Below are 56,174 nucleotides of genomic sequence, written 5' to 3'. Positions count from 1 at the left end.
CGGGCACTCGCCCGCGAGTGCGGCATGCTCGCCTGCGAGAACGAGACCAAGATGCTTTACGTGCTGCCGCGGCCGGACCTCGTAACCTACCGGGGCGGCGACGACACCCTGGCCTTCGCGCGCGCGCACGGGATGCGGATGCGCGGCCACACCCTCGTTTGGCACAATGCCATTCCCGACTGGGTCCTGCCGCGCATCACCCGGGATCGGGCAGAGAGTTTCCTGAGACAATGGATTGCCTCGGTCGCCGGCCATTTCCGGGGCCGCTTCGAGAGCTGGGACGTCGTCAACGAGATCTTGGCGCCGATCGAGGGGCGGCCGGACGGTCTGCGCAACACGCCCTGGCTCGCCGCGCTCGGGCCACGCTACGTGGACCTCGCCTTCGAGATACTGCGCGAGGTCGACCCGGCGGCGGCCGGAGTCTGGAACGAGGACGATTGCGAGCAGGGTGAGCCCTGGATGGATGCCCGCCGGGCGCTCGTGCTGCGCACCCTGGAAGGCCTCCTGAAGCGCGGCGTGCCGATCCACCGCTTCGGGATGCAGTCGCACATCTATTCCACCTTCCCGCTCGACGCGGGCAAGCTGCGCGCCTTCCTGCGCGAGATCGCCGGGATGGGCCTCGGCATCGAGATCACCGAACTCGACATCGACGACCGCGCCTACCCGGCCGACCCCGCGACTCGGGATCGACGTGTGGCGGAGTTCGGCCGGCGCTTCCTCGACGTCGTTCTCGACGAGCCGGCCGTGCTCAACGTCGTCACCTGGAACATCACGGATCGCGGGACGTGGCTCAACGCCTCGCCGATCCGCCGCCGGCCGGATGGGCTACCGCAGCGAGGACTGCCACTGGACGATGCATATCGGCGCAAGCCCCTATGGACAGCGATGCGCCAAGCGTTTCGAGACGCGCCGGACCATTCCGTTGCCCGAGCGAAGCTGCGGACCAAGCGTTCATGATCCACTCTGCATCGGAACTCCCGTCGCCCGCACACCAATCCCTGTCGACGACACAGGTGAGGCCGAAAAAGTCAAGTTGCCACGGCGGCAGCTTTCCGGGTTGAACAGAGAACGCGGCGGAGCTGACAGCATGCCGATCGGAGCGATCTTGGCGATGGTGGACGACTCAGCGGGATTCGAGCAAAACAAAGGTCGACTGCTCTCGTTTAGCCCTACAAAAAGTCTCATTCCTATCGTCCAAGATAATTCAATCGGTGCCTCGGACGGGCACTCGTTGAGTTCGAGAGGGTTTGGGAGATGTTACGGCTCAGCATGTCCGGCCTCGCGGCGGCCGCGCTCTGCACGATGCTCGGGTTTCCGTATTTCGGCTGGAGTTCAATCGTTGCCGCGCCGTTCGTCGGCAGCACCGCCGCTCTTGCCGTTGCGGTTTTGCACCTCAGGGTCTCGGAACACGATCAGTTCACCGACTGGAGCGGGAAACTTCGCGCGGAGTATCGCCCGGAAGCCCATGATAATGACGGTACGCCAAGCGTGAAGGACTCGGACGCGGCGTAGGACGAAGGCTGGACCACGCGGGACGACAATCTGCGCTGAAAGGTGTCCGCCATGCGTCGGGCACCCTTGGATGCTCGGGTATCTTTGTTGCAACGGAACGGGGGATGGGCCTAGAGCCCTGCGTTGCCTTGTACAAATTCGCAGCAGCCCACGAGCTGGCTTCGATGGGTCAGCGAGCCTGCTGTTACTGAAAAAACGAAACAGTGGACCGACAGCTTCACCAGATCAGTGGTGTGCAGACGCTCCTGCGCGGAGATAGGGCCGAACAGGACTCCACAGAGCGGAGCGGTCAAAAGCAAGGAGAATATGGCGCGCCTCGACGCCGACGTTTCGAACGAATTGCTCGAAACGCTGGCCGACTGGAGCACCCTCCTTGAGCACCGCAAGTCGCATGACTTGCCGGTGCCGCCATGTCCCTAAGAGGCGCATTCGACACCCAGGCAGCGGCTTCGACACCGCCTCAGCTTAAGCGAGCAAAACGTGAGAAGCCGCCTTCCCCTTTTAGCCTGCGGCTGAATGCCGAGGAGCGCGCCCGCCTGGCTGCTGAGGCCGCAGGCGCGCCCCTCGGCACATATCTCCGTGCCAAGCTCCTTGACGAACCGGTCCCGGCACGAGTCCGAAAGAGCGGCATCTCGATCGCCGATCGGCGCGCGCTGGCGCAGCTCATCGCCCTGCTCGGCCGCTCGCGCGTCTTCAGCAACCTGAACCAGCTCGCCCATGCGGCGAATACCGGCTCGCTGCCGGTGACGCCCGAGACCGATGCGGCGCTCGCCCAGGCGCTTGCCGACCTTCATGAAATCCGCGCGCTGCTGCTTGCGAGCCTCGGCCTTAAGCCGGAGGCGCAGCCATGATCCTCAAAGGCTCACAGCGCGGCGGCGGCCAGGACCTTGCCGCCCACCTCATGCGCACTGACGACAATGAGCATGTGCGCGTCCACGAGCTGCGCGAGTTCGCCTCGGACAATCTGCGCGGCGCATTCAAGGAGGCCGAAGCGATCAGCCGCGGCACCAAATGCCGCCAGTATCTTTTCTCGCTGTCATTCTCGCCGCCCGAAAGCGCGCGGGTCAGCGAGGCCGAGTTCGAGCAGGCGATTGATGAAGCCGAGCGCCGGTTAGGCTTGGACGGCCAGCCGCGAGCGATCATCTTCCATGAGAAGGAAGGCCGCCGCCACGCTCATGCAGTTTGGAGCCGGATCGACGCCGCGACCATGACGGCGCGCCCGGTGCCGTTCTTCAAGAACAAGCTCGTCGCCCTCTCCCGCGATCTCTACCTCGATCACGGCTGGGACATGCCGCGCGGCATCGCCCAGGCCGGGATGCGCGATCCCACCAACTTCACGCTCGCCGAGTGGCAGCAGGCCAAGCGCCAAGGCCAGGACCCGCGCTGGCTCAAGGCGGCGGTGCAATCCTCGTGGCAGGCATCCGATAGCGGTGCTGCCTTCTCTCGCGCGCTCGAAGAGCATGGCTGCTTCCTCGCGCGCGGCGACCGACGCGGACACGTCATCATCGACCATGACGGCGAGGTTCATTCGCTCTCCCGCGTGCTCGGGACCAAGACCAAGGATGTGAAGGCGCGGCTCGGCGATGGCGAGGCGCTGCCGTCCGTCGATGCGACCAGAAAGACGCTCGGAGAGCGGATGACACCCGCGCTCAAGCGACACGTCGCGGGGTCGCGGACCAAGTTCCAGAAATCCACTGCCACCCTCGCCCACGCCAAGATGGAAATGATCCATCGCCACCGCGATGGGCGCGCCAAGCTCGACCAGGAGCACACGCGCAGCTGGGACGCCGAGACGAAAGCGCGAGCGGCGCGACTGCCCAAAGGCCTGCGCGGCCTGTGGCACCGGATCACCGGCCAATATCAAAAGGTCCGCGCGCAGAATGAAGCGGAAGCCAAGGCAACCCGGGAGGGACAGGCGCAAGAACGCCAGCAGCTAATTGATCGGCAGCGCGAAGAGCGCGCCCGCCTCCAAATTGAATTCAAATCCTTACGCAACCGACAGGCCGATGAGCTGCTGGAATTGCGGCGTGAGCTTGGTCGCTTCTTCAAATTCTCGCGCGGCCTTGATCCTGGCCCAGTCCGCAAGCGCGAGATGTCCATCGGTCTGGGCCTGGAGCGATAGCTTCTCGATAGGAGGCGTTCATGGCGAACAACAATGACAACAGTGGCGCGGCAATGGCCGTTGCCGTGGTCGTTACCGGTGCGATGATTGCGGGTGCTTTTGTTTTTGCAATCCTCGCCTTTGTCTCGATTGTTCTAACGGTCGTATGCTTTACCGCCTGGAACAAGCCAATCCAGTTCTGCGGCGAAACTCTCACGCCGGAGGATGCCCGCGCTTTCGTGCGGCGTGGGTTGATCGGGGCCGGTCTCGTCCCCGCCTTCGCCTTTTTCGCGTCCGCGTTGTTCGGCGTGCCGATCAGGCCTGACTTCGTAATCTACCTGCCGATTGGCGGCTACGCTGTCGGTTCGGTGGTCGTCACCTATCACCTGGAGAAGGCAAAGGCGGAAGCCGCGCAGGCAGAAGCTGCGATGCAGGCACTGCTTCCTCCGCAGCCGGTCCGCCAAACTCAAACCATCGAGCCGCTTCCTTCCGAGTACGCCGAACACAAGCGCCAGACTGAGCGCGAGCCATTCCGCTTCGCAACCTGGGACGATGAAGAGGAGCTGCGCAAATGAGCCTGCGCAATCTCGTCGAAATCCATCAATTCCTGTTCAGCCTCGAATCCCAGGCGGCCCAACGGCTCGCTTGGGAGGATGCCGAGCAGGCGCGGATTGCCAGAGCGCGAGCGGAAGCTGTTGCGGCCGCCCGCCTTCGCCAGATGCTTGATGCGAACCCGAGTGGACAGCTCGGGAACGCCAAGCTCAATGATATCGAAGCCTTAATCCGGTCGGGGCTGCTATGAGCGTCCCGGCCATTCGCACCTACCGGAATATCCGCCGAGGGATCGAACTCGGGTTCATCGACGGATATCCGCTCGTCTATGACGGGACGGAGCCTGTCGCGATTGATGCCCAAGCGGGAAAGGGCAAGCTCACACGCTTCTTGGGCGTGAACCTAGTCTCTCCCCGCACGGCTCATTTCAGCAAAATTGCCCCCGATCCCAAGGATGGCAAACTGGCCTGGGTGTCGTGGGTGACGCTCAAGCGCCAGGGCTACCGCGTCCGGTTCATCAACGCGGGCAATCATCATGGCTACCCTTCCGAGAGCTATAACATCAACACGCGTCTCCTGGAGACGGTCGCCAACCCTGCCCAGCGTGGCGTCGTCGGCGAAGCGGCCTATGACGCTGCGAGCTTTCTGGTGCCGCAGGACCCGGACTCGAAGAACCGCTGGGTGAGCCAGGGCGTCCGGAGCTTCTTCACGCTCTACAACAAGATCACAGCCCTCTACCCGTCCGAGCGCTGGTCCTGCTCGCCCGGTGGCCTGTGGGATTTTTGGGGACGGCCGCGCGAAGAGATCGCCGACGATTTGCTTGTCTGGGCTGCGGATCGGCGGATGCAGGACGAAGCCGGTATGTGCCGCCTGGTCGCTGGCCTCACCGCCTCGCCCGACCAGTGGAACGCTTACGCCTCGCTCATCATCGAGCGACTGCAAGGCTTCCAACCAGGAATGGCGGCCCGCACCCTTACGAACCGGAACTCGTTCGATCCCGCCGATATGAAGCGCGAGAGAACGGCGCTCTTCATCATCGGCGCGGCGCGATCCGAGACCAGCCGCAACTTCGTTGGCGCGATGACCGCCGCCGTGATCGAGCGCTTTGCCGATGCGCAAGGCCCGCTCCGCGCACTCGTGATCGGCGAGGAATGGGGACAGCTCTACATTTCAAATTTCCATGAGATTTTGACCCTCTACCGCCAGGGCGGCATCAACTTCCTGGGCGTGTTCCAGAACGCCGCCGCGCAGATCGAAACCCGCTATGGGCGCGAGACTGCCCGCATCTGGAAGAAGGCCGTGGCTCATACGCTCTATAGGGGTCTGCCGGACAGCGACACGCTCAAAGAGATTGAGCACCGCTCCGGCAAAACCTCCGTGATGGTGCGCGGCTTCAACGTGAACTCGAACCAAGTGAACGGCTCGGGCGACAACCTCGTCGAGCAGGCACGGCCCCTGCTCCAAGTAGAGGATATTCGGCGAGCGACTAGCGGAGAGACCGCCCTGCTCGATGCGAGAGATTGGGGCTTCTTTGCCGTTGAAACCCCGGAGTTTTGGTGCCGATCGGAACTCAATGACATGCTCAGAAATATTAAATAGGACCAGTCATTCAGCTCAGAAAATTTGCTGACTATCGTTGATGCGGCTTGCTCGGCGTAACCTTAGGAGCAGAATCACGATGCATACACATGTGAAAGCTTTTCAAAATGGGCGTCCTTCAACCCTTTGAATGAAGCTCCAGTCATAATCAACTGCGCGCCCTTATATTCCTCTCGCTTGAGCAAATCGATAAATGGCTGAACTATAAAATTTTCCTTATCTTCCACAGCCTCCCCAGAAAACTCACCCGGAACGTCTATTATAGCAATTCCTGGGTAATGGCAGGACGGTTGGTTGCTCAAAGCCAGGAGGCCATAATGGTAAGCCATCAAGAAATATAAAGTATCCGTTCCGCCAAGAGCCATATTCCATCGACGACGACCAACTTTGATAGAAAACCCAGATCGCGATATATCAATGTTGATAGGGTTATGACGCCAGATACCCGGCTTTTGAGCGTTCAACGCGTTAAGATAATCATTCATACCATCTTCTAGCAAAGTGGAGGCCGCACCGAAATCTGTAGATTGTATAGTTCTATCCACTTCAGCTTGAAGCGGCTCAATTTCTTTTTCCAACTCCTCGATCTGTTTGGTCAAATCATCGCCAATTCCTAAAGCTGCTAAAACTCTTCCGAGCTGGCGCTCGCGTTCACTCAGCTGCCCAAGTTCCACATCAATCGCACTTACTTCTTCTTGCACAAGCGCCGAGACTGCGTGCCTTGCCGGAAGAAGCTCCCTCTCAATTATTCTAAGCCTTTCCTCTCCGTTCTGTATTTCAGAAGAGAGCTTTTTCTGTTCCCGACGGAGCAAAAAAAGGAGTTCGTCAGCTTCTTTGAGTTCACTGGACAATCTGTCGCTCTCAAAGCGCAGCCGAACTGCGCCAAGTTCTTCGATAACAGTTTCGTCGGGCAAATTCTGATCACACAGAAAACAATGATGGGCTTCGAATTTCCTAGTTGACACCGACTGATCGCAAGCTGGGCAGTGTGTTATCCTTAGATCGGAAAGAACCGCGCCCGCATCTTCCGCGCGAGCCAACCTGTCGAGCTCATCGGTCAAATCTTTATAATAACGAGTCATTTCATCCATGCGATCAGATGTTGCCTTTAGCTTACGTTGCTGCTCCTCAAGCCTGACGATGATCGTTGCTCTTTCCTCGCCCAACTGTGCTATACGCCCACGGAGTGGAGAAGGTATTGCTTGATCACCTGCCGATTTCAGAACAACGTGGCGCTTATTATCTAGATCATTTGCATCTTGCTGTAATCGCGCTAAGGCAGCTTTGACTGAACTTGAGTTGACGCTTACGGTAAGACCTGGATCCTGAAGAACATCGCGCGCTAGTTCTTCCAATGTTTCACCAAACTGATCCCTCTTCGCCTTAAGTCTCTCCGCCTTCATCCTCAAATGGATTAAAGAGCCGTAGGCATCGGTGTAAACGCGTTCAGCAAGTCCTAAGAACTGCAGGAGGCAGGCATGCTGCTCACCGTCAGGCTGTTGGTCGGCGATCCCGCCCCAAAATCTTTGCTGACGAAAGATGTGCCGCAATAGCATCCTAAAGCTTAGTTCAGGCCACGTCTGGCCTGACATGGGGTTCCCCTTTGGAAAATTAAGGCGCGGAATATTGAGCTTCTCAAGTAGCCAAGCCTGGAAATCCCCGGCACTCATTGCTACTTCATCGACAAAGATTTTTGTTTTTGCGCCTTTCTCGATCCATCGGCGCTCAACGCGCACTTCCTCGCGGCCGATCATTAATTGAGCCGCGGCAGCATCATATTTATCTGGCAGCCCTGTCTCCTCGGCTCCTTCAAATGGGTTGTCTCCGCTATCCCCGAGCAAAAAATCGAGCGTCTGGAGCCATTTGGTTTTGCCAGTGTTAGGGCGTCCAATCAGAAGATTTACGCCTGGTTCGAATATTAATTCTTCGACATTTCCGGTTGCGAAACGCCGCTCGAGCCTGGATATAGATAGATACGGCTGGCTCATCGGCTAATCCTCTCCCCCATTGGGCGCTTACCTACTTCAGTATCAAATAATTTATAGATCAGATTTTTTAAGTAGCTGCCGTTTTTTGCACCGAAAGTTCGCTTGATCTCCCGCATACGCTCCACAATCGGCTTGAAAGATGAGCGCTCAACTAAGAGTTTCGTGCGCTCGATGCCCAGGGAGGTTAAAGAGATTTGGTACGACTTGCCGGACTTCGCAACATTTATAAGTTTCTTTGCCTCAAGATGCGCCAGAACGTGGTAGTATCTTTTGTCCCATGGTCCGTAATGATGCCTCACCATGGCAGACTCTACTCTTTCATCGGTGGCATCATCCAAATCACTCGTTGTACCTCTCGCCTCGACTGCGGATCGTGCAGCTTCAAAAAATTCAGGGTAGCGAGCGAAAAAATCTAGTTTTGCCATCTTTGTGAGGCCATCAATACGGCCTTTCACGCCGCATAAATGCAGAAGTAGCATCAAGCGGGCAGCATGAAACTCGACAATGTCATCAGCTGATAGAGGCAGGCTTGCCGGTTGTGCTCCGACTCTGTTTAAAGATTTCATGATTCTACCTCACAAACTTCAGGAGGCAGCGGTCGGCAATATCGTACATACACCCTTTTAAAAAACTTGCGTGATCTTCTGATGAAGCGGCACGTTCTGTATTAATATCGTCCATTCGTTCTAAACAATGGGAATGAAAAGCGGTCCCATCTAAATCAAGCTTACCGGCTACGAGGCGTGCTCTTAGCGTCAGAACTTCGGATTGAACTCGGCGTTGGAGGCGTGCTGCATCATCGACTTCCAGATACCGAGGTGATCGCTTTTCCGCAGCGTAATCACGCCGGAGTTCGACAGCGAGTGCAATAAGGTCCTCAGGTAGATTGGCATCAGCCATTTTGGTGGCAAGTTTTCCGCCTGCAATGATCTTTGCTCCTTCGATGAGCTCATGGACTCGCCCTTCCCACCATAATCGCAATGCAGCTCTCGAAATGATCTTTTTGCTCGGATCGGGGTCCCATTTCGCATCAGCAGCCGCTTTTACTTTTATTCTGAGTTCGTCCAGCAGGACTTCGGCATGGTCTAGAAGGATCGGTCGCCCTTCCTTCTGAGCAAGGCGTATAATCCCGTGAATGTTTTGATGACGAACGCTATTCTCGTCGTGGCGTTCATCCCAACGACAGTTTTCTAGCCAATAGCTTGCGTCATTGCCTTTCGGTGATTTAACGCCGGGGAAGCGGGTTTCCAACTCAGCTCGCAACGCTGCCATGGCGCCACAGTCGGGCGATCTGCTGAGCGAGCCAAATGGAAATGTCAGCGGGCGTAATTCACTTACGACTGGGCGTAAGGTTATGATGCGGAAAATCGAACTTTCAGAATGTTTGTCGCGATTCAGAGAAGCTTCGTATATCGAGGTCCCTACTGCAGTCTTCTTTTTTCTCTGGCATAGGTCAGCAATCGACCAAAGCTTGTTATCCTCTCCTGCTTTAACCTGAGCGTACTCAGCAACTATAATATCTACGCCCTCGACTCGAACAATCACAATATCGTCGTGCGTTTCGCAATGAATTTTTATTATAGCAGGGTCGTCTAGCATCTCAATTAAGAAGCCGACGGCAATATCATCCTGGTAATTGAAACCGATGCGTGCAATGGGCCCACCTTGCTCCATAGGCTTGGCCTCATCTATCGAAGGCCACTTTGTATCTGGCGGCGTTTCCAAAACATCCTCGTATCTTTACTTTCTGTCTTATATTACCTACTGGCCGCTAGTTGGCTAGCCCTGATCCGCACTCGATGAATTGGTCACGGTCTCGGTGGGCGCCGTGCGCGCTTTTCAATGCCTGCTGTAACCTACCCGGTAAGGTTGAGCTTCCAGCACGATCAGGGTCCAGGGGCTCGATGGCCCATTGTCGCGTCCAGGTGCGATGAACCTGGTGCAGGGTTCCAAGGGCGGCAGACGCCTTTGGTCGATGGGGTCCAGGGGAGAGCGAAGTCTCCTTCTGGTCGTGGTCCAGCGGCGAAGCGCCTGGTCCGGGTGGGTTTCGGGAGGGGCAGGAACGCCTCCTCCTGAACGAATGAAACGGCGGACGTTTCTGTGGTGCGATGAGGCTCAATGCCGAGGGAACGCCACGGCGTGGGGGATGCAACGGGGGCGCGCAGCGGCCCCCTTGCCAAGATTGCGGTGTATTACACCGCACATCTTGCACGTCGCGCTATCCGCCTCGTGCTCATATTCGGTGGTCGCTCTGCCTTCTCCGTCTGCACCATCGACGGGTTATGCCGGGCTTGCTCTCTTTGGCCTATTCGCCATGCGGATGCCGCTGCTCCGGGCTTGCGTAATGCTCCGCGATCGCCTCTGCCGTAATGCGCTTGCCGGTCGCCTGCTCGATGATCGCCGCGATGTCCTGGTCCGATTTCCCGGCCTTGCGATGCTGCTCGATCTCGTCGCTCACCATGCCAACGAACGCCTCGACCGGGAACACCTCCTCCGGCAGATTGAGAGCTGACCGCAACGCCTTTTGGGCCGCGATGGATTGATCGAGGGTGAAGCTGTCGTCGTGCGCCATTGTGAGACCTCCTATCTGCTCTCCCGCGAACTGACAGGCTTTGCTGTAGTTCCAAAGCGCTAACCGTCGTCCTCGTCGCTTTGCAGGTCCATCTCCCAATTCCTGCCGCCATACATGATGCGCAGGATCGTGACGCGCTCCGGCTCCACTGTGAACGCGATCGTCGCGCGGCGTTCGAAGCCGATGATGCGAAGCCCTGGCCGAATATCGTCCCGCTTAGCGCCGCGCTCTGCGAGCAGGTCGAACCCACTTAGATACCGCTCGATCCGCTCGATGTAGCCAAGCGCAATCTCGGGCGACGCCGCTGCCGCGATCCAGTCATAGAGGGTGTTGAGGTCGTCCCGCGCTTCCGGTGCGAGAGTGAGAACGCGGCGCTTCACTTCGGATCGCGCAGACGCTTGGTATGGCGAGCCCTGATCTCGGCGAACACGCTTTCTGCTGGAATACCGCGGGACGGATCAGCCGCCATCGCATCATAGGCCGGGGCAACCTCATCCTTGAGCCAGCGCTCGACCGCCTCGTCCCGCTCCCGCAACGCCCGCAGTCCCGCCCGGACGACCTCGCTCGTGGAAGCGTAATCACCCGAAGCCACCTTGGCGTCGATAAACGCGGTGTGCTCGGTCGGCAGGCTGATGGTTCGTTTTTCGATCGTCGGCATGGCGTGGCTCCTTACCGGTCATCATAGCACACTGGGTATGAAAAAGTCATACTCTCTGTCTGGAATAACGTTGAGACGGGGGCTGCAACCCGCACCCATGTCCGCCAGAGAGTAGCGCAGGCCAAGACCACACCCCCTGACCGGCAAGGCCGTGAATCCCCTGCATTGACGTAGCCTGCCCGTAGGCCCGCGCTCCCCAAGCGCTGTAGGGCCGAAGGGCGGGCGGGCAGGACCGAGCGACGGAAGCACCAAGTCGCATCCACACGCGTCGCGCCGACTGACCCTACCGCAACACACGGGTCTTGCAGACAGCGCCGTTGGTCGTACGTTTCTTGGTGTGAGTTGAGTGTTGACCGCTTACCTTGGTTATGACGGATTGCTTAGGTCAGTTAGGCTGCATACCACAAAGCCAAAGGCGAAGAGATTAGGCAGATCGAAAAGCGAAGACGCAACAGCGACTTAACATAGAACCTGAACAAATTTCGCTGGCAATCACAACGCCGACCCACAGGGCCGCTCGCCCAAGATATACCAATCTCGTAGGATTTTATTCTTGTAGAGTGAGGTAGCTTCGCGTATAGTCAAAGCATCCCGACCCGGCACAAGAAAGGAGGACGGCCATGAGAGTGGACGAAGGCGACCGCATTGCTGAAATGGTCCGAGCCGAAAGCGAACTGCCGCTCGCTTCGATGGCTAATTTCGATGCAGCGGACTATCTCCCCTACCTTGGCGGGCTCGATCTGACAGACGCTCAAGCCAGCGAGCTGTTGCGAATCCTCTGGGACATGATGCGGATGTGCATCGAGATGGATTTGCCGCCCGAAAGTTGGGGGCAGATTACGTCTCAAGTCTTTGCGGACGCCGCCCGTGATTCGGGCGATGTAGAATAAACGAACCATCAGCGGAGAAACCTAAAACATCACGGGGCCCGGCATGAAACGCAAACTGCAATCCATCGACAACCAAGACGTGACCGCGGTCATATATTGCCGGATTTCGAGCAAGAAGCAGGAGCGCGAGGGCGACGGGCTCGCCTCACAGGAAACGCGGCTGCGCGATTACTGCGAACGCTCCGGCTACAACGTCGTCAAAGTCTTTCGCGACAAGCTGACCGGCAGCGATAGCCAGCGGCCCGGGCTGCGCCAGATGCTTGCCTTCGTCGCTGCGGACAAAAAGGTGCGCTACCGCATCGTCTTCGACCATCTCGATCGCTTCACCCGCAATTTCTATGATCACGCCGACCTCCGCCGCGAGTTGGCAAAGCTCGGTGCGATCCTGGAGACACCCGCAGGCGTGCTCGATGACCGCTCGTCGTCGCGCCTCATGGAGAATGTGACCGTCGCCTTCGCGGATTATCACCGCATCAACAACCGCGAGCAGACGCTCAACCGGATGCAGGCGCGTGTCGCGAACGGGTTCGCGGTGTTCTGCGCGCCCTCCGGCTACGCCTATGGCCGCGTTGCAGGCTTCAATGGCCGGATGCTGGTGCGCCAGGAGCCGCAGGCGTCAATCGTCAAGCAGGCGCTCGAAGCCTACGCCTCGCGCCAGCTGGAAAGCCAAGCGGACGTGGTGCGCTTCCTCGAAGAGCACCCGCTCTACCCCAAGCCGAAGAACGGCAAGGTTCCGCACCAACGCGTCGGCGACATTCTCCGAAACCCGATATATGCGGGGTACGTCGAAGCGCCTAGCTGGGGCGTGGAGCGCCGCAAGGGCCATCACGAGGCGTTGATTTCCTATGAGACGTTCCAACGCATCCAGGACCGGCTCAACGGCCTGCGCATCACCTACCGGACCGACCTGAGCCAGGATTTCCCGCTGCGCGGCTTCGTGCTGTGCGGCGACTGCGAAGGGCCGCTCACGGCCTGCTGGTCGATCAGCGGCAGCGCGCAGAAGAAGCGCCACCCCTACTACCAGTGCCCGAAGAAGGGCTGCGCCAGCTACGGCAAAGCGATTCGCCGCGACGTGATCGAAGGCGAGTTTGAGACCATGCTCAAAGGCGCCCAGCCGCAGCCTCAACTCTTCGATGTCGCGACCGCGATGATGAAGGACCTTTGGAACCGGAAGCAGGCGAACGCCGCAGGCCAGACCAAAGCGCTGAAGGCCGCGCTTGCCAAGGTTGAGGAGCAAATCGACCAAGCGGTCGAGCGCATCGTCGAGACGACCGTCCCGGCTGTGATGCGGGCGCTCGAAGAAAAGGTGCAGCGGCTCGAAAGCGACAAGCTGCTCCTGCGCGAAAAGATCGAGAACGGGGCCGCGCCGCAGGGGGACTTCGACCGGCGACTTAGAACGGGCCTCGCCTTCGTCGCAAGTCCTTGGAATTTATGGAGTACGGGCCGGATTGAGGACCGCCGCGCGGTGCTCAAACTCACCTTTGCCCATCGCCTTCGCTACAAGCGTGGCGAAGGTTTTAGAACGCCTGATATGACGTTGCCCTTCAGGGTCTTAGAAGATTTTTTTTGCGGTGAAAATGGAATGGCGCGCCCGAAAGGATTCGAACCTCTGACCCCCAGATTCGTAGTCTGGTGCTCTATCCAGCTGAGCTACGGGCGCGCGGTGCATCGGGAGGCGCTGTGGGCCATATCCGGTGCGGAGCGGTGTCTAGAGGGTCCGTTCGGGCTTGGCAAGCCCTGTTTCGCATACGCGCTCGGGTGACCGGGAGGCGCCGGTTCGCGGTGCCGGGTAGCCGTTTGGTGCGCGCACTATCTCCTGAAGAGACCGGAAGAATTCTGCGTATACGGACCCGCCCGCATTGGCGTAACGTGCTATGCAGGGTGAACTGAACAGCGGGCGGCGCACGGCTCGCGTGCAGGACGATGCGGGCGACGGGCATGGTTTGTATGGTCGATGCAGGCAAGGAGGCCACGGATCCGCGGCGTGATCCGCTGCTGCTCGACAACCAGCTCTGCTACGCGCTCTACGCCGCGGCTCACCGGATGACGAAATCGTATCGCCCGCTGCTCGAGCGGATCGGCCTGACGTATCCCCAGTATCTCGTGCTGCTCGTCCTCTGGGAGACGGATGGGGTCACCGTCTCGGACATCGGTCGCCGATTAAGGCTCGATTCCGGGACGCTCACGCCGGTGCTCAAGCGTCTCGAAGCCGCGGGCTTCCTGAAGCGCAACCGGCGCCAATCGGACGAACGCGAGGTCGAGATCGCACTGACGCCGCGGGGCTGGGCGTTGCGGTCCGAGGCCGCGGCGGTGCGCCAGAGCGTCATGTGCCAGCTCGACCTCAGCGAGCCCGAGGTTCAGGCCATGCGCGCCGACCTCAATCGCCTGATCGATAGTCTCAGCGTCGCGGGTTGAGAGCCCGTATGCGAGCGAGCATTGTTTTGCCGGTTAAATTTCGGTTGTGTGCGGCCTGGCATTAGGCCACATCGACGGGGCCCCTGCGCGAGCGCTCCGCCACGGATGACGATGCAGCACCAGGACCGAACTGACCCTGCTCCCGCCGACCGAGGTTCGGAACGGAGCGGCGCGCGGAGCGCTTCCCGTTCATGACGGCGACACCCACGGACAACGACCGGGAGCCGCGCCGCCAAGTCGGGGCCCTGCCCTTCCGGCGCGGCGCGGACGGTGGCGCTTCTGTCCTTCTCGTGACTTCCCGAGAAAGCCGGCGCTGGGTGATCCCGAAGGGGTGGCCTATGAAGGGACGCAAGCCCTTCGAGGCGGCTGCCCGGGAGGCCTATGAGGAAGCGGGGCTGATCGGGCACATCGGCAAGCGGCCCCTCGGTTTCTATCTCTACGAGAAGCGCCTGAAGAACCGAGATGCTGTGCTCTGCCAGGTGAAGGTTTTTCCTCTCGAGGTCCGCAAGCAGCTCAAGCACTGGCCGGAGCAGCACGAGCGGGAGATCCGCTGGTTCACGCCGTCCGAAGCGGCGGATGCGGTCATCGAGCCCGGCCTCGCGGCGATCATCCGCGCGGCGCTGAAACGGGATGGCAACAAGGACTGAGCCTCAGCGCAGCGGCGCGACGAAGCTGGCGCCGGGCGATTGCCAAGCGCGTCACGATCCGCTAATCCCCCTCGCGTCCGAACGACAGCGCCTCGCCGCACCGCCTCGGACCGGCCTGCTGCGGTAGCTCAGTGGTAGAGCACCTCATTGGTAATGAGGAGGTCGAGAGTTCAATCCTCTCTCGCAGCACCAGCTTCTTCTCATCGCGCCGCTTATTCCGGTTCCGCGCGCTTCGGCTGCCCGCCGCAGCGCCTCATGGCGCGCAGTATCGTGTCATCTCACGTCTGGCGACATCAGCCCCTGAGCCACGAGAACGCCGCTGACTGCGCTCATATGCGCTGACGGGTGACTGAGCGCAGGACTGTGTAGCGCAGCGGGTGTATGTGTGGGCCAAGCCAGATCGAATGCCTGTCGGGCAGCATAGCTCGCCTCATTGCTGGTTGTTGCACGCATCGGCACACAGTTCAGACGATCGAACGAAATTTTCGGACAATTTTCTTATTGCCTACAATTAATTCTCTCGGCGTCAATCTACCAGCGTTCTCAAAAAATCAATCGTCAGAGAGAAACCGCATCGAGTTATTAACGTGCAAGCCTCAGATTTCGAACCGGACGACATCTGAGGGTGCGGCATGTTCGTGGAGCAGCGCAAGGCTCGGCGGCACACGGTAACCCGACTTGGGGTCGTTCAGATTGATTTCTGCTCGCCGGACATCGAGTGCCTGATCTGGGATCTGTCCACCTCCGGCGCGTTGATCCAGCCATTGCAGGCGCGCGCCATTCCCAGAGAGTTCGAGCTCTGGCCCGGGACCGATACGGATCGCCGGTCGTGCCGGGTCGTGTGGGCCAGAGCAGGTCTCTTCGGAGTCACCTTCATCGCCTGATGAAGGGCCCATCATGGGTTGCCTCGGGCCGAGTTCCTTTTCAGGATGAGGACGCTTCTGTTGTACGTGAGGTTCTCCTCGAGGCTGACGGTAGCTCGATGAACGGTTGACTGAGGATGGCCGTCGGACAGGGAGCAACGATCTCTTGAGCGAGCGTGAGGACGCTGATTTTACAAGCCGAATATTTTCATCTACAGAGATCGTGGCCTGGGGAGCGTGTCTGTGTAGGAACACGCCATGACCGACATGACTCCGATCGCGGAAGATGCCGCGGCGAAGGTAGCATTTGATCTTCTGCGCGAAGCGTATCTGGATCTCGCTCAGATGCTGCTGCGTATCGAGGAGGAGCCGGCTCGGGAGTTGCTCAAGAACGTCGAGCAGCTCACCAGCCTCAAGCTGAGCTGCCTCGACCATGCAAGCCTCGCCGGAACCGCCGAGCAGGCGGCCGTCGCGATGGCTGCCCAGCCGGTCCAGGACGTCCTGCGCGCGGCGCACGCCGCCTGAGGGGCGTCGAAAGCGCCCGCATGGGCCTTTTCGGCCGGTGCGGGAGGTTCACGACACGAGTGCTGTGAGGAAGGCCGATGCCGCTGCAACGATACCTGACGGGCGAGGCGCACGTGCTTGCGGCCGATCCCAGCTACCTGCGCTTCGGGATGACGAACGGCCAGCGCGTCGTCGCCGTCGAGGTGCCCATTGCCCTCTTGCAAGACGCATTCGGTGGCACCGACGATGATCCGCTCACGTTCTACGATCGCAACCGGGATGCGATCGAGGCCGCGGCGAGCCGGGCCTATGACAGGACCGACACGCCGAACGACCGAATGGAAATGACGGCCGAGGATTTCACCCCGGCGTGACCGTCCCGAGCGGGCTTCGGCTCGGCTCGATACCGCGCGGCATGAGCGGGCGTAAGGGCCTGCCGCGCCCGGGAATGCCCGCGTGCAGGCGCCGCGAGCACGGCCTGCCGCGGGTTACTCCTCGCCTGCCTCGTCCGCCTCGACTGCGGCATCGTCGTCAGGCGGCTGCCGCGTGAGCACCGCCTGCTGCCCCGAAGGCGCCAGGCGGGAGGAGGGAACCACGATCGAGGGCGCGGCCGCAACGTCCGCCTGCGCGGGCATCATCCCGGCGCCGACGGCGACGAGCCCAGCGAGGGCGCGCAGGTCGTCGGGCTGGCGCGGATCCCGCGAGATGAGGGTCGCTTCCCGCTGGAGCCGCGCATTGCAACTCCGGGAGGCCAAGCCGCCGTCGGGGGTGCAAGCGTCGTGTCGCGCACAGGCAGCATCGAGGGCGTCGATGGGCGCGAGCGGTGCGTTGTTGCCGGGGCCGCAGTAGTTGCCATGAAGCAGGAGGGCGGGCTGCTGGGTGTCCGTGGCAGTCTGCGCCGCGGCTGGTGCGGCGATACCGAGGGCGAGGAGGAGGGGCACGGTCAGTCGGATCATGGGGTCTCAGGTCCTTGCACGCGTTATCGTCCCCCTCGGACGTTCGGAGTGCGATGGGCAGCGGACGCTGCGTCGGCACGTAGGCCGATCCGGTGCCCCGCTCACCGTCGGCCGGTCAATGTTCCGGTCCAGGGGCGGCGATCGCACTTCAGGTGCGGTAACTGGGCCGTACGGCGGGCGGTTCCGAAATGGACCGTTCACGGCGTCGGGAGATCGGGGTCGCAGGGCTCACGACGCCCGTGCTATGGCGCGCGGCGGCTTCGCTGTCCGAATGATCGCACGCAGCAGGGCTCTCTCCGGGCGACGCGGGGTCGCGGCGCAAGCATGGGCCGATTTCGCGCATGGACATGAACCCCGTCGCCGTCGCCGTGATGCTGGGCATCGGGGCCGTCTGGCTCGGCCTGCTGGTTGGCGTGCTGTACCTCGGTCATCCCGTGGGGCTCGGCAGCTTCGTCGTCCTCACGATCGCGATGTTCGTCCGCTGGGGCCGACTCGGGTGACACCTTGCGAGCCGTGCGTCGTGTCAGGCGAGCCGCATGGTGGCGATGCCGGCCACGATGATCAGGGCTGCGGCGGCACGCCCGAGGAGCAGCGGCTCGCGCAGCAGCGTGACGGAGATGAGGGTCGCAAACAGCACGCTCGTCTCCCGGGTCGCGGCCACCAGAGGGATCGGGGCGCGCGTCATTGCCCAGATCGCGATCCAGTAGGAGCCGAGCGAGAGAAGGCCGCCGACGAGGCCCGGAAGCGCCGCTCCGCGCATCAGCCTCAGCGCCGGGCGCCCCCGCCGTAGCGCCACGAACAGCACGAGTGGCAGGGCGTCAAAGACGAAGAGGGCCGCCGCGTAGGCGTGCGGATCGCCTGACGCGCGCGCACCAATGCCGTCGACGAGGGTGTAGCCGCTGATCATCGCTGCGGTGAGGCCGGCATTGACGAGCGCGCGTCCCCGCAGCGGCTCGCCGCGGCCGCGCGCGAAAGCCATCAGCGCGACGCCCCCGCAGAGGATCCCGATGCCGAGGACGGCGAGAGGCGCCACCGGCTCCCGCAACAGAATGACCGAGACGACGGTCGTCAGAAGTGGGGCGCCGCCCCGGGCGATGGGGTAGATCTGCCCCATGTCGGCGTGCCGGTAGGCTTCGGTCAGCGCGACGTAGTAGCCGAGGTGAAGGACGATCGACCCGGCAAGCCAGCCCCAGCAGGCAACGGGTGGCATGCCAAGCAACAGGAGCGCCGGCAGGGCGATGAGGCCCGCCGCGGCGGTGATCAGCGCCATGGTGAGGATCGGCTCGAGGCGCAGCTTCACCAGGGCGTTCCAGCCCGCATGCATGCCGGCCGCCGCGATAACGGCAAGGAAGATGGGAAGGCTCACCGGGGACTCGTCCGGTCGGTCCAGGGCGCAAGGAACGGGGCGAGGCTCACCGAGGCAGGCACCCGTTCGCCGGCGACTTCGATCATGAAGGCGCGTTCGTCGAGATAGGGCTGATCGACGACGCCCTCCGGCGCCCGGATGCGGCCGATCGCGACGAGGCCGCCCAGAGTCGCGCTCTCGGCGATCGAGGTTACCTCGCCGACAGGCCGATCGTCGGCGAGGATCAGCTCGCCGCCCCAGGCCATCGAGCGCTCCGGCAGCGGGGCACGCAGGTGCACCAGGCGCGCGTTGCTCGGCGTCCCTCTTGATTCGAGGGCGCGGGTCGGGCCTGCGGCGTCCTCCCGACCGCACGCCACCATCCCGCCGAGGCCCGCCTCGTAGGGCGAGACGTCCGCGCCGATGTCGCGTCCCCAGGCCGGATGCCCGGCCTCGATCCGCAGGGCGTCGACGGCGTAAGTTCCGACATCGGCGAGCCCGAATGCCGCTCCGGCCGTGAACAGGGCATCGTAGATGCCGAGCGCGAATTCGGGCGGCACGAAGAGCTCGAAGCCGTCCTCGCCGAGATAGCTGCGGCGCACGGCGAGCGCCGTGCCGTGCGCGAGGTCGATCTCGCGCGCCGCGCCCTGCGCCAGGGTGCCCGGTCGCGCGCGGCTCAAGCCGTCGAGGAGTTCGGCCGCGCGCGGGCCCGATACGGCGAGTACCGCCAGGGCGGACGTCACGTCCGTGACGGTGACCCGCGCATCGTCCGGCACGGCCCGCCGCAGCGTGTCGGCATCGCGCACCGCCTGCGCGGTGCCCCCGACGACGAGGTAGGTCTCCACGCCGAGCCGGGTGACCGTCCACTCGGTCTCGTAGCCGCCGCGGGCGTTGAGGACCGGTGCGTAACAACTCTCACCGGGTGCGATGCCGAAGTCGGCCGCGCTGAGGCTCTGCAACAGCGCCCCGGCATCACGGCCCTCGACGCGGAATTTCGCGAGGCTCGTCATGTCGACGAGCCCGACCCGCTCGCGGACGGCGCGCTGCTCCGCCAGGACCGTGTCGGCCCAGGCCCCGCGGCCGAACGTGTAGGGGAGGCCGGCTCGCGCGAATTCGGGTGCGAACACGTTGGCGCGCTCCCAGCCCATCTTCGAGCCGAACACCGCGCCCTTCGCGGCCAGGCGGTCATGGACGGGTGAGCGGCGGAAGGGCCGGGCCGTCGTCAACTCCCGGTTCGGCCACGGCATGGCGTAGTGCAGGCCCAGGGTCTCCTGCACGCGGTCGTGGAGCCAGGCCGGGTTGGCGTTGAAGCGTGCGAACCGCCGGATGTCGACGGCCCAGAGGTCGTCGGTAGGCTCGCCGGCGACGATCCATTCGGCGAGGGCCCGCCCGGCGCCTCCGCCGAGCGCGATGCCGGCCGAATTGAAGCCCGCGGCCACCCAGACGCCCGTACAATCCGGGCTCGGCCCCATCAGGAAGTTGTTGTCGGGCGTGAAGCTCTCCGGTCCGTTCAGGAAGAGCTTTACGGGCGCGGTCTCCAGCGCCGGCACGCGCTGGATCGCGTTCTCCATCAGGATCTCGAACTGGTCCCAGTCGTCCGGCAGGAGCTGGAACTCGAAGTCGTCGGGGATCCCGTCCATGCCCCACGGCTTCGCCTTCGGCTCGAAGCCGCCCATCACGAGGCCGCCGACCTCCTCCTTGAAGTAGATGTAGCCGTCCGGATCGCGCATCACTGGGAGATCCGGGAGGACGCCGGGGATCGCCTCGGTCACCACGTACATGTGCTCGGCAGCGTGGAGGGGCACCGCGACGCCGCACAGGGCCCCGACCTGCCGCGACCACTGGCCGGCCGCGATCACCACGCGCTCGCAGGCGATGCGGCCCTGGTCCGTCACCACCGCGACGGCGCGACCCCGCGCGGTCTCGATGGCGCTGACCCGCGTTTTCTCGAAGATCCGAGCCCCGCTGCGCCGCGCGCCGCGGGCGAGTGCGGCGGTGATGTCGGACGGGTTCGCCTTGCCGTCGCCGGGCAGCCACACCGCGCCGAGGAGGTCGTCGGTGCGCATCGGCGGGAACAGGCGGCCGGCCTCACCCGGGCTCAGCGGCTCGATCTCGACGCCCTGGGCGCGGGCGGTGGCGATGTTCCGGGCGAGCACCGTCATGCGCTCCGGGCTCCTGGCGACGGTCAGGGAGCCGCAGCGCTTCCAGCCCGTGGCGAGGCCGGTCTCCGCCTCGAGCCGTCCGTAGAGGTCCGTCGAGTAGCGGATCATCCGGGTCAGGCTCGCCTGCTGACGAAGCTGTCCGACGAGACCGGCCGCGTGCCAGGTGGTGCCGCCGGACAGCCGGCCCTGCTCGACCAGCACTACGTCGCGATGGCCGAGTTGGCCGAGGTGATAGGCGATCGAGGTGCCGACGATGCCGCCGCCGATGATCACCGTGCTGGCGTGACTTGGGATGGCGACGGTCATGCGCTGCACGGGCTCCGGCATCTCGGCTGCTGGGACGGTGATGCGCACCCGAGGCTGGATCGAGCCTTAGCCGAGAACCGCGTCGTTCTCAAGAAAAACCACAAAAAACCACATCAGCGGGCAACGAGGAGGTCGAGTCCCCGCCGTACCAGGGCATCCGCCATCGGCTCCGGCGGCTGAGCATCCACGATGAGGGTGGTCCCGGCGGGTATGGGGTTGAGCCGGATCGGCGTGAGCCTGCCGAACTTCGTGCTGTCCGCCACGATGCAGGGCTGGGCAGCTGCTGCCAGCATGCGGCTGCGCTGCTCGGTGGCGAGGACCGTGAAATCGGTGATGTCGCCTGCCGCCGAGAGACCACCCGCGCCCACGAAGGCGATGTCGGCGCGAAAGCGCGCCAGGGCCTCGATCGCCTCGGGACCGAAGGCGGCCTCGTCCGGCCCGTTGACCTCGCCCCCGAGCAGGTGGACTCGGATGCCCGGGACCCTGCAGAGCAGCAGCCCGACCGGCATGCTGTTGGTGCAGACGGTGAGGTATTTTCGCCCCGCGCCCGCCAGGGCCTCCGCGGCAGCGAGCGTGGTGGCGCCGGAATCCATCAGCACCACCATGCCGTCCTCGATGAGGGACGCGGCCGCACGGCCGATCGCGGCCTTGCCGGCCGGATTGTCCTCCTGCCGCTCGGCGAGAGCCGGCTCGTCGGTGCGCCGGGTGGCGCCCCCGTGCACGATGTCGAGGCGCCCGCGCTCGGCGAGGTGCTTGAGGTCGCGCCGGATGGTCTCGCGGGAGACCGCGAAGCGCAGGGCCATGGCCTCGACGCTGACGCTGCCGTCCGCCGCGATCCGGCGCAGGATCTCCTCGTGGCGGCGGACCGCGAGGGCCCGGGGCGAGGGGGCGTTCTCCGCGCTCACGCGGGCACGCCTCCGGTCTCACTCGTCAAGTCCTCGCCCGCAAGGTCGAAGACGGCGCGGATGAGGCGGAGCGACCGGCGTCGGGTCAGGCAGGCGATGGCGTGGCGGTTCACGAGCCCGGCGCCCGCGATCGGCACGGCGGCCACCCGCGTGTCCGCGCCCTGCTCCAGCGACGAGACGATCCCGATCCCGAGCCCGGCCGCCGCCGCTTCGATGACCGCCTCCCGGCTGTCGAGCTCCATCAGCACGTGCGGCGCGATCCGGGCTGCGGCGCAGGCCCGGTCGAACGTGCGGCGGGTCACCGAATTCGGCTCGCGCAGCACCATCGCGACGCGATCGAGGTGGGGGAGGGGGATCTCGGCCGCATCCGCGAGGGCGTGGCCCCGCGGCAGCACGGCGCAAATCCGGGAGACAGCGATCTCCTGGAGGTGGAGGTCCGGGTGCGGCTCCGCCTCGGTGAGAACCGCTATGCTCGCCCGCTCGGCGAGGAGCGCATCGCGGGTCTCGGCGGCGTTGCCGAGGACGAGGCCGACGACGACGCCGGGGTGCCGGGCGCGCAGACGCGCCAGCAGTGGCATCACGATGTGCGGGCTGTCCACCGCGATGTCCAGCCGGCCGGTCGCGAGTGTCCGGTTGGCCTCCAGCAGATCCTCCGCCTGCTCCACGAGTCCAAACAGCGGGCCGGTCAGCTCCGCGAGCGCGCGCCCCTGCGGCGTCAGCTCGGCGCTTCGGCCGGCGCGGCGGAACAGCACGAGGTCGTAGTGGGCCTCCAGCGCCTTGATGTGGCCGGTCACCGCCGGCTGGCTGATGCAGAGCCGGGCGGCGGCGCGGGTGAAGCTGCCCTCCCGCGAGACGGCGTCGAAGGCCCGGAGCTGGAACAGGTTCATCGCGACCGATCGGCGAGACTGATGCGTGACATCACGACAAACGATTTGATCTGATGGCTCGCCCGAACACAAGATGCGTCTCCCGGAACCGCCACGCCGAGGCAGGACGATGATGACCGCAGCGCCCGCGCCCATCCTGCTGACGCCCGGCCCGCTCACCACCTCGGAGCGGACCAAGGCCGCGATGCTGACGGACTGGGGGTCCTGGGACGGCAGCTTCAACGCCCTCACGGCGCGCCTCTGCGATGCCCTGGTGGCGGTGGCGGGCGGCACCGGCAGCCACGTCTGCGTGCCGCTCCAGGGCAGCGGAACCTTCGCGGTGGAGGCGGCGGTGGGCACGTTCGTGCCGCGCGCGGGCAAGATCCTCGTCTGCATCAACGGAGCCTACGGCAAGCGCCTCGCGAAGATCTGCGAGGCGCTCGGGCGCCCGTTCGTGACGCACGAGACCGCCGAGGACGTGCCGACCTCCGCCGGGGACGTGGCCCGCATCCTGGCGGCGGACCGCGCCATCACCCACGTCGGGCTCATCCACTGCGAAACCTCGACCGGCATCCTCAACCCGCTCGAAGAGATTGCGCAGGTCGTGGCCGAGGCCCGGCGCGGGCTCATCGTGGATGCGATGAGCTCCTTCGGAGCGCTCCCGATCGACGCGAAGCGGGTGCCCTTCGAGGCGCTGATCGCCGCGTCCGGCAAGTGCCTGGAAGGCGTGCCCGGCATGGGCTTCGTGATCGCCCGCGCCGGGGCGCTGGAGAAGGCGGCCGGCAACTGCGCCTCGCTCGCGCTCGACCTGCACGACCAGCACACCTACATGCAGCGCACCGGCCAGTGGCGCTTCACGCCGCCGACCCACGTGGTGGCGGCCCTCCACGAGGCGCTCCTCCAGTATGACGAGGCGGGCGGGCTCCCCGCCCGGCACGATCGCTACGCGGCCAATTGCGCCGCCCTGATCGGCGGCATGGAGCGCCTCGGCTTCCGCAGCTTCCTCGCGCCGGAGATCCAGGCGCCGATCATCGTGACGTTCCACGCGCCGCGGGACGGCCGCTACCGCTTCGTGGACTTCTACGAGGCCGTGCGGCGGCGCGGCTTCATCCTCTACCCCGGCAAGCTCACGCAGGTGGAGACCTTCCGGGTCGGCTGCATCGGCGCCATCACGCCGGACGACATCGACCGCGCGGTGGCGGCGGTGGCCGACGCGCTGGCCGAGTTCGGCATCGACCACATCTGACGCGGCGCCTTCCGGAGAGCGAACCCCATGGCTTATCAACCGCCGCGCCGGCTGCAGGCCGCGATCCTGGACTGGGCCGGGACGGTCGTCGATTTCGGCTCCTTCGCGCCGACCCAGATCTTCGTCGAGGCGTTCGGCGAGTTCGGGGTCCCGGTGAGCCTCGCGGAGGCGCGCGGGCCCATGGGCATGGGCAAGTGGGACCACATCCGGACCCTCCTGAACGACCCGGCCATCGCCGCCCGCTACGCCGAGCATCATGGGCGCGCGGCCACCGACGACGACGTGACCGCGATCTACGAGCGCTTCATGCCGCTGCAGATCGAGAAGATCGCCGAGCATTCCGCCGTGATCCCGGGCGCGCTCGACGCGATCGCAGCCCTGCGGGCACGCGGGCTGAAGATCGGCTCGTGCTCGGGCTACCCCGGGCGGGTGATGGAGCGGGTGGTGGCGCTCGCGAAGACCAACGGCTACGAGGCCGACCACGTGGTGGCGACGGACGCGGTTCCGAACGGCCGGCCGCACCCGGCCCAGGCGCTCGCCAACGTCATCGCGCTCGGCATCGAGGACGTCGCCGCCTGCGTGAAGGTCGACGACACGGTGCCGGGCATCCTGGAAGGGCGCCGGGCCGGCATGTGGACCGTGGCGCTCACCTGCTCGGGCAATGCGCTGGGTCTGACCTACGACGCCTTCCGGGCGACCCCGCCCGAGCGCCTGGCCGCCGAGCGCCAGCGCATCGCCGGCCTGTTCGCGGATTCGCGTCCGCACTTTCTGATCGACACGATCGCCGAGCTTCCGGGCGTCGTCGAGGACATCAACGGGCTGCTGGCCGCCGGGCGCATGCCCCAGGCCTGCTGATCCGCGCCCTTCCCGGGGCGATACCCTGCGAACCCGCTCGCTTACGGCGAGCGGGTGCGTCGCCGTGCCATGTTCTATTTCAGCGCTGATCGGAAAGACTGCACAAGAACTGATCGCACACTGCAAAAATACCGGACTTGGCAGGTGGATCTTGTATTTATACTGTCACAGTCGCGGCCCTAAAAGCGCCCGGACACGAACGGAACGGAGCGTCGACCATGAGAGCCCTCGCATTTCTCGGCACAGCCCTGGCACCGGCCCTCGGCTTGGCGCTGGCGCTTGCGGGGCCGGCGGCCGCGGCCGAGCGGACCAAGCTCACGGTCTACACGGCGCTCGAGAACGATCAGCTCGGACCGTTCAAGAGCGCCATCGAGCGGGCGGTCCCCGAGGTCGAGGTGGTCTGGGTCCGGGACTCGACGGGCGTCATCACGGCCCGGTTCCTGGCCGAGAAGGACAACCCCCGCGCCGACCTCGTGATCGGTCTCGCCGCCTCGAGCCTCCTGATGTTCGAGAAGCAGGGCCTGCTCGCGGCCTACCAGCCCAAGGGCGCGGACGCCCTCAAGGCGAGCTTCCGTGACCCGACCCCGCCCTACAGCTGGACCGGGATGGACGCGTATCTGGGCGTCGTCTGCTTCAACACGGCGGAGGCCGAGAAGGACGGCGTCAAGGCGCCGGAGCGGTGGGCCGACCTGCTGCAGCCCGCGCTCAAGGGCAAGGTGGTGATGCCCCACCCCGCCTCCTCGGGCACCGGCTACCTGATGGTGGCGGGCTGGCTGCAGGGCATGGGCGAGGAGGCCGGCTGGGCCTACATGGACAAGCTGCACGAGAACATCGCCGCCTACCTGCATTCGGGCTCGGCACCCTGCGTGCAGGCCGCGCGCGGCGAGCGCGTCGCCGGGCTCTCCCTCGACATGCGCGGCGCCTCCGAGACGACCAAGGGCGCGCCCCTCGCCGTGATCGTGCCGGCGGATGGCACCGGCTGGGACGAGGAGGCCATGGCGGTGGTGGCGACCTCCAAGCAGCCGGAGCTGGCCCGCAAGGTCGCCGACTGGGGCGCCACCAAGGCGGCGAGCGAGCTCTACGCCAAGAGCTACGCGATCGTCGCTTACCCGGGCGTGCAGAATACCCCGCCGAACTATCCGGCCAATGCCGAAGCGGCGATGATCAAGAACGACCTGGCCTGGATGGCGGACAATCGCGAGCGCATCCTGGCGGAATGGTCGCGCCGCTACGAATCGAAGGCGGCCAAGAAGTAGGCCCCGGCCGCCACGCGGCCGTCGCACGGCGGACGATTCCGGCAGGACAGCAAGAGCCCGAGCATGACGATCCGCGATCCGGACCCGTTCCTGAAAGTCTCCGGCCTGTCGAAGTCGTTCGGCAGCTTCCGGGCGCTTTACGACATCGACCTCGCCATCGGCCGCGGCGAGTTCGTCTGCTTCCTCGGCCCGTCCGGCTGCGGGAAGACCACCCTGCTGCGGCTGATCGCGGGGCTCGACCGGCAGGATGCGGGCCGGATCGAGCTCGGCGGCGTCGACGTCTCGCGCGCGCCGCCCGCCGAGCGCGACTTCGGCATCGTGTTCCAGTCCTACGCCCTGTTCCCGAACCTGACGGTCGGCGCCAACGTCGCCTACGGGCTCGTCAACCGGCGGATGAAGCGGGCGCGCATCGAGGCCCGCGTCGCCGAACTCCTCGACCTCGTCGGGCTGCCGGACCAGGCGCGGAAGTACCCCGTGCAGCTCTCCGGCGGGCAGCAGCAGCGCGTGGCGCTGGCCCGCGCGCTCGCGACCTCCCCGTCACTCCTCCTTCTCGACGAGCCGCTCTCGGCCCTCGATGCGAAGGTGCGCACGCGGCTGCGCGAGGAGATCCGCCACCTCCAGAGGCGCCTCGGCATCACGACCGTGATGGTCACGCACGACCAGGAGGAGGCGCTCGCCATGGCCGACCGGGTGGTGGTGATGAACCGCGGCGGGGTCGAGCAGGTCGGCTCCCCGCAGGCCATCTACCAGAACCCGGCCTCGGCCTTCGTGGCCGACTTCATCGGCGCCATGACCTTCCTCAACGCCACGGTCGCGGAGGCCGGCGGCGTGCGCGTCGGCCTGGTCGACCTGCGCTGCGCGAGCGGCGGCTTTCATCCGGGCAGCCCGATCCGCCTCGGCTTCCGGCCCGAGGAGATCCGCGTTGGCAACGTGGCGCCGACCGACGTCAACGCCCTGGAGGTCCGGGTGCGCAGCCTGGAATTCCTGGGGTCCTTCTACCGGATGCGGCTGGAGCCGAGCCGCGATCTCGGCGGCTCCCTCGTCGCCGACGTGTCCGCGAACCTGCGCGGCGACCTCGGCCTCGCCGAGGGACAGTTCCTGCACGTCGCGCTGCCGCCGCAGGCCCTGCGGGCGTTCCCGGCGGTCACCGCGTGAGCACGGCGATGGTCGGCGGCACCGCACCCCTCGCCCTGCCGCAGCAGGCCGCCGCCGCGCCGCGGCGCGTGCCGGAGGCGCTGGTCGCCGGACTGCTGATCGCCGGGCTCGCGGCCCTGCTGCTGCTGATCATCGCCGCACCCCTGGCGAGCCTCCTGGTGAAGAGCCTCGAAGCCCCCGAGGGCGGGTTCGCGGGGCTCGCGAACTTCCGCACCTACTTCGCGACGCCGACCCTCGTCGGCGCCCTCGTCAACAGCCTGACCATCGCCTTCCTCGCGACCGCGATCGTGCTGCCCCTCGCCTTCGGCTACGCCTACGCGCTCACCCGCACGCGGATGCGGCTGAAGGGGCTGCTGCTGGCCGCCGCCCTGCTGCCGATCTTCGCGCCCTCGCTGCTCTCGGGCATCGCGCTCACCTACATCCTCGGCAACCAGGGCTTCCTGCGCGGGCTCCTGATGGGCCACTCGGTCTACGGCCCGATCGGGATCGTGGTGGCCGAATGCCTCTACGTCTTCCCGCACGCCCTGATCATCCTGATCACCGCCCTCAGCCTGGCTGATGCGCGCCTCTACGAGGCCGCTGCCGCGATGGGGGCGAGCCGCCGGCGGACCTTCCTCACCGTCACCCTGCCGGGCGCCCGCTACGGCCTCGTCAGCGCGGCGTTCGTGGTCTTCACCCTCGTCGTGACCGACTTCGGCATCCCGAAGGTGATCGGCGGGCAGTACGCGGTGCTCGCCACCGATGCCTACCGGCAGGTGGTCGGCCAGCAGAACTTCCCCATGGGCGCGGTGGTCGGCCTCCTGATGCTCGTTCCCGCGATCCTCGCCTTCGCGGTCGACCGCGTGGTGCAGCGGCGGCAATCCTCGCTGCTCTCGGCCCGCTCCGTGCCCTACGAGCCCGCCGACAAGCCCGTCCGCGACGGCCTCGCCCTCGTCTTCGCGCTCGCGGTGGCCGGCATCATCGTGGCGACCTACGGCGTCGCCGTCTGGGCCTCGTTCATCCGCTACTGGCCCTACAACATGAGCCTCACGCTCGCCCATTACGACTTCGCGAACGCCGACGCGGATGGCTGGCAGCCCTACCTCAACTCGCTGATGATGGCGGGCGCCGTCGCGGGCATCGGCACCGTCGTCGTGTTCGGCGGCGCCTACCTCATCGAGAAGCTCAGGGTCTTCGCCCTCGGGCGGATGCTGGCGCAGCTCCTCGCCATGCTGCCGCTGGCGGTGCCGGGCCTCGTCCTCGGCCTCGGCTACGTGTTCTTCTTCAACGCCGCCTGGAACCCGCTCAACGTCCTCTACGGGACGCTCGCGCTCCTCGCGATCAACACGCTCGCCCACTACTACACGGTGGCGCACGTGACGGCGACGACGGCGCTCAAGCAGATCGACCCCGAGTTCGAGGCGGTCTCGGCCTCCCTCAAGGTGCCGTTCTGGCGGACGTTCTCGCGCGTCAGCCTGCCGATCTGCCTGCCGACCGTGCTGGAGCTCGCCACCTACCTGTTCGTCAACGCGATGACCACGGTCTCGGCGGTGATCTTCCTCTACGGCGCCGACACCAAGCTCGCCTCCATCGCGATCGTCCACATGGACGAGGCAGGCACCACGGCCTCGGCCGCCGCCATGGCCAGCGTGATCATGCTGACGGCGCTCGCCGCGCGCCTCCTCCTCGTCCTCGTCAACACGTTCGTGGTTGGCCGCCTGCAGGGCTGGCGCCGCCGGGAGGCCCAGGCATGAGCACGGTCGCCGAATCCGAGAGCGACACCAACCGCACCGACCGCCGGGCCGCCTGGCAGGCCCGGGCGCTCGACGCACCGACGCGCGCGATGCTCGCACGGGATTCGAGCGCGTTCCTGCATCAGTCGGTCTCGACCCCCTGCCTCAACGCGATCGCCCGCGCCGAGGGCATCTGGATCGAGGACGTGGCCGGGCGCCGCTACATGGATTTCCACGGCAACAACGTCCACCACGTCGGCTACGGGCACCCGCGCGTGAAGCGGGCCATCGCCGAGCAGATGGACGCGCTGCCCTTCGCCCCCCGCCGCTACGCCTGCGGCCCCTCCGTCGCCCTCGCCGAGACCCTGGCGCGGATCACGCCCGGGCCGCTCGGCAAGGTGCTGTTCACCACCGGCGGCTCCGACGCGATCGAGGTGGCCGTGAAGGTCGCCCGCGCCGCGACAGGGCGCCACAAGACCCTGTCGTTCTGGGATTCCTTCCACGGCGCGGGGTCCGGTGCCGCGGCGATGTCCGGCGAGATGCTGTTCCGCTCCGGTCCCGCGGGGCCGATGGTGGCTGGCGCCCTCCAGGTTGCGCCCTTCGGCGGCTACCGCTGCCCCTACGGCACGGACAGCCCCGAGGCGAGCGGCCGGGCCTGCGCGGCGATGATCGACTACGTGCTCGCCCGCGACACGGACGTCGCGGCCCTCGTCGCCGAGCCCACCCGGGCGGTGCCCTACATCGCGCCCCCGGGCTTCTGGGCGGCCGTGCGGGCGATCTGCGACCGCCGCGGCGTGCTCCTGATCTTCGACGAGATCCCCACCGGCCTCGGCAAGACCGGCAGGATGTTCTCCTGCGAGCACGACGGCGTGGTGCCGGACATCCTCGTCACGGGGAAGGGGCTCGGGGGCGGCATCCTGCCGATCGCCGCGGTGGTCGCCGACCCCCGCCTCGATGTCGGCGGCGAGTGGGCCTTCGGCCACTACACGCACGAGAAGAACCCCGTCACGGCGCGGGCGGCGCTGGAGACCATCGCGATCATCGAGGAGGAGGGGCTCGTCGAGAACGCGGCTTGGGTGGGCGCCCTCGCCCTCGACCGGCTGCACGGCCTGATGGAGCGGCACGGCTGCATCGGGGACGTGCGCGGCCGCGGCTGCCTGATCGGGATCGAGCTCGTCCGCGACCGGGCGGGCGCCGAGCCGGACGGCGACCTCGCCGAGGCCGTGATGTACCGCGCCCTCGACGCCGGCCTCTCGTTCAAGACCACGATGGGCAACGTGCTGACCCTGACGCCGCCCCTCGTCGTGACGGAAGCGCAGATGACCGCCGCCCTCGACATCGTGGAGGGCGCGATCCGGGAGGCGGTGGCGGCGCGCGGGCGATGACCGGGACGATCCTCCTCCTCGACCTCGCCGGCTGGGTGGCCCTGCTCCTGTGGGGCATCCACATGATCCGCACCGGCGTGCAGCGGGCCTACGGCGGCGACCTGCGCCGGGTGCTGGGCGCAAGCCTCGGGCACCCGCTGCGGGCCTTCGCGGCGGGGCTCGGGGTGACGATGCTCCTGCAGAGCAGCACCGCCACCGGCCTGATGGCGACCTCCTTCGCGGCGAGCGGCTTCGTGGAGCTGGTCCCGGCGCTCGCCGTGATGCTCGGCGCCAACGTCGGCACGGCGCTGATCGTCAAGGTGCTCTCCTTCGACGTGGCGAAGGCCGCGCCGGTCCTCGTCCTCGTCGGGACGCTCGCCTTCGGCCGCGCCACGGGCGGGCGCGGCCGCGCCCTCGGCCGCGTCGCGATCGGCCTCGGCCTCGTCGTCCTGGCCCTCGTCCAGCTCGTGGCGACCCTCGAACCCCTCGGCACCGCGCCCGAACTGCGCGCGCTCCTCACGCTCGTCTCCGCCGATCCGGTGGTGGCGGCGCTGATCGGCGCGGCGATCGCCTGGCTCGCCCATTCGAGCGTCGCCGTGGTGCTGCTGGTCGCGGCCTTCGCGGCGCAGGGCGTCGTCCCGGGCGCGACCGCGCTGGCGCTCGTTCTCGGCGCCAATCTCGGCAGCGCCCTCAACCCGCTGATCGCGAGCCGCGACCCGGCCGGGCGGCGCGTGGCCCTCGGCAACCTGCTGGTCCGGCTTGCCGGCTGCGCGCTGGCGCTGCCGCTCCTCGGGCCGATCGAGGCCGGGCTCGACCGCCTCGGCCCGGACCCGCGGGTGCGGGTCGCGGACTTCCACCTCCTGTTCAACCTGTGCCTCGCGCTCGCCGGGCTGCCGCTCCTTCGGCCCCTGGCCGCGCTCCTGCGCCGGCTGCTGCCGGAGGGCGAGGCGGCCGAGGCCCTGCCGCGCCTCGATGCGAGCCTCGCCGAAGTCCCCTCGATCGCTCTCGGCCACGCGTCGCGCCGGGCGCTGCGCATGGCCGACATCCTGGAGGGCATGCTCGCCGACGGCAGCCGTCTCCTGCGAGCCGGGGAGGGCGTCACGCCGCGCATCCGGCTCGGCGAGCGGACCCTGGAGGACCTCGGGACCGAGCTTCAGCGCTTCCTCGCCGGCCTCGACACGGAAGCCCTCGGCGAGGACGAGGCGCGCCGGCTTTCGGCCCTCGTGGCCTTCACGATCCAGATCGGGCACGCGGGCGACATCCTCGCGGGCAGCGTCGCGGGACAGATCGGGCGGCGGCGCAAGCTCGGCGCCGGCGCCGGCGAGGACGCGCTCGATCTCGCCGGCCTCCTCCAGCGGCTCTCGATCAACCTGCGCACCGCCGCCTCGCTCCTCGTCACCGAGGACGGGGCGGCGGCCCGGCGGCTCGCCGCGGAGAAGCGCGCCTTCCGCGACCTCGAGGAGCGGCGCATCGACGAGCACGTGGCGCGCCTGCGGGCGGGGTCGCCGCAGGCGGCGGCCCTCCGGGCCGTGGAGCTCGACCTGCTGCGCGACTGCAAGCGCATCAACGATCATCTCGTCGCCGCCGCGGCTTACCCGATCCTCCGCCAGAGCGGTGACCTGCTCGACAGCCGCCTGCGCAGCGCCGCCGCGCCGCGGCTCTCCGTGGATGGGCCGCAGCCGAAGCTATAGGGAACCGAACCGCGGTCGGGAGTTGTCCCCCGCGGGCGGGCGGTCCCGGGCTGCCCAAGGCGGGGTCCGCGCCCTAAGCTCATGGGTCGATGCAGCCCCGAGGCAGGCCGCCCGTGTCACGCCCCGCCGAGAAGAACGACCAGAAGACCGAACCGCGTCCCGAGAGTCTGAGCGTCGAGGCGCGGCGCGGCGCCATCGTCACGGCCGTGCGGCAGCGGGGCTTCGTCACCATCGAGGCGCTGGCCGGCCAGTTCGGCGTCACCGTCCAGACCATCCGGCGCGACCTCAACGAGCTCAGCGCGGAGGGCCGGCTGGAGCGCTACCGCGGCGGCGGCGGGCTGCCCTCGAGCGTCGAGAACATCGACTACGCCGACCGGCGCACCACCCTCTCGGCGGAGAAGACCCGGATCGGCCGCCTTGCCGCGAGCCACATCCCCTCGCACTGCTCGGTCTTCATCAACATCGGCACGACCACCGAGGCGGTCGCCCGCGAGCTGATGGGGCACGATGATCTCAGCATCATCACGAACAACCTCAACGTCGCGCTCTCGCTGGCGCAGGGCACCGAATTCCGCATCGTCGTGGCGGGCGGGAGCGTCCGCAACCGCGACGGCGCGGTGCTGGGCCAGCTCACCTGCGACACCCTCAGCCAGTTCCGGGTGGACGTGGCGGTGATCGGCACGAGCGGCATCGACGGCGACGGGACGCTGCTCGATTTCGATTACGAGGAGGTGCGCGCGACGCAGACCATCCTCGCGCACGCCCGCCGGACCTTCCTGGTGGCGGACCATACCAAGTTCAGCCGCCGCCCGATGGTCCAGGTCGGGAATCTCAGTCAGGTCGACACCCTGTTCACCGACGCGCCGCCCCCGCGCGGCATCGCCGAACTGCTGCGCGCGCAGGGCGTCAAGCTCGCCATCGCCACCCCGGACTGATCGATATCGAAAGCTGAAATTTTCACTTGCGAAAGCAACGGAGTGATGCAATATCCTGCCAGACCGGCGAATCGACCGGCAGGGAGGTGCAGTATGGCGACAGGGGCGAAGGCGGGCGACGAATCCGCCGCGGTCGATCTCCTCGTCATCGGCGGTGGTATCAACGGCACCGGGATCGCGCGTGACGCGGCCGGGCGCGGCCTGAAGGTGGTGCTCTGCGAGCGCGGCGACTTGGCCGAATTCACGTCGTCGTCGAGCACGAAACTGATCCACGGCGGCCTGCGCTACCTGGAATACTACGAGTTCCGGCTGGTCCGGGAGGCGCTGGCGGAGCGCGAGCGACTCCTGCGCCTCGCGCCTCACATCATCTGGCCCCTGCGCTTCGTGCTGCCGCACGACCGCGGCCTGCGCCCGGCCTGGATGCTGCGCGTCGGCTTGTTCCTGTACGACCATCTCGCCCGCCTGCGGACGCTGCCGGGCTCGAAGATGGTTCGTTTGCGAAAATCACCGCTCGGCAAGCCCCTGCAGGAGCGGCTGACCAAGGGCTTCGTCTATTCGGATTGCTGGGTCGAGGACAGCCGGCTCGTGGTCCTGAATGCCATGGACGCGGCCGACCGCGGCGCCGAGATCCTGACGCGAACGGGCGTCGAGTCCGCCCGACGCGAGGGCGACCTCTGGGTGGCGACCCTTCGCGACCAGGCGAGCAGCCGGACCCGGACGGTGCGGGCGCGGGCCGTCGTGAACGCGGCCGGGCCGTGGGTGAGCGAGACGCTCGGCGGCACGCTCGGCGTCAACAGCCGCTCCGCGGTGCGCCTGATCAAGGGCAGCCATATCGTGGTGCGCCGGATGTTCGAGGGCGAGCAGGCCTACATCCTGCAGCAGCCCGACCAGCGCATCATCTTCGCGATCCCCTACGAGCGCGACTTCACGCTCATCGGCACCACCGATGTCCCCTACGACGGGGAGCCCGGCCCGGTTCAGATCTCGGCCGAGGAGACCGGGTACCTCTGCGATTGCATCAACCGCTCCTTCGCGACGTCGATCGGGCCGGACGACGTCGTGTGGAGCTACTCGGGCGTGCGGCCGCTCTTCGACGACGCGGCCGCGAACGCCTCGGCGGTCACGCGGGACTACGTCCTCGACGTCTCCGACGCGTCCGGGGCGACGCCGGCCCTGTCCGTGTTCGGGGGCAAGATCACGACCTATCGGCGCCTCGCCGAGCATGCCATCGAGAAGCTCGCAGGCTACTTCCCCGGTTTGAAGCCGGCCTGGACGGGCAAGGCCGTGCTGCCGGGCGGCACGATGCCGGATGCCGATTTCGAGCGCTACCTGGCGACGCTGCGGGCCCGCTACGCCTTCCTGCCGCCCGAAACCGCTCGGCGCCTCGCCCGCGCCTACGGCACCCGCGCGGAAACCATCCTCGGATCCGCCCGCAGCCTCGCCGACCTCGGCGAGGCCTTCGACGGCGGCCTGACCGCGGCGGAGGTGGATTACCTCGTCGCCCACGAATGGGCCCGCACCGCCCACGACATCCTCTGGCGCCGCTCGAAGCTCGGGCTCCGCACGGGGCCGGAGAGTGCGGGGCGGCTGGAGGCCTACCTCGCCGGACGCGCCCAGGCCGCCTGAGGCCGAGCCGCCCGTAATCCCCGCGGGAGCCGCCGCAGAAGCGGCCCCGCTCGACCTCGAACCACGACCCGAAGGGAGGGTACATCCATGAGCCAGTACGTCGGCGCCATCGACCAGGGCACCACCAGCAGCCGCTTCATCGTGTTCGACCGGCAGGGCCGGATCATCGGCAGCAAGCAGCGCGAGCACACGCAGATCTATCCCCGCCCCGGCCACGTCGAGCACGACCCGCTGGAGATCTGGCGGAACACACAAGCCGTGATGGGCGAGGCGCTGGAGGGCGCGGGCCTCACCGCGAAGGATCTCGTCTCCATCGGCATCACGAACCAGCGCGAGACCACCGTGATCTGGGACCGCCGCACCGGCGAGCCCCTGCACAACGCCCTCGTCTGGCAGGACACCCGCAACGACCGCCTCGTCGCCGAGTTCGCCCGGGACGGCGGCCGCGACCGCTTCCGGGACGTCACAGGCCTGCCGCTGGCGAGCTACTTCTCCGGGCTCAAGCTGCGCTGGCTGCTCGACCACGTCGAGGGTGCCCGGGAGAAGGCTGAGGCCGGCGACGTCCTGTTCGGCAACATCGATACCTGGCTCGTGTGGAACCTCACGGGCGGTCCGGACGGCGGCCTTCACGTCACCGACGTCACCAACGCGAGCCGCACGCAGCTGATGTCGCTGGAGAACCTCGCCTGGGACGAGGGCATGCTCTCGGCCTTCGCGATCCCCAAGGCGATGCTGCCGCGCATCGTCTCCTCCTCGGAGGTCTACGGCGAGACCCGCGTGCCGTTCGCCGGCGTGCCGATCGCCGGCATCCTCGGCGACCAACAGGCGGCCCTGTTCGGGCAGACCTGCTTCCACCCGGGCGAGGCGAAGAACACCTACGGGACCGGCTGCTTCGCCCTGATGAACACCGGCGAGAAGCCCATTCCCTCGACCTGCGGCCTCGTCACCACGCTGGGCTACAAGCTCGACGGGAAGCCGCCGGTCTACGCGCTCGAAGGCTCCATCGCGATCACCGGTGCGCTGGTGCAATGGCTGCGGGACAACCTCGGGATGATCCGCGACAGCGCCGAGGTCGAGCGCCTCGCGACGACGGTCGAGGACAACGGCGGGGTCTACTTCGTGCCGGCCTTCTCGGGCCTCTACGCGCCGCACTGGAACGAGGGCGCCCGCGGCCTGATCATCGGCCTCACGCGCTACGCCAACAAGGGTCACATCGCCCGCGCCTGCCTGGAGGCCACTGCCTTCCAGACCCGCGAGGTTCTGGAGGCGATGGAGAAGGATTCCGGTATCTCCGTGAAGGAGCTGCGCTCAGACGGCGGCATGGTGGCGAATGCCACGCTGATGCAGTTCCAGTCCGACCTCCTCGACGTGCCGGTGGTGCGACCGGAGGTGACGGAGACCACGGCCCTCGGCGCCGCCTACGCGGCCGGGCTCGCCACCGGCTACTGGAACGGCCTCGACGACCTCGCGCGCAACTGGGGCGTCGACCGCCGCTGGGAGCCCGACATGGACGCGGACGAGCGCCAGCGGATCTACGCCGCCTGGGGCCGGGCGGTGAAGCGCTCCTTCGACTGGATGGTGGAGGAGGACTGAACCGCGCAGCAAGCGCGGCGGTCCGACACTCTTGGCAAGCGGAGGAAACAGCGATGACGTCTCCTTTCCTGGGTGAGCTCCTCGGCACGATGGTGCTCATCATCCTCGGCAACGGCGTGGTGGCCGGCGCGCTCCTGCGCGGCTCGAAGGCCGAGGGCGCCGGCTGGATCGCGATCACGGCCGGGTGGGCCTTCGCGGTGCTGGCGGGCATCTTCGTGGCAACCGCCACGGGCAGCGCCGACGCGCACATCAACCCGGCCGTGACGCTCGCGGGCGCGGTCGTCACGGGCGACTGGAGCAAGGTCGGCGTGTACATGCCGGCCCAGATGCTCGGCGCGTTCATCGGCGCGGCGGTGGTCTGGCTGCACTACCTGCCGCACTGGGCCGCCACCGAGGACCAGGGCCTGAAGCTCGCCTGCTTCTGCACCGCGCCGGCGATCCGCGCCGCGCCGGCGAACTGGCTCAGCGAGATCATCGGCACCTTCGTGCTGATCCTGGTGATCAGCGCGCTCCTGTCGAAGGCGGTCGGAGCCACCGGCAACATGCCGACCGGGCTCGCGCCCTACCTCGTCGGCATGGTGGTCTGGGGCATCGGCCTCTCCCTCGGGGGGACGACCGGCTACGCCATCAACCCGGCCCGCGACCTCGGTCCCCGCCTCGCCCACGCCGTCCTGCCGATCGCCGGCAAGGGCGCCTCGGACTGGGCCTACGCCCTCGTGCCGGTCGCCGGCCCGGCCATCGGCGCGGTGGCGGCCGCCCTCGCGGTGCGGGCGCTCGGCATCTGAGGCCGGGGATACGCGGGCCGTGCCCGAGCGTTGACACGGCCCGGTTTGTGGCAGAAAAGAGGCAACCCGGAGGCGGCCCGAGTCTAGGGAGGAAACGCCCGGTAAGGGCCGCGGGACGGAGCCATGGAGCCCGTCACCGCACCGCATGCTGCAGGCCCCTCCGGGCCTCGCCCCCACGCTTTGCAATCGACCGGCTTGATCCGCCGAGGGTTCTGTCACGCCGGTTTGCGCCACCCCGGGCATTCCGGCGCCGGGCGGTGTATAGAGGCGCCACGGCGGCCGTGGCGAGCCGGGTGACCCTCGCGCCGCGGCCGATGCGCTGGAAGGGTGGAGTCGATGTCCCAGGTCGTGCAATCCCGGCGCCTTCGGGCAGTAGACCTCGCCAAGGCGAAGGCCGAGGGCCGCAAGATCATCGCGCTCACCGCCTACCACGCCCACACGGCGAGCATCCTCGACCCCTACTGCGACTTCATCCTCGTCGGCGACTCCCTCGGCATGGTGATGCACGGGATGGAGACGACGATTCCCGTGACGCTGGAGATGATGATCCTGCAGGCGCAGGCCGTGATCCGCGGCACGTCCCGGGCCCTCGTGGTGGTCGACATGCCGTTCGGCTCCTACGAGGCGAGCCGCGAGCAGGCCTTCCTGAGCGCCGCGCGGGTCCTCAAGGAGACCGGGGCTGGGGCAATCAAACTCGAGGGCGGCGCGCGCTTCGCCGACACGGTGGCGTTCCTGACCCAGCGCGGCGTGCCGGTGATGGGCCACATCGGGCTCACCCCCCAGTCGGTGAACACCATGGGCGGCTTCCGGGTGCAGGGCCGCGAGCCGGGCTCGCAGCAGGCCCTTCTGGAGGATGCGCGGGCGATCAGCCAGGCCGGCGCCTTCGCGATCGTGATGGAGGGGATCGTCGAGCCGGTGGCGCGCGCCATCGCGCTCGCCCCGGAGGTGACGGCCGCCACCATCGGCATCGGTGCGACCTCCGCCTGCGACGGGCAGATCCTCGTCCTCGAGGACATGCTGGGCCTCAGCGATCGAGCCCCGAAGTTCGTGAAGCGCTACGGATCGCTGCGGGCTCACATCGAGGGCGCCGTGAGCGACTATGCGGAGGAGGTGCGCTCCGGCCGCTTCCCGGCCTCGGACCACACCTACCTGCCTCGGTGAGCCGCCGGGGCGCCGGCTGGACGGAGTCTTGCAGGGCGCGCCGGCACGACGCGCGGGAAGCGGGATGGACCTCAACACGATCGAAACGGTTCTGAGCCCGCGCGCGCGGGCCGACCTCGGGTCCTGGCGGGAGGGCGACGCCTGGCTCGCGGGCGGAACGTGGCTGTTCTCGGAGCCGCAGGCCGCCCTGCGCCGCATCGTCGACCTCACCGCCCTCGGCTGGGCCCCGCACGCGGTGTCGGAGGAGGGGCTGACGCTCGCGGCCACCTGCACCATCGCGCAGCTCGACCGGCTGGATTTGCCGGCGGCCTGGAGTGCCGCGCCCCTCGTCGGGCAGTGCTGCCGGGCGCTGCTCGGCTCGTTCAAGGTCTGGAACATGGCGACCGTCGGAGGCAACCTCTGCCTCGCGCTGCCGGCCGGGCCGATCATCGCGCTCGCGGTGGCGCTCGAGGCCACCTGCCTGGCCTGGACGCCCGAGGGCGGCGAGCGCGAGCTGCCGGCGGCGGCGCTCGTGCTCGGGCCGCAGCGCAATGCCCTCCGGCCCGGCGAGGTCCTGCGCAGCCTCGCGATCCCCGCGCGGGCGCTGCGTTGCCGGACCGCCTTCCGGCGGATCTCGCTGAGCCCCAACGGCCGCTCGGGCGCGCTCCTCGTCGGCACCCGGGATGGCGCGGGCGCGTTCGCCCTGACGATCACGGCCGCGACGCCGCGGCCCCTGCGCCTCGCCTTCGCGGCCGTTCCGGGAGCCGACGCGCTGCGGGCCCGGCTCGACGCCGAGATCCCCGAGGACGGCTGGTACGACGACGTGCACGGCGCGCCGCGCTGGCGCGCGCACGTCACCCGCCGCCTCGCCGAGGAGATCCGGCAGGACCTCGCGGAGATCCCGGCGGCATGAAGCTCACGGTCAATGGGCAGGTGCAGGAGGCCGCGCCTCGCCCCGGACAGTGCCTGCGCACGCTGCTGCGCGATCTCGGCTGGTTCGGCGTGAAGAAGGGTTGCGACGCGGGCGATTGCGGAGCCTGCACCGTCCACCTCGACGGCGAGCCGATCCACAGCTGCCTCGCACCGGCCTTCCGGGTGGACGGGCGCAGCGTCACCACCATCGAGGGGCTCGCCGGTCCCTGCGCGGCGGGGGAGGGCGTCCCGGGCACCTTCCACCCGGCGCAGGAGGCGTTCCTGGCTGCCCAAGGCTTCCAGTGCGGGTTCTGCACGCCCGGCATGATCATGACGGCGGCGGCCCTCGACCAGGGCCAGCGGCAGGATCTCGGGGCGGCGCTGAAGGGCAACCTCTGCCGCTGCACCGGCTACGGCGCCATCCGCGACGCCATTGCGGGCCGCGCCTGCGCCGAGCGGCCGGAGAGCGGGCCAGTCGGGCGGAACTGTCCGGCGCCGGCGGCCGCCGCCGTGGTCTCGGGGCGGGCCGCCTTCACGTTCGACCTCGACGTTCCGGGCCTCCTCCACCTCAAGGTGCTCGGCTCGCCCCACGCCCACGCGCGCATCCGCCGGATCGAGACGGCGGACGCGCTGGCGGTGCCGGGGGTGGTGACCGTGCTGACCCACGCCGACGCGCCGGACCGGCGCTTCTCCACCGCCCGCCACGAGAACCCGGCGGACGACGCCGCCGACACCCTCGTGCTCGATCCGGTGCTGCGCTTCGTCGGCCAGCGGGTCGCCGCCGTGGTGGCCGAGAGCGAGGCCGCGGCCGAGGCGGGTGTCCGCGCGCTCCGCGTGACTTACGATGTCCGTCCGGCGGTCCTGTCCGCGGAAGCCGCGCTCGCGTCCGGCGCCACCCTCGTCCACGATCCGGCCGACCGCCCGGCTCCGAAGCCCGGCGAGGACGCGCCGCCTCTCGCCGCGAGCCCGAACCTCGCCGCGGAGGCGCACGGCGCGGTCGGCGACGTCGAGGCCGGCTTCGGCGAGGCCGACTGCATCTACGAGGAGACCTTCGCCTCGCAGCGGGTGCAGCACGCCCATCTGGAGACGCACGGGTCCGTGGGCTGGCGCGACGCGGAGGGCCGCCTCGTCCTGCGCTCCTCGACGCAGGTGCCGTTCCTGACCCGCGACGCGCTCTGCGCCCTGTTCGACCTCGATCGGGGGGCGGTCCGGGTGGTCTGCGGGCGCGTCGGCGGCGGCTTCGGGGGCAAGCAGGAGATGCTGACCGAGGATCTCGTGGCGCTGGCCGTGCTGCGGACCGGCCGGCCGGTGAAGTGGGAGCTCACCCGCCAGGAGCAGTTCTGCGCCACCACGACCCGGCACCCGATGCGGGTGCGGGTGAAGCTCGGCGCGAAGGCCGACGGGACCCTGACGGCGATCAGCCTCGACGTGCTCGCCGATACCGGCGCCTACGGCAACCACACCGGCGGCGTGCTCCACCACGGCTGCAACGAGGTCATCGCGGTCTATCGCTGCCCGAACAAGCGGGTGGCGGGGCGCAGCGCCTACACCAACACGGTGCCGGCTGGCGCCTTCCGGGGCTACGGCCTCAGCCAGACGATCTTCGCCGTCGAATCCGCGATGGACGAACTCGCCCGCCGCCTCGGCCTCGATCCGTTCGCGCTGCGCCGCCGGAACGTGATCCGGCCCGGCGACCCCATGGTCTCCACGAGCCTCGAACCGCACGACGTCACCTACGGCAGCTACGGGCTCGACCAGTGCCTCGACCTTGCCGAGCGCGCGCTCGACGAGGCCGCCGCGCGGCCGCCGGGGCCGGACTGGCGGGTGGGCCGGGGCATGGCGCTCGCCATGATCGATACGATCCCGCCCCGCGGCCATCACGCCCACGCCCGGATCGCTGTCGAGGCCGGAGGCACCTACGCGCTGCAGGTCGGAACCGCGGAGTTCGGCAACGGCACCAGCACCGTCCATCGCCAGATCGCCGCCGAGGCCCTCGCCACGAGCCCGGAGCGCGTGCGCCTGGTCCAGGCGGACACCGACGCCGTCCGGCACGACACCGGCGCCTACGGCAGCACGGGCATCGTCGTGGCCGGGCAGGCCACGCTGCGGGCGGCGGAGGCCCTGCGGGCCGCCATCGGCGCTGCCGCGGCCGATCAGATCGGCTGCCTGCCGGAGGCTTGCCGCCTGGACGGCCCTGGCGTCGAGACGCCTGCCGGGCGGATCGACCTCGCGGCGTTCGCGGGGCTCGACGCCCTCGGCGAGGCCGATGGCAGCCCCCGCTCGGTCGCCTTCAACGTCCATGGCTTCCGGGTGGCGGTGCACGCCTGGAGCGGCGAGGTCCGGATCCTCGACAGTGTGCAGGCCGCCGATGCCGGCCGGGTCATCAACCCCATGCAGTGCCGCGGCCAGGTGCAGGGAGGGGTCGCCCAGGCCCTCGGCGCCGCGCTCTACGAGGATTTCCGCATCGATGCGGACGGGCGCGTCGTCACGCAGACCTTCCGCAACTACCACATCCCGGCCATCGCCGACGTGCCGGAGACCCGGGTCCTGTTCGCCGACACCCACGACCGTGTCGGGCCGCTCGGCGCGAAATCCATGAGCGAGAGCCCCTTCAACCCGGTTGCGGCGGCCCTCGGCAACGCCATCCGCGACGCCACGGGCATCCGCCTCACCGCGACGCCCTTCGCGCCGGACCGGATCTTCGAGCGCGTCTCGGGCGCCGTGGAGCCGTGAGGGCGGCCGGGTCCGCGCCTCCCCCGAAGTCCAGAGGAGGCGCGTTCCGAAGCGAGGCTAGGCCGGGCGCTCCGCGAAGATCGACTTCTTGACCACGGCGTGGACGCCCCAGTTGCCGTCGACCACCTGCGTGATCCCGAAATCGACGGCGACCGACATCAGGGAGATCGCCTCGTCCTCGGTCAGGCCCTTCGCGTGCATCAGGAACTGGCGCATCTTGCGGAAGGCGTCGCGCATGGCGAGGTCGATCGAGGATTTCTCGAAGACGGCCGTCTGCGCGTCGGGGCCGAGGTCGCGCAGGTAGTTCGGGTAGCTGAACCCCGACAGCACCCAGTCCTCACGCGTCTCGATCATCGGGAAGTCGAGCGCCTCCAGCGCGGTGCCGGCGAGGTCGGCCTTCTTGTGGAGGACGAACTGGAAGGTTCCGGTCAGCGAGCACTCGATTGCGGTGCCGCAGAGCTCGGAATCGCCCTGGCTCGCGTGCGGGTCGCCCACCGAGAACAGGGCGCCCGGCACCGCCACCGGGTAGTACATCGTCGCGCCCTTGCCGATGCGCCAATTGTCGATGTTGCCGCCGGTGTAGCTCGGCGGAATCGAGTTCACGGTGTCGGCCTCCGCGGGGGCGAGGCCCATCGTGCCGAAATGCGGGCGGATGGGCACCCGGATGCCCTTCAGAACCTCGAAGTTGCGCTGGGTGCGGGCGTGGTCCACCGGCAGGCCCGGATAGTCGATGGTCGGGTGCTCGACGCCGAACGGGTCCGTCACGCCGGGCCAGCGGAAGCTGTAGACGGCCCGTGCCCAGTCGCGCGTGCCGGTGGCGTCCACCTCGTAGATCGTCACCACCTCGCGCGGCTTGTCGCCGGTGAGCAGGTCCTTGTAGTGGTAGCCCCACCAGGCGGCCGCGTTGCTGCCGAAGGCGAGCCCCTTGTACTTCGGGTTCGCGCAGGGGCGCGGCATGACGTCGAGGATGCGCACTTCGAGCACGTCGCCGGGTACCGCGCCGCGGATCGCCACGGGGCCCGTGCAGATGTGCACGCCGAGGCCGCCGCCGGGCCCGAGCTTGGCGTCCATCGGCCCGGCGCCGCGGGGCGAGACCGCCATCCGGTCCTTCGTCCAGTGGTAGACGCTCTCTGCGCCCGGATCGCCGTCGATCATCCGCTCGGCATCATCGTTCGCCTGATGCGTCAGGGTCTCGATCGTCACGAAATCCCCTGACGCGATCTCGACCTGCGGTCGCAGCTTTCGGCTGAAATAGCCCCAGTGCACCGTCTCGGCCGTGGCCGGGAGATGATAGTGCGTCGTCTGCCGGGCGGCCTTCGCGCCGCTCGCCTGCGCGAGCGCCGGACTGACCAGGGAGCCGCCGGCCATCAGGGCCGCGGCCCCGCCCGTGGCGACGAAGCTGCTCTTCAGGAAGGCGCGGCGCTCGGGCGCCATGTCGGCGCGGAAGCGCCGCCTGTGCGCCTCGAAGGCCGCGCAGTTCGGATCGTCACCAAGGCACATGTGGCTGCCCCAAGGGTTTCGGGAGACCGGACCGTGTATGCAATCCTGCGGCCAAGGTTGTTCGGCGGCAAGCCTTCGGAGTTGGGTTCGACCAAGGCGATCGACGGTATTCCCGGCCGGACCCTGATCCTTCACGCGCCCTCGTCCTGAGGTGCACAGCGAAGCGGAGCCTCGAAGGAGGCTTCCAGGGATCGCGCGACTTCTGGAGCCCTCCTTCGAGGCCGCTTCGCGGCGCCTCAGGATGAGGTGGGTGGATGGGAAAGGCCCTGTGTTGGTCCGTCTGCCACCCGCGACCTCATCCTGAGGTGGGCAGCGAAGCGAAGCCTCCAAGGAGACCTCCAGGGATCACCGAGAGTTCCGGAGGGCTCCTTCTAGGCCCTCTCGCGGGGGTGCTCCAGGATGAGGTCGCGGGTGGGAGCATCGTCAAGCAGCCCCTCAGGTGCCTGCGGGCACCAGCCGCTTTGCGCGCTTGCGCTGGAGCCAGAGCGTCGCCGTGAGGGCGGTCGCGATGACGTGGGCCGAGACGCCGGTCGTCAGGGTGCCGAGGGCGTAGATCTCGGGCGTCGTCACGGTGGTGGTGAGGCCCTGCAGCTCCAGCGGCAGGGTGTTGCGCCCGCCGATCGCCTGGCTGGTGCGCGCAAGGTCGTCGAAGGAGAGGGTGAAGCCAAATAGCGCGACGCCGACGAGGGACGGCGCCAGGATCGGCAGGATCACGTGGCGCACCGTCTGGGCGCCGCTCGCGCCGAGGTCGCGGGCCGCCTCCTCGTAGGCCGGGTCGAACCGGTTGAACACCGCGAACATGATGAGGAGGCCGAACGGCAGCGTCCAGGTCAGGTGCGCGCCGAGCGCGGAGGTGTAGAGCCCCATCGCGGTGCCGTGGTCCTGCAGGAAGCCCCAGCCGGTCGCCCCGGCGAGCGCCTTGATGGCGTCGTCGACGAGCCGGAACTCGAGGCCGATGCCGAGGGACACGACGATCGAGGGGACGATCAGGCTCGCGACGGCGAGGGTGAACAGGAGGCCCGAGCCCCGAAATCCTTTGCGGAAGGCGAGGCCCGCGAAGAACGAGAACGCCACCGTCAGCAGCATGACCACGAGGCCGAGTGCCAGGGAGCGCCGGAAGGCGGCCCAGATGTCGACGATGCCGAGGCCGGCCCAGAGGCGCGCAAACCAGTGCGTCGAGACCCCGTTCATCGGGAAGGTGAGGCCCCCCTGCGGGCCCTGGAAGCTCAGGACCAGGATCGTCAGCGTCGGCCCGTAGAGGAAGAGCACGAACAGCCCGAAGAAGGCCGCGAGGAGGTAGAAGGACAGGGTGCGGGGGCGGTCGCTCATCGGCTCACAGCTCCCGGCGCAGGTCGATCAGGCGGGTGAGGCCGAGCACCATCAGCATCACAGCGCAGAGCAGCACCACGGCGTTCGCGGCGGCTGCAGGGAACTGCAGGTAGGCCATCTGCACCTGGATGACCTTGCCAACCGATGCGATCTGCTGGCCGCCCATCACGCCGACGGTCACGAAGTCGCCCATCACGAGCGTCAGCACGAAGATCGCGCCGATCGCGATGCCGGGCTTGCACAGGGGCAGGATCACGGTGACGAGGGTCTGCCAGCCGCTGGCGCCGGCGTCGTAGGCGGCCTCGATCAGGCTTCGCTCGATCCGCGCCATGTTGTTGAAGATCGGCACGATCATGAACACCGTGTAGAGGTGCACGAAGGCGAGCACGACGGCGAAGTCCGAGTAGAGCAGGCCCTCGATCGGCCGCGCGGTCAGGCCGAGGCCCTGCAGGGTCTCGTTGACGAGCCCGTTGCGCCCGAGGAGCGGGATCCAGGAGATCATCCGGATCACGTTCGAGGTCCAGAACGGGATCGTGCAGAGCAGGAACAGCGCCATCTGCATCGTGCGGCTGCGGACGTGGAAGGCCAGGAAGTAGGCCACCGGGAAGCCGATCGCGAAGGTGAAGCCGAGCGTCAGTGCGCAGAACTTGAGCGTCGACAGGTAGGTCCTGGCCGTCGTGCAGAGGTCGCCGCCCGCCGTACAGCCCTCGAAGATGTCGGCGTAGTTCTGGAGCGTGAAGGCCGGGATGATCTCGTACTCGTTGTACTCCCAGAAGCTCACCATCAGGGTCAGCAGCAGGGGCACCACCAGGAAGGCGAGGAACACCAGCGCCAGCGGCGCCGCCTGCAGGTAGGTGAGGCGGCGGCCGCGGTGCCGCCGCGCGGAAAGACCGGCCGAGGATGCGGCCTCGGCGGCGGCCGTGACGGGGGCGGGCAGGGCGATGTCGGTCATGGTCTCGGCTTCGCGGCTGGTCCGGTCTTGCGTGCCCCGGCGCGCCTCAGGCGGCGATGAACTCGTTCCACTTGCGGACCATGTAGGTGTTCTCGTCCATCACCGCGTTCCAGCAGGCGACCGAGCCCATCCGGGTCTCGAAGGAGCCGCCGTCGCGGGTGGCGCCGGCCTTCTCAAGCACCGACCCGTCCGGGCCGCGGATGTCCTTCTCGGCGGGCTTGCCCTCCATCCAATAGGCCCACTCGTAGGGCTCCATCTGGCCCTTGGCCGTTTCGAGCACCGCCGAATAGTAGCCCTGGCGGTTGAGGTAGGCACCGGCCCAGCCCGACAGGAACCAGTTGATGAAGTCGTAGGTCGCGTCGAGCTTGCGGCCCGTGAGCGTCTTGGGCAGGCCGAACCCGGTCGCCCAGGCGCGGTAGCCCTCCTTGAGGGGCTGGTAGACGCAGGGCACCCCTTGCGTGCGGACCTTGGTGACGGCGGGCGACCACATCGACTGGATCACCGTCTCGCCCGATGCCATCAGGTTCACGGACTCGTTGAAGTCCTGCCAGAAGGCTCGGAACTGCCCGGCGCGCTTGGCCTCGATCAGCACCTTGATGGTGCGGTCGATCTCGGGCTTCGTCATGTTGCCCTTGTCCGGGTAGGTGTAGTCGCCCATCGCCTCGATCACCATGGCGGCGTCCATGATGCCGATCGAGGGGATGTTGAGGATCGCGGCCTTGCCCTTGAAGTCGGGGTTCAGCAGCTCCTTCCAGCTCGTGATCGGCCGTTTGATGAGGTCCGGTCGGATGCCGAGGGTGTCGGCGTTGTAGGTCACGGGGATCAGGGTGATCCACTCGGTCGGCGAGCCCGCGAAGGTCTTGGCGTTCTGGCCTTCGAGGTAGAACACCTTCTTGGGCGCCGTGCCCTGGTCGCCGATCTTCTTGCCCCCGACCTCGCCCTTGGTGAACACGCTCGTGATGTTGTCGGCCTGCTTGATGCGCCGGGCGTCCATACCGACGATGTTGCCCGAGGGGATGATCTTCTTCAGGCTGAAGAACTCGGTGTCGAGGATGTCGAAGGAGTTCGGCTGGGTGACGGCCCGCTTCGTCACCTCGTCGGTGACGACGGGGATGTATTCGAGCGTGATGCCGAGATCCTCCTTCACCTTGCGGGCGATGTCGCCGGACTGGTTCACCGCGGTGCCGAGGTAGCGCAGCGTCACGGGCTCCGCGCTGATCACGGCCGGGAAGCCCGTGATGGCGCCGGTGCCGAGGGCGAGGCCCGCTGCGCCCGCGCCGGTGAGGACGCTGCGCCGGGTCGGCTTGATTGGGTCGGTCATGAGGTCTCTCGCGTCCTGTACGCTACGGAAGGGTTGAGGGGTCTCAGGCGCTCAGCCGGTGGGCGGCGGCGGGGTCCCAGCCGACCGGCACGCGCGCGCCGAGCGCCAGGGGCCGGCCCGCGAAGGCGGCATCCCCGATGATCGCGGTGAGCGGCCCGTCGCCGGGCGCGCCGCCCTCGGGCTCCAGCCCGACATGGACGCTGGTGCCCTGGTACTCGACTGCGACCACGCGCGCGGGCATCGCCTCGGCGCCGGCCTCCGGGCCGAGGCGCATCCGGTCGGCCCGCACCGCGATCGGGCCGTCCGGCCGGGCGATCACGTTGTGGCCGCCGATGAAGCGGGCGACGAAGGCGGTGGCGGGCCGCTCGAACACCGTGCGGGGGTCGGCCGCCTGCTCGATCCGCCCGCCGTTCATCACCACCACGAGGTCGGAGAGGGCCATCGCCTCCTCCTGGCTGTGGGTGACGTGGATGAAGGTCAGCCCGAGCTCGCCCTGGATCCGCTTCAGCTCGGTCCGCATGCGCACCCGCAGGAACGGGTCGAGGGCCGAGAGCGGCTCGTCGAGGAGCAGCACCTTCGGGCCGGTCACGAGCGCGCGCGCCAGCGCCACCCGCTGCTGCTGCCCGCCGGAGAGCTGCGCCGGCAGCCGCCCGGCGAGGTGGGCGAGTTGCACCATCTCCAGCATCGCCATGGCGCGGGCGCGGCGCTCGGCCCGGCCGACGCCGCGCATCCGCAGGCTGAAGGCGACGTTGTCGACGCAGGAGAGGTGCGGGAACAGCGCGTAGCTCTGGAACATCATGGCGGTGCCGCGCTCGGCCGGGGCTGCGTCGCCCACCGCCTTCGGGCCGATCACCACGTCGCCGCGCGTCACCGTCTCGTGCCCGCCGATCATCCGCAGCGTCGTGGTCTTGCCGCAGCCCGAGGGGCCGAGCAGGCAGCAATAGGCGCCGGAGGGCACCTTCAGGTCGATGCCATCGACCGCGACGGTGTCGCCGTAGCGCTTGGTCAGGCCGATCAGTTCGACGTCCAAGTCCGCCTCCCGCTGGTGCGCCGTCCGTCCCCCGGACAGCAAGGGTCGGGCCACCTCCGGCCCGCGCCATGCCCGCTGCTCTCGACGGACGGCGCCATGTCAGGCGCCGCTCCGCGCGATGACCGCGACCGGTCCGCCGCCGTCCGGCCCCTGGTGCTCGGCGCCGCCCGACACGAACAGGTCCGTCCGGCCGATCGCCGCGGCGGCGACGCCGCCCACCAGCGCCCGGGCGTGCCGCGTGGCATTGATGTCGCTGTCGTCGTTCATGATGTGGCGGCAGCCGCGGATCCGCCCGTCGCTCGACGGCTCGGCCTTGGCGAGGAGCGCCACCACCCGGGCGGCCTGCTCGGGCGCGAGCTGCCCGGCGCTGTCGAGACCGAGATCCGCGAGCGCGCCGCGGATCGCCGCCAGGTCGATGCCGTCCCGCATGACGCGGTGGGCGATGGCGTGCGGGCCGGTCCAGCCGGGCCCGTTGCCGAGCACGATCACCTCGCACCGCATCAGCTCGATGCCGGCCGAGGCGCTGGCGCGGCCCGACCAGAGGTCGGTGCGCTGCCCGATCGCGGCGTCGCCGAGCTCGGCCTCTGCGATCTCCCCGAGGGCGAGGCCGATGCCGAGGGCCGAGGCCCCGCGCGACAGGCCCATCGAGGCATAGGTGTCGTGGGTCGCGACGCCCTCGCCCCGGCCTGCGGCCTCCGCGATCCGCGCGCTGGTGAGCAGCGGGCACTTCACCTGCACGAAGTGGACGTCCGCCGCGTCGTGCAGGCCCGCGCGCGCCATGGCCTCCCCGACGGCCGCCGCGGTCGCCCGCACCTGCGCCATCCGGCCGATCTCCTCGGGCCGGAACTCCGCCGTGAAGGCGGTGCCCACCGCCAGGGCGCGGCCGGGCCCGGGGGCGGTCTCGCGCCGGGCGAGGATCAGGAGATGGGGCGAGAGGCCGCCCTCCGTGCCGCCCGACATCACGAGGGCGACGCGGGCGCCGACCGCCTCCGGCGAGCAGTCGAGATGGGGAGCGAGTGCCGCTTCGAGCGCCCGCACCGCGAGGGGCCGCGTGAAGTCGTTCACGCAGCCGTTGCCCTCGGTCTTGCCGAAGACGGCGACGATCTCGGAGGCGGCCACCGCGCCGGAGTCGAGGAGTGCCGCGAGGCCGGCGGTGTCGGCCGGGTGGGCGGTCGGAACGCGGAAGACGAGGCACTCGGGCATGGGCGTGGCTACGGCTCGTAGGGGAGGGGGCCGAAAGGCGCGAAGGCCTCGGCATCGATCGGCTCGATCGCAAGTCGACGCATCGGATCTCCGACCGGCGGGCGCCGCAGGGCGGGCCCGGCCTCATGCATACACGACGCCAACCATCCTGCGCCGGTCACGCCGAATCCGGAAATCGTCTAGGAACGTCAGAGCGCGCCGCGGCGCGGAGGGGGAGGTGGACCTTGCGCAGAAGCGAATCGGGGATGCCGGAGCGACGCAGACGCCGGGACGGCGCGGCGCGCCGGGAGAGCGTCCTCGATGCCGGGCTCGAGGTGTTCTCGACCGTCGGCCTGCGCGGCGCGAGCCTCGACCAGATCGCCGAGCGGGCCGGCCTCTCGAAGACCAACCTGCTCTACTACTTCCCCTCGAAGGAGGACCTCTACCTCGCGGTCTTGCGCCGCGTCCTCGACGTCTGGCTCGATCCGCTGGTCTCCCTCGACGCCGCGTCCGAGCCCGCAGAGGCGCTGCGGGGCTACATCCGCACCAAGATCGCGCTGTCGCGGGATGCTCCGCAGGCCTCGCGCCTGTTCTGCCTGGAGATCGTCCAGGGTGCCCCGGTCCTGCGGGCGGAGCTCGAAGGACCGCTGCGCGGGCTCGTGGAGGCCAAGGCCGCGGTGCTGCGCGGCTGGATCGCCGAAGGGCGCATCGCCCCCCACGACCCCCACCACCTGATCTTCTCCATCTGGGCCATCACCCAGCACTACGCGGACTTCGCCGCGCAGGTCGACGCCGTGCTCGGGCGAAGCCTGCAGGATCCGGAGTTCTTCGAGGCCACGGTGATGAACACCCAGCGCCTCATCCTCACGGGTCTCGGACTCGCGCGGGGCCCGTCTCCCGATTCGAGCGTCGATCCGGCGGGCGAGATCGGCTGAGCGCCCCGTCGGCAGGCAAACCGAGCCGCCCGGGCGGGCAATCCGCGGAGAGTTTGTGCAAACGGTCAAAATCCGGCGTGAAGAGTTTGACCGTATGGTCCAATTCTGTAGCCTCGGAGATGTCGCAAGTCGTTCCGGCCCGCTCCGGACGAACTCCGCAGCCCTCGCGCCGCTCCGCGGCGTCCGCCCGGGAGGTCGCCATGACCGACGCAGCAGATCCCATCCTGAACGTCGGCGTCTTCATCCCGATCGGCAACAACGGCTGGCTGATCTCCGAGAACGCGCCGCAGTACAAGCCGAGCTTCGCCCTGAACAAGGAGGTAACGCTCAGGGCCGAGGCGCACGGCTTCGACTTCGCGCTCTCGATGATCAAGCTGCGCGGCTTCGGCGGCAAGACGGAGTTCTGGGACCACAACCTCGAATCCTTCACCCTCATGGCGGGGCTCGCCGCCGTTACGAGCCGCATCAAGCTCTTCGCCACGGCGCCGACCCTGTGCATCCCGCCGGCGATCACAGCCCGGATGGCGGCCACGATCGACTCGATCTCGGACGGGCGCTTCGGCCTCAACCTGATCACCGGCTGGCAGAAGCCCGAATATTCACAGATGGGTCTGTGGCCGGGGGACGAGTACTTCGCCAGGCGCTACGAGTACCTCGCGGAGTACGCGCAGATCCTGCGCGACCTGTGGGAGACCGGCGCCAGCGATCGCAAGGGTGCGTTCTTCCAGATGGACGATTGCCGCCTGAGTCCGCGCCCGCAGGCGCTGATGAAGCTGATCTGCGCCGGCCAGAGCAGCGCCGGCATGGACTTCACCGCGACCTACGCGGACTACAATTTCTGCTTCGGCAAGGGCATCAACACGCCGACCGCCTTCGCGCCCACCGTCGAGCGGCTGGAGGCGGCGCGGGCGAAGACCGGGCGGGAGGTGTCCTCCTACGTGCTCTTCATGATCATCGCGGACGAGACCGACGCGGCCGCCGAGGCGACCTGGGAGCACTACAAGGCGGGCGCGGACCAGGAGGCCATCGCGTGGCTCGGCGTGCAGGGCGCGGCCGACACCAAGTCCGGCGGCGACACCAACATCCGCCAGATGGCCGACCCGACCTCGGCCGTGAACATCAACATGGGCACGCTGGTGGGCTCCTACGCGAGCGTCGCCCGGATGCTCGACGAGGTCGCAAGCGTGCCCGGCACCGGCGGCGTGCTGCTGACCTTCGACGACTTCGTGAAGGGCGTCGACACCTTCGGCACCCGGATCCAGCCGCTGATGGCCAGCCGCCGGCACGTCGTGCCGGCCGCGAGCCTCGCCGAGGTGGCCTGATGAGCGAGCCCGCGGGCTACCGCGACCCGGCGGGCCGGCAAGGGGACGTGACGCTCCCGGCCCGGCCGGAGCCGATCGCCTTCGACGCGGCGGCGACCGCCCTGATCGTGGTCGACATGCAGAACGCCTACGCGTCGCGGGGCGGCTACCTCGACCTCGCCGGCTTCGACGTCTCGGAAACCGGACCCGTCATCGAGCGCATCGGCCGGGCCGTCGCGGCGGCGCGGGCCGCGGGCCTCACGGTCGTCTGGTTCCAGAACGGCTGGGACCCGGACTACGTCGAGGCGGGCGGCCCGGGATCGCCGAACTGGCACAAGTCGAACGCCCTCAAGACCATGCGCCGCCGGCCCGAGATGAACGAGCGGCTGCTCGCCCGCGGCACCTGGGACTACGCCCTCGTCGACGCGCTGCGGCCTGCGCCCGGCGAGATCGTCCTCGGCAAGCCGCGCTACAGCGGCTTCTACAACACGCAGCTGGACAGCCTCCTGCGCAGCCGCGGGATCCGCACGCTGGTCTTCACCGGCATCGCCACCAACGTCTGCGTCGAGTCCACGCTGCGGGACGGGTTCTTCCTCGAATATTTCGGCATCGTCCTGGCCGACGCGACTCATCCGGCGGGCCCGCCGGCCCAGCAGGCCGCCGCCCTGTGGAACATCGAGACCTTCTTCGGCTGGGTCTCGGACGTCGACGCCTTCGAGACCGCCCTCGGGGCGGACCCCCGCTGATCCGCGAAGCCAGGAGGCGCTCGTGCCCAAGACCGTCATCATCCCGCCCGGAACGGGCAAGCCCCTCGCCCCCTACGTCCCCGGCACGCTCGCCGACGGCGTGCTCTACGTGTCCGGGACGCTGCCGCTGGACGCCGACGCCAACGTCGTCCACGCCGGCGATGCCGCCGCGCAGACGCGCCACGTCCTGGAGACGATCCGGGGCGTCGTCGAGGCGGCCGGCGGCAGCATGGAGGACGTGACCTTCAACCACGTCTTCCTGAAGGACTGGGCCGATTACGGCGCCATCAACGCTGTCTACGCGGAGTACTTCCCGGGCGAGAAGCCGGCCCGCTACTGCATCCAGTGCGGGCTCGTGAAGCCCGAGGCCCTGGTCGAGATCGCCTCGGTCGCCCATGTGGGCCATCCGGTCGGGGCCCTGGCCGTCGGCACCTCGGTCTGATGGGCCTCTACCACGAGAGCCACGGGGCAGGGCCGCGCACGATCCTCCTGTCGCCGGGCCTCGGCGGCAGCTGCGCCTACTTCGAGCCGCAGCGCGCGGCGCTCGCTGCACGGTTCCGGGTGGTCGGCTACGACCACCGCGGCACGGCCCGCTCGCGGGGGCCGCTGGAGCCCGGGCACGACATCGCCGCGATGGCCCGCGACGCCCTCGGCGTCCTCGACGAGCTCGGCATCGCGCAGGCCGACATCGTCGGGCACGCCCTCGGCGGCCTGATCGGCCTGCAGCTCGCACGCATGAACCCCGAGCGGGTCGGGCGCATCGTCGTGATCAATGGCTGGTCCAGCATGGACCCGGCGACCCGACGGTGCTTCGCGGCCCGCAAGGCGCTCCTCGCGTCTGTGGGGCCCGAGGCCTTCGTGCGGGCGCAAGCGATCTTCCTCTACCCGGCGCCCTGGCTCTCGGCGCACGCCGCGCGCGTCGCCGAGGACGAGGCTCACGCGCTGGCGCAGTTTCCCAGGATCGAGACGGTGATGACCCGGATCGGCGCGCTCGAAGCCTTCGACCTCCGCGCCGACCTCGGGAAGATCCGGCATGAGACCCTGGTGATGGCCGCGCGCGACGACGTCCTCGTGCCCTGGACCGCCTCCGAGGCCCTGGCGGCCGGCTTGCCGAATGCCCGCCTCGACCTCGCTCCGGAGGGTGGCCACGCGCACAGCGTCACCCAAGCCGACGCCTTCAACGCCACCATGATCGATTTTCTCGCGCGCGCCTGATGCGCCCCGGAGGTGAGCCGATGCCGCAGGCGATCCCGAGCGACACCGTGACCGGTGCGGCCTATCGCGACGCGATGGCCCGCCTCGCCGGCGCCGTCCACCTCGTCACGACCGACGGGCCGGCTGGCCGGGCCGGCTTCACGGCGAGCGCCGTCTGCAGCGTCAGCGACGCGCCGCCCACGCTCCTCGTCTGCATCAACCGGACGTCGTCGGCCTACGAGGCCGTGTGCCGCAACGGCCAGCTCTGCGTGAACACGCTGGCGGCCGGGCAGGAGCCCGTGGCCGCGGCCTTCGGAGGCGGGGCACCGATGGCGGAGCGCTTCGCCGCCGGGACGTGGCGCGCCGGCCCGTCCGGTCTTCCGATGCTCGCAGGCGCGCTCACGGGCTTCGCCTGCCGCATCGGTGCACGCCACACCGTGGGCAGCCACGACGTGCTGTTCTGCGAGGTCTTTTACGTCGCCAACCCGGAGGGTGGAACGGCGCTCGTCTACGCGGGCCGCCACTACCGGCCGCTGCCGATCGCGGACGAGCCGACCTGGCGAGCGGCCGCCGAGTAGTCGGTCCGCCCGGCACCCGCGGTTCCCCAACCGTCAGTGGTGCCCGGCCATGTGGCTGCCGATCACCGACACCTCCGCGGTGGCGGCCGGCGTCTCGTAGACGATGCGGCCCTCGGACATCACTAGGACGCGGTCGGACAATTCGAGGATCTCGTCGAGATCCTCGCTGATCAGCAGGACGGCCGCCCCCGCGTTGCGTGCGGCGACGATCCGGTTGCGGATCTCCGAGACCGCCGCGAAGTCGAGGCCGAAGCAGGGGTTCACGACGATGAGGAGATCGACGGGGTCGGTCAGCTCGCGCGCCAGCACCGCCCGCTGCACGTTCCCGCCCGACAGGGTCGCGATCGGCGCTTCGGCCGACGCGGTCTTCACCTTGAACCGCTCGATCAGGTCGCGGGCGCGGCGGCGCATGGCGCCCTGGTCGAGCCACAGCGTCGGCGGCCGCGCGATGTCCTCCCCGCGCCGGTCGAAGGCGCGGAACGCGAGGTTCTCCGTCACCGACATGAACGGCGCGCAGGCGTTGCGCAGCGGTTCCTCGGGGATGAAGCGCACCCGGCGGGCCCGACTCTCCCGGCGCGCGCCCGAATAGGGCTCGCCCGCCACGAGGACGCGGCCGCCCGTCGCCCGGATCTGCCCGCCGAGGACGTCCGCGAGCTCCTTCTGTCCGTTGCCGGAGACTCCGGCGATCCCGACGATCTCGCGGGCCTGCACCGCGAGGTTCGCCACCGTGAGATGACGAAGGCCGGACTGGTCGGTGGCGGTAACGCCCTCGAGGTGGAGGACGGTACGGTCGGGATCCGCGTCGCCCGTCCGGGCGGCGACCGCCCGCACCGTGCGCTCGCCCACCATCATCGCGGCCATGTCGTCCCGCGAGACGGCGCCGACCGTGCCGCCGCCCACGAGGCGGCCCCGGCGCAGGACGCTGAACGAGCGCGCGAACGTCTCGACCTCGCGGAACTTGTGGCTGATCATCAGCACTGTCAGCTCGCCGCGATCCGCCATCCCACGCAGCAGGCCCAGGACCTCCTCGGCCTCGGCCGGCGTCAGGACTGAGGTCGGCTCGTCGAGGATCAGGCAGCGGGCCTTGAGGTAGAGCTGCTTGACGATCTCGAGCTTCTGCTTCTCGCCAGCGGCGAGTTCCGCCACCGGGCGGTCGAGATCGAGGCGGAAGGGCATCCCGGCCATGAACTGTGCGAGCGCGGACCGCTCCCGCCGCCAGTCGATGATCCGCGGCGCGTCGGCGCGGGCGATCACCAGGTTCTCGGCGCCCGTGAGTGAGGGAACCAGCGTGAAGTGCTGGTAGACCATGCCGAGGCCGCGCGCCTGGGCGCCCTTCGGGTTGGTGATCTCGGCCTCGCGACCGTCCACCAGCACCGCGCCGCTCGTGGGCGCGTAGAAGCCCATCACGCACTTGACGAGGGTCGACTTGCCGGCGCCGTTCTCGCCGAGCAGCGCGTGGAAGCCGCCCGGCTCGATCTTCATCGACACGTCGTCGAGGGCCGCGAAGCCCCCGAAGCGCTTCGTCATGCCGATGGTCTCGATCCCGATCGCGGTGCCCATCAGCCCATCGCCCGCAGGATCGCCGCCGAGGAGGCGACGGCGCCGAACACCCCGCCCTGCATGGTCACCATCCGGAGCGCGGCGGCGTGGTTGCCCGGATCGGTCGCGGCGGTCGCGTCGGAGACGATGACGCACTCGAAGCCGCGATCGTTGGCCTCGCGCATGGTGGTGTGCACGCAGACATCCGTCGTGATGCCGGTGAGGATCAGGTTGCGGATGCCGTGCCGGTTGAGGATCAGCTCCAGGTCGGTGGCGCAAAACGAGCCCTTGCCGGGCTTGTCGATCACCGGCTCGCCGGCGAGCGGCGCCAGCTCGGGGATGATCTCCCAGCCCGGCTCGCCACGCACCAGCACGCGGCCGCAGGGGCCCGGGTCGCCGATGCCCGCGCCGATCCGCCGGGAGCGCCAGCGCTTGTTCTCGGGCAAGTCCGCCAGATCCGGGCGATGGCCCTCCCGGGTGTGGATGACGTGGTAGCCGAGGCGGCGGGCGGCTGCGAGGAGCCGCCCGATCGGGCCGATCGGTGCCCGGGTCAGGGCGAGGTCGTAGCCCATCGCATCGACGTAGCCGCCCGGCCCGCAGAAGTCGGTCTGCATGTCGATGATCACGAGGGCGGTCGACCGCGGGTCGAGACTGCCGTCGTAGGGCCAGGGATAAGGCTCGGCCTCGACGTGCCGCTGCGCGCCCGGCCTTTCAGCGGCAGGGAGG

Annotated in this window: 53 protein-coding genes, 2 tRNA genes and 1 pseudogene (2 of these 56 cut by a window edge); 36 read left to right on the top strand and 20 right to left on the bottom strand. The window is 68.0% G+C overall.

Annotated elements, in window-relative coordinates; translation table 11 throughout:
- The 7 genes from ACLBXP_RS05795 to ACLBXP_RS05765 form a co-directional block, all read left to right on the top strand.
- Positions 1-957, top strand: partial view of an endo-1,4-beta-xylanase gene (locus ACLBXP_RS05795; protein ID WP_447666621.1) — the 3' portion only. It extends 183 nt beyond the left edge of the window; the window shows 957 of its 1,140 coding nt (coding positions 184-1,140); the start codon falls outside the window, past its left edge; the stop codon is at positions 955-957.
- Positions 958-1,269: 312 nt separating this feature from the next.
- Positions 1,270-1,512: a hypothetical protein gene (locus ACLBXP_RS05790; protein WP_447666620.1), complete on the top strand. Its 243-nt coding sequence runs from the start codon at positions 1,270-1,272 to the stop codon at positions 1,510-1,512.
- A gap of 410 nt (positions 1,513-1,922) precedes the next feature.
- A complete protein-coding gene (locus tag ACLBXP_RS05785; protein ID WP_447666619.1) occupies positions 1,923-2,363 on the top strand; it encodes a hypothetical protein in 441 nt (146 codons plus the stop codon).
- On the top strand, positions 2,360-3,634 hold the full coding sequence (locus tag ACLBXP_RS05780; protein WP_447666618.1) for a relaxase/mobilization nuclease domain-containing protein: 1,275 nt from the start codon (positions 2,360-2,362) through the stop codon (positions 3,632-3,634). The genes ACLBXP_RS05785 and ACLBXP_RS05780 overlap by 4 nt, the downstream gene beginning before the upstream one ends.
- A 20-nt stretch (positions 3,635-3,654) precedes the next feature.
- A complete protein-coding gene (locus ACLBXP_RS05775; RefSeq protein WP_447666617.1) occupies positions 3,655-4,188 on the top strand; it encodes a hypothetical protein in 534 nt (177 codons plus the stop codon).
- Complete coding sequence (locus ACLBXP_RS05770; protein ID WP_447666616.1) at positions 4,185-4,415, top strand: hypothetical protein; 231 nt, start codon at positions 4,185-4,187, stop codon at positions 4,413-4,415. The genes ACLBXP_RS05775 and ACLBXP_RS05770 overlap by 4 nt, the downstream gene beginning before the upstream one ends.
- Complete coding sequence (locus ACLBXP_RS05765; protein ID WP_447666615.1) at positions 4,412-5,764, top strand: type IV secretory system conjugative DNA transfer family protein; 1,353 nt, start codon at positions 4,412-4,414, stop codon at positions 5,762-5,764. The genes ACLBXP_RS05770 and ACLBXP_RS05765 overlap by 4 nt, the downstream gene beginning before the upstream one ends.
- A 74-nt stretch (positions 5,765-5,838) precedes the next feature.
- Here the strand turns inward: ACLBXP_RS05765 and ACLBXP_RS05760 are convergent, their stop codons facing one another.
- The 6 genes from ACLBXP_RS05760 to ACLBXP_RS05735 form a co-directional block, all read right to left on the bottom strand.
- Positions 5,839-7,752 (bottom strand): hypothetical protein, encoded by a 1,914-nt coding sequence (locus ACLBXP_RS05760; RefSeq protein ID WP_447666614.1) that lies wholly within the window; start codon positions 7,750-7,752, stop codon positions 5,839-5,841.
- Entirely contained in the window at positions 7,749-8,318 is a 570-nt protein-coding gene (locus ACLBXP_RS05755) for a hypothetical protein (RefSeq protein ID WP_447666613.1), read from the bottom strand. Before ACLBXP_RS05755 ends, ACLBXP_RS05760 begins: the two co-directional genes overlap by 4 nt.
- A gap of 4 nt (positions 8,319-8,322) precedes the next feature.
- The gene (locus tag ACLBXP_RS05750) at positions 8,323-9,477 is read right to left on the bottom strand and encodes a dsDNA nuclease domain-containing protein (protein WP_447666612.1); all 1,155 of its coding nucleotides are present in this window, start codon (positions 9,475-9,477) and stop codon (positions 8,323-8,325) included.
- Positions 9,478-10,057: 580 nt separating this feature from the next.
- On the bottom strand, positions 10,058-10,324 hold the full coding sequence (locus ACLBXP_RS05745; RefSeq protein WP_447666611.1) for a hypothetical protein: 267 nt from the start codon (positions 10,322-10,324) through the stop codon (positions 10,058-10,060).
- Between the two features lie 59 nt (positions 10,325-10,383).
- Positions 10,384-10,704 carry a type II toxin-antitoxin system RelE/ParE family toxin gene (locus ACLBXP_RS05740; RefSeq protein ID WP_447666610.1) on the bottom strand — a complete coding sequence of 107 codons (321 nt, stop codon included), beginning with the start codon at positions 10,702-10,704 and terminating at the stop codon, positions 10,384-10,386.
- Positions 10,701-10,982 (bottom strand): type II toxin-antitoxin system ParD family antitoxin, encoded by a 282-nt coding sequence (locus ACLBXP_RS05735; RefSeq protein ID WP_447666609.1) that lies wholly within the window; start codon positions 10,980-10,982, stop codon positions 10,701-10,703. The genes ACLBXP_RS05740 and ACLBXP_RS05735 overlap by 4 nt, the downstream gene beginning before the upstream one ends.
- A gap of 620 nt (positions 10,983-11,602) precedes the next feature.
- Between ACLBXP_RS05735 and ACLBXP_RS05730 the strand changes: the two genes are divergently transcribed.
- A complete protein-coding gene (locus tag ACLBXP_RS05730) occupies positions 11,603-11,872 on the top strand; it encodes a hypothetical protein (protein ID WP_447666608.1) in 270 nt (89 codons plus the stop codon).
- 43 nt (positions 11,873-11,915) lie between these two features.
- A pseudogene (locus ACLBXP_RS05725) lies at positions 11,916-12,914 on the top strand (recombinase family protein); the annotation flags it as partial.
- 541 nt (positions 12,915-13,455) lie between these two features.
- Here the strand turns inward: ACLBXP_RS05725 and ACLBXP_RS05720 are convergent.
- A tRNA-Arg gene (locus ACLBXP_RS05720) sits at positions 13,456-13,532 on the bottom strand.
- 287 nt (positions 13,533-13,819) lie between these two features.
- Here ACLBXP_RS05720 and ACLBXP_RS05715 point away from each other — a divergent pair.
- The 6 genes from ACLBXP_RS05715 to ACLBXP_RS05690 all read left to right on the top strand — a co-directional run bounded on the left by ACLBXP_RS05715 (position 13,820) and on the right by ACLBXP_RS05690 (position 16,675).
- Positions 13,820-14,287, top strand: a complete 468-nt coding sequence (locus ACLBXP_RS05715; RefSeq protein WP_447666607.1) for a MarR family winged helix-turn-helix transcriptional regulator — start codon at positions 13,820-13,822, stop codon at positions 14,285-14,287.
- A gap of 191 nt (positions 14,288-14,478) precedes the next feature.
- The gene (locus ACLBXP_RS05710) at positions 14,479-14,934 is read left to right on the top strand and encodes an NUDIX hydrolase (RefSeq protein WP_447666606.1); all 456 of its coding nucleotides are present in this window, start codon (positions 14,479-14,481) and stop codon (positions 14,932-14,934) included.
- 117 nt (positions 14,935-15,051) lie between these two features.
- Positions 15,052-15,126 (top strand) — tRNA-Thr (locus tag ACLBXP_RS05705).
- A gap of 440 nt (positions 15,127-15,566) precedes the next feature.
- Positions 15,567-15,818, top strand: coding sequence for a hypothetical protein (locus ACLBXP_RS05700; protein ID WP_447666605.1), 252 nt, complete (start codon positions 15,567-15,569; stop codon positions 15,816-15,818).
- 237 nt (positions 15,819-16,055) lie between these two features.
- Positions 16,056-16,322 (top strand): hypothetical protein, encoded by a 267-nt coding sequence (locus ACLBXP_RS05695; RefSeq protein ID WP_447666604.1) that lies wholly within the window; start codon positions 16,056-16,058, stop codon positions 16,320-16,322.
- A 77-nt stretch (positions 16,323-16,399) separates the two neighbouring features.
- Positions 16,400-16,675, top strand: coding sequence for a hypothetical protein (locus ACLBXP_RS05690; protein ID WP_447666603.1), 276 nt, complete (start codon positions 16,400-16,402; stop codon positions 16,673-16,675).
- A gap of 114 nt (positions 16,676-16,789) precedes the next feature.
- Here ACLBXP_RS05690 and ACLBXP_RS05685 read toward each other — a convergent pair whose 3' ends face one another.
- Positions 16,790-17,257 carry a hypothetical protein gene (locus tag ACLBXP_RS05685; RefSeq protein ID WP_447666602.1) on the bottom strand — a complete coding sequence of 156 codons (468 nt, stop codon included), beginning with the start codon at positions 17,255-17,257 and terminating at the stop codon, positions 16,790-16,792.
- Positions 17,258-17,598: 341 nt separating this feature from the next.
- On the opposite strand from ACLBXP_RS05685, the gene ACLBXP_RS05680 reads away from it, so the two are divergent.
- Positions 17,599-17,757: a hypothetical protein gene (locus ACLBXP_RS05680; protein WP_447666601.1), complete on the top strand. Its 159-nt coding sequence runs from the start codon at positions 17,599-17,601 to the stop codon at positions 17,755-17,757.
- A gap of 23 nt (positions 17,758-17,780) precedes the next feature.
- Here the strand turns inward: ACLBXP_RS05680 and ACLBXP_RS05675 are convergent, their stop codons facing one another.
- The 4 genes from ACLBXP_RS05675 to ACLBXP_RS05660 form a co-directional block, all read right to left on the bottom strand.
- The gene (locus ACLBXP_RS05675) at positions 17,781-18,623 is read right to left on the bottom strand and encodes an EamA family transporter (protein ID WP_447666600.1); all 843 of its coding nucleotides are present in this window, start codon (positions 18,621-18,623) and stop codon (positions 17,781-17,783) included.
- Positions 18,620-21,067, bottom strand: a complete 2,448-nt coding sequence (locus ACLBXP_RS05670) for a GcvT family protein (protein WP_447666599.1) — start codon at positions 21,065-21,067, stop codon at positions 18,620-18,622. Before ACLBXP_RS05670 ends, ACLBXP_RS05675 begins: the two co-directional genes overlap by 4 nt.
- 113 nt (positions 21,068-21,180) lie before the next feature.
- Positions 21,181-21,972 (bottom strand): DeoR/GlpR family DNA-binding transcription regulator, encoded by a 792-nt coding sequence (locus ACLBXP_RS05665; RefSeq protein WP_447666598.1) that lies wholly within the window; start codon positions 21,970-21,972, stop codon positions 21,181-21,183.
- Positions 21,969-22,859: a LysR substrate-binding domain-containing protein gene (locus ACLBXP_RS05660; RefSeq protein ID WP_447666597.1), complete on the bottom strand. Its 891-nt coding sequence runs from the start codon at positions 22,857-22,859 to the stop codon at positions 21,969-21,971. Before ACLBXP_RS05660 ends, ACLBXP_RS05665 begins: the two co-directional genes overlap by 4 nt.
- Before the next feature lie 109 nt (positions 22,860-22,968).
- Here ACLBXP_RS05660 and ACLBXP_RS05655 point away from each other — a divergent pair, with 109 nt between their 5' ends.
- From ACLBXP_RS05655 to ACLBXP_RS05590, 14 genes are all read left to right on the top strand, one after another.
- Positions 22,969-24,084: a 2-aminoethylphosphonate--pyruvate transaminase gene (locus ACLBXP_RS05655; protein ID WP_447666596.1), complete on the top strand. Its 1,116-nt coding sequence runs from the start codon at positions 22,969-22,971 to the stop codon at positions 24,082-24,084.
- 27 nt (positions 24,085-24,111) lie between these two features.
- A complete protein-coding gene (gene phnX, locus ACLBXP_RS05650) occupies positions 24,112-24,939 on the top strand; it encodes a phosphonoacetaldehyde hydrolase (protein ID WP_447666595.1) in 828 nt (275 codons plus the stop codon).
- 218 nt (positions 24,940-25,157) lie between these two features.
- Entirely contained in the window at positions 25,158-26,195 is a 1,038-nt protein-coding gene (locus ACLBXP_RS05645) for a putative 2-aminoethylphosphonate ABC transporter substrate-binding protein (protein WP_447666594.1), read from the top strand.
- A 63-nt stretch (positions 26,196-26,258) separates the two neighbouring features.
- Positions 26,259-27,350, top strand: coding sequence for a putative 2-aminoethylphosphonate ABC transporter ATP-binding protein (locus tag ACLBXP_RS05640; protein WP_447666593.1), 1,092 nt, complete (start codon positions 26,259-26,261; stop codon positions 27,348-27,350).
- Positions 27,347-29,083: a putative 2-aminoethylphosphonate ABC transporter permease subunit gene (locus ACLBXP_RS05635; protein WP_447666592.1), complete on the top strand. Its 1,737-nt coding sequence runs from the start codon at positions 27,347-27,349 to the stop codon at positions 29,081-29,083. The genes ACLBXP_RS05640 and ACLBXP_RS05635 overlap by 4 nt, the downstream gene beginning before the upstream one ends.
- Positions 29,080-30,447: a (R)-1-hydroxy-2-aminoethylphosphonate ammonia-lyase gene (pbfA, locus tag ACLBXP_RS05630; RefSeq protein ID WP_447666591.1), complete on the top strand. Its 1,368-nt coding sequence runs from the start codon at positions 29,080-29,082 to the stop codon at positions 30,445-30,447. The genes ACLBXP_RS05635 and pbfA overlap by 4 nt, the downstream gene beginning before the upstream one ends.
- Positions 30,444-32,117 (top strand): Na/Pi cotransporter family protein, encoded by a 1,674-nt coding sequence (locus ACLBXP_RS05625; RefSeq protein WP_447666590.1) that lies wholly within the window; start codon positions 30,444-30,446, stop codon positions 32,115-32,117. Before pbfA ends, ACLBXP_RS05625 begins: the two co-directional genes overlap by 4 nt.
- 113 nt (positions 32,118-32,230) lie before the next feature.
- On the top strand, positions 32,231-33,052 hold the full coding sequence (locus ACLBXP_RS05620) for a DeoR/GlpR family DNA-binding transcription regulator (RefSeq protein ID WP_447666589.1): 822 nt from the start codon (positions 32,231-32,233) through the stop codon (positions 33,050-33,052).
- A 93-nt stretch (positions 33,053-33,145) separates the two neighbouring features.
- Positions 33,146-34,678 carry a glycerol-3-phosphate dehydrogenase gene (glpD, locus tag ACLBXP_RS05615; protein ID WP_447666588.1) on the top strand — a complete coding sequence of 511 codons (1,533 nt, stop codon included), beginning with the start codon at positions 33,146-33,148 and terminating at the stop codon, positions 34,676-34,678.
- 87 nt (positions 34,679-34,765) lie between these two features.
- Complete coding sequence (gene glpK / locus ACLBXP_RS05610; protein ID WP_447666587.1) at positions 34,766-36,271, top strand: glycerol kinase GlpK; 1,506 nt, start codon at positions 34,766-34,768, stop codon at positions 36,269-36,271.
- 53 nt (positions 36,272-36,324) lie between these two features.
- Positions 36,325-37,056, top strand: a complete 732-nt coding sequence (locus tag ACLBXP_RS05605; RefSeq protein WP_447666586.1) for an MIP/aquaporin family protein — start codon at positions 36,325-36,327, stop codon at positions 37,054-37,056.
- A gap of 336 nt (positions 37,057-37,392) precedes the next feature.
- On the top strand, positions 37,393-38,217 hold the full coding sequence (panB, locus tag ACLBXP_RS05600) for a 3-methyl-2-oxobutanoate hydroxymethyltransferase (RefSeq protein ID WP_447666585.1): 825 nt from the start codon (positions 37,393-37,395) through the stop codon (positions 38,215-38,217).
- Between the two features lie 64 nt (positions 38,218-38,281).
- Positions 38,282-39,109 carry an FAD binding domain-containing protein gene (locus ACLBXP_RS05595; protein WP_447666584.1) on the top strand — a complete coding sequence of 276 codons (828 nt, stop codon included), beginning with the start codon at positions 38,282-38,284 and terminating at the stop codon, positions 39,107-39,109.
- Positions 39,106-41,841 (top strand): molybdopterin-dependent oxidoreductase, encoded by a 2,736-nt coding sequence (locus ACLBXP_RS05590; RefSeq protein ID WP_447666583.1) that lies wholly within the window; start codon positions 39,106-39,108, stop codon positions 41,839-41,841. The genes ACLBXP_RS05595 and ACLBXP_RS05590 overlap by 4 nt, the downstream gene beginning before the upstream one ends.
- 57 nt (positions 41,842-41,898) lie before the next feature.
- Here ACLBXP_RS05590 and ACLBXP_RS05585 read toward each other — a convergent pair whose 3' ends face one another.
- The 6 genes from ACLBXP_RS05585 to atzD form a co-directional block, all read right to left on the bottom strand.
- Positions 41,899-43,341, bottom strand: coding sequence for an acetamidase/formamidase family protein (locus ACLBXP_RS05585; RefSeq protein WP_447666582.1), 1,443 nt, complete (start codon positions 43,339-43,341; stop codon positions 41,899-41,901).
- Between the two features lie 435 nt (positions 43,342-43,776).
- The gene (locus ACLBXP_RS05580) at positions 43,777-44,670 is read right to left on the bottom strand and encodes an ABC transporter permease (protein WP_447666581.1); all 894 of its coding nucleotides are present in this window, start codon (positions 44,668-44,670) and stop codon (positions 43,777-43,779) included.
- 4 nt (positions 44,671-44,674) lie between these two features.
- The gene (locus ACLBXP_RS05575) at positions 44,675-45,622 is read right to left on the bottom strand and encodes an ABC transporter permease (protein ID WP_447666580.1); all 948 of its coding nucleotides are present in this window, start codon (positions 45,620-45,622) and stop codon (positions 44,675-44,677) included.
- A gap of 46 nt (positions 45,623-45,668) precedes the next feature.
- Positions 45,669-46,943, bottom strand: coding sequence for an ABC transporter substrate-binding protein (locus tag ACLBXP_RS05570; RefSeq protein WP_447666579.1), 1,275 nt, complete (start codon positions 46,941-46,943; stop codon positions 45,669-45,671).
- Between the two features lie 43 nt (positions 46,944-46,986).
- On the bottom strand, positions 46,987-47,973 hold the full coding sequence (locus tag ACLBXP_RS05565; RefSeq protein WP_447666578.1) for an ABC transporter ATP-binding protein: 987 nt from the start codon (positions 47,971-47,973) through the stop codon (positions 46,987-46,989).
- Between the two features lie 99 nt (positions 47,974-48,072).
- Positions 48,073-49,176, bottom strand: a complete 1,104-nt coding sequence (gene atzD, locus ACLBXP_RS05560; RefSeq protein WP_447666577.1) for a cyanuric acid amidohydrolase — start codon at positions 49,174-49,176, stop codon at positions 48,073-48,075.
- 245 nt (positions 49,177-49,421) lie between these two features.
- Between atzD and rutR the strand changes: the two genes are divergently transcribed.
- The 6 genes from rutR to ACLBXP_RS05530 all read left to right on the top strand — a co-directional run bounded on the left by rutR (position 49,422) and on the right by ACLBXP_RS05530 (position 53,909).
- Positions 49,422-50,090 (top strand): HTH-type transcriptional regulator RutR, encoded by a 669-nt coding sequence (rutR, locus tag ACLBXP_RS05555; RefSeq protein WP_447666576.1) that lies wholly within the window; start codon positions 49,422-49,424, stop codon positions 50,088-50,090.
- 224 nt (positions 50,091-50,314) lie between these two features.
- Positions 50,315-51,412 (top strand): pyrimidine utilization protein A, encoded by a 1,098-nt coding sequence (gene rutA / locus ACLBXP_RS05550; protein ID WP_447666731.1) that lies wholly within the window; start codon positions 50,315-50,317, stop codon positions 51,410-51,412.
- Positions 51,412-52,137, top strand: a complete 726-nt coding sequence (gene rutB, locus ACLBXP_RS05545; protein ID WP_447666575.1) for a pyrimidine utilization protein B — start codon at positions 51,412-51,414, stop codon at positions 52,135-52,137. The genes rutA and rutB overlap by 1 nt, the downstream gene beginning before the upstream one ends.
- 22 nt (positions 52,138-52,159) lie before the next feature.
- Entirely contained in the window at positions 52,160-52,579 is a 420-nt protein-coding gene (gene rutC / locus ACLBXP_RS05540; protein WP_447666574.1) for a pyrimidine utilization protein C, read from the top strand.
- The gene (rutD, locus tag ACLBXP_RS05535) at positions 52,579-53,352 is read left to right on the top strand and encodes a pyrimidine utilization protein D (RefSeq protein ID WP_447666573.1); all 774 of its coding nucleotides are present in this window, start codon (positions 52,579-52,581) and stop codon (positions 53,350-53,352) included. The genes rutC and rutD overlap by 1 nt, the downstream gene beginning before the upstream one ends.
- A 20-nt stretch (positions 53,353-53,372) precedes the next feature.
- Positions 53,373-53,909: a flavin reductase gene (locus tag ACLBXP_RS05530; protein ID WP_447666572.1), complete on the top strand. Its 537-nt coding sequence runs from the start codon at positions 53,373-53,375 to the stop codon at positions 53,907-53,909.
- A gap of 33 nt (positions 53,910-53,942) precedes the next feature.
- Here the strand turns inward: ACLBXP_RS05530 and ACLBXP_RS05525 are convergent, their stop codons facing one another.
- Positions 53,943-55,469, bottom strand: coding sequence for an ABC transporter ATP-binding protein (locus ACLBXP_RS05525; RefSeq protein ID WP_447666571.1), 1,527 nt, complete (start codon positions 55,467-55,469; stop codon positions 53,943-53,945).
- A protein-coding gene (gene biuH, locus ACLBXP_RS05520; RefSeq protein ID WP_447666570.1) for a biuret amidohydrolase crosses the window boundary here: on the bottom strand, positions 55,469-56,174 show its 3' portion. It continues 5 nt past the right edge of the window; the window shows 706 of its 711 coding nt (coding positions 6-711); its start codon lies off the right edge, out of view; its stop codon occupies positions 55,469-55,471. Before biuH ends, ACLBXP_RS05525 begins: the two co-directional genes overlap by 1 nt.

The organism is Methylobacterium sp. A54F (assembly GCF_053346035.1).
Note: the sequence above shows the minus strand (reverse complement) of the source record. Positions and strands in the feature narration are given on the sequence as shown.

Bases quoted from the DNA above. Each gene is read 5' to 3' on its own strand.
- ACLBXP_RS05595 (WP_447666584.1), top strand. From the start codon at position 38,282: ATGGACCTCAACACGATCGAAACGGTTCTGAGCCCGCGCGCGCGGGCC.
- ACLBXP_RS05695 (WP_447666604.1), top strand. From the start codon at position 16,056: ATGACCGACATGACTCCGATCGCGGAAGATGCCGCGGCGAAGGTAGCA.
- ACLBXP_RS05770 (WP_447666616.1), top strand. From the start codon at position 4,185: ATGAGCCTGCGCAATCTCGTCGAAATCCATCAATTCCTGTTCAGCCTC.
- ACLBXP_RS05755 (WP_447666613.1), bottom strand. From the start codon at position 8,318: ATGAAATCTTTAAACAGAGTCGGAGCACAACCGGCAAGCCTGCCTCTA.
- ACLBXP_RS05530 (WP_447666572.1), top strand. From the start codon at position 53,373: ATGCCGCAGGCGATCCCGAGCGACACCGTGACCGGTGCGGCCTATCGC.
- ACLBXP_RS05785 (WP_447666619.1), top strand. From the start codon at position 1,923: ATGTCCCTAAGAGGCGCATTCGACACCCAGGCAGCGGCTTCGACACCG.
- glpD (WP_447666588.1), top strand. From the start codon at position 33,146: ATGGCGACAGGGGCGAAGGCGGGCGACGAATCCGCCGCGGTCGATCTC.
- atzD (WP_447666577.1), bottom strand. From the start codon at position 49,176: ATGCCCGAGTGCCTCGTCTTCCGCGTTCCGACCGCCCACCCGGCCGAC.
- ACLBXP_RS05775 (WP_447666617.1), top strand. From the start codon at position 3,655: ATGGCGAACAACAATGACAACAGTGGCGCGGCAATGGCCGTTGCCGTG.
- ACLBXP_RS05670 (WP_447666599.1), bottom strand. From the start codon at position 21,067: ATGACCGTCGCCATCCCAAGTCACGCCAGCACGGTGATCATCGGCGGC.
- ACLBXP_RS05640 (WP_447666593.1), top strand. From the start codon at position 26,259: ATGACGATCCGCGATCCGGACCCGTTCCTGAAAGTCTCCGGCCTGTCG.
- ACLBXP_RS05760 (WP_447666614.1), bottom strand. From the start codon at position 7,752: ATGAGCCAGCCGTATCTATCTATATCCAGGCTCGAGCGGCGTTTCGCA.
- rutD (WP_447666573.1), top strand. From the start codon at position 52,579: ATGGGCCTCTACCACGAGAGCCACGGGGCAGGGCCGCGCACGATCCTC.
- ACLBXP_RS05730 (WP_447666608.1), top strand. From the start codon at position 11,603: ATGAGAGTGGACGAAGGCGACCGCATTGCTGAAATGGTCCGAGCCGAA.
- ACLBXP_RS05525 (WP_447666571.1), bottom strand. From the start codon at position 55,469: ATGGGCACCGCGATCGGGATCGAGACCATCGGCATGACGAAGCGCTTC.
- ACLBXP_RS05575 (WP_447666580.1), bottom strand. From the start codon at position 45,622: ATGACCGACATCGCCCTGCCCGCCCCCGTCACGGCCGCCGCCGAGGCC.
- ACLBXP_RS05680 (WP_447666601.1), top strand. From the start codon at position 17,599: ATGGACATGAACCCCGTCGCCGTCGCCGTGATGCTGGGCATCGGGGCC.
- ACLBXP_RS05745 (WP_447666611.1), bottom strand. From the start codon at position 10,324: ATGGCGCACGACGACAGCTTCACCCTCGATCAATCCATCGCGGCCCAA.
- panB (WP_447666585.1), top strand. From the start codon at position 37,393: ATGTCCCAGGTCGTGCAATCCCGGCGCCTTCGGGCAGTAGACCTCGCC.
- glpK (WP_447666587.1), top strand. From the start codon at position 34,766: ATGAGCCAGTACGTCGGCGCCATCGACCAGGGCACCACCAGCAGCCGC.
- ACLBXP_RS05625 (WP_447666590.1), top strand. From the start codon at position 30,444: ATGACCGGGACGATCCTCCTCCTCGACCTCGCCGGCTGGGTGGCCCTG.
- ACLBXP_RS05590 (WP_447666583.1), top strand. From the start codon at position 39,106: ATGAAGCTCACGGTCAATGGGCAGGTGCAGGAGGCCGCGCCTCGCCCC.
- ACLBXP_RS05690 (WP_447666603.1), top strand. From the start codon at position 16,400: ATGCCGCTGCAACGATACCTGACGGGCGAGGCGCACGTGCTTGCGGCC.
- ACLBXP_RS05710 (WP_447666606.1), top strand. From the start codon at position 14,479: ATGACGGCGACACCCACGGACAACGACCGGGAGCCGCGCCGCCAAGTC.
- phnX (WP_447666595.1), top strand. From the start codon at position 24,112: ATGGCTTATCAACCGCCGCGCCGGCTGCAGGCCGCGATCCTGGACTGG.
- ACLBXP_RS05715 (WP_447666607.1), top strand. From the start codon at position 13,820: ATGGTCGATGCAGGCAAGGAGGCCACGGATCCGCGGCGTGATCCGCTG.
- ACLBXP_RS05685 (WP_447666602.1), bottom strand. From the start codon at position 17,257: ATGATCCGACTGACCGTGCCCCTCCTCCTCGCCCTCGGTATCGCCGCA.
- ACLBXP_RS05780 (WP_447666618.1), top strand. From the start codon at position 2,360: ATGATCCTCAAAGGCTCACAGCGCGGCGGCGGCCAGGACCTTGCCGCC.
- ACLBXP_RS05580 (WP_447666581.1), bottom strand. From the start codon at position 44,670: ATGAGCGACCGCCCCCGCACCCTGTCCTTCTACCTCCTCGCGGCCTTC.
- pbfA (WP_447666591.1), top strand. From the start codon at position 29,080: ATGAGCACGGTCGCCGAATCCGAGAGCGACACCAACCGCACCGACCGC.
- ACLBXP_RS05700 (WP_447666605.1), top strand. From the start codon at position 15,567: ATGTTCGTGGAGCAGCGCAAGGCTCGGCGGCACACGGTAACCCGACTT.
- rutR (WP_447666576.1), top strand. From the start codon at position 49,422: ATGCCGGAGCGACGCAGACGCCGGGACGGCGCGGCGCGCCGGGAGAGC.
- ACLBXP_RS05660 (WP_447666597.1), bottom strand. From the start codon at position 22,859: ATGAACCTGTTCCAGCTCCGGGCCTTCGACGCCGTCTCGCGGGAGGGC.
- ACLBXP_RS05605 (WP_447666586.1), top strand. From the start codon at position 36,325: ATGACGTCTCCTTTCCTGGGTGAGCTCCTCGGCACGATGGTGCTCATC.
- ACLBXP_RS05765 (WP_447666615.1), top strand. From the start codon at position 4,412: ATGAGCGTCCCGGCCATTCGCACCTACCGGAATATCCGCCGAGGGATC.
- ACLBXP_RS05570 (WP_447666579.1), bottom strand. From the start codon at position 46,943: ATGACCGACCCAATCAAGCCGACCCGGCGCAGCGTCCTCACCGGCGCG.
- rutB (WP_447666575.1), top strand. From the start codon at position 51,412: ATGAGCGAGCCCGCGGGCTACCGCGACCCGGCGGGCCGGCAAGGGGAC.
- ACLBXP_RS05790 (WP_447666620.1), top strand. From the start codon at position 1,270: ATGTCCGGCCTCGCGGCGGCCGCGCTCTGCACGATGCTCGGGTTTCCG.
- ACLBXP_RS05645 (WP_447666594.1), top strand. From the start codon at position 25,158: ATGAGAGCCCTCGCATTTCTCGGCACAGCCCTGGCACCGGCCCTCGGC.
- ACLBXP_RS05655 (WP_447666596.1), top strand. From the start codon at position 22,969: ATGATGACCGCAGCGCCCGCGCCCATCCTGCTGACGCCCGGCCCGCTC.
- ACLBXP_RS05735 (WP_447666609.1), bottom strand. From the start codon at position 10,982: ATGCCGACGATCGAAAAACGAACCATCAGCCTGCCGACCGAGCACACC.
- ACLBXP_RS05585 (WP_447666582.1), bottom strand. From the start codon at position 43,341: ATGTGCCTTGGTGACGATCCGAACTGCGCGGCCTTCGAGGCGCACAGG.